This is a genomic window from Pseudochelatococcus sp. B33 (assembly GCF_053570585.1).
On sequence record NZ_JBSEFH010000009.1, the window covers coordinates 166,709 to 224,379 of the forward strand.

General features: G+C 63.4%; 44 protein-coding genes and 1 pseudogene (1 of these 45 cut by a window edge). 35 read left to right on the forward strand and 10 right to left on the reverse strand.

What is annotated here, in order from left to right:
• The 3 genes from glcF to ACUSIJ_RS12165 form a co-directional block, all read left to right on the forward strand.
• Window positions 1-301, forward strand: the 3' end of a protein-coding gene (glcF, locus tag ACUSIJ_RS12155) for a glycolate oxidase subunit GlcF (protein WP_449308654.1). The gene continues 1,070 nt to the left of window position 1, outside the view; only the last 301 of its 1,371 coding nucleotides appear in the window; the start codon falls outside the window, past its left edge; its stop codon occupies window positions 299-301.
• 189 nt (window positions 302-490) lie between these two features.
• Window positions 491-2,332, forward strand: a complete 1,842-nt coding sequence (locus ACUSIJ_RS12160) for a tetratricopeptide repeat protein (protein WP_449308655.1) — start codon at window positions 491-493, stop codon at window positions 2,330-2,332.
• A 37-nt stretch (window positions 2,333-2,369) separates the two neighbouring features.
• Complete coding sequence (locus ACUSIJ_RS12165; RefSeq protein WP_449308656.1) at window positions 2,370-3,245, forward strand: 4-(cytidine 5'-diphospho)-2-C-methyl-D-erythritol kinase; 876 nt, start codon at window positions 2,370-2,372, stop codon at window positions 3,243-3,245.
• On the opposite strand, the gene ACUSIJ_RS12170 is transcribed toward ACUSIJ_RS12165, so the two are convergent.
• Complete coding sequence (locus ACUSIJ_RS12170) at window positions 3,242-3,913, reverse strand: carbonic anhydrase (RefSeq protein ID WP_449308657.1); 672 nt, start codon at window positions 3,911-3,913, stop codon at window positions 3,242-3,244. The genes ACUSIJ_RS12165 and ACUSIJ_RS12170 overlap by 4 nt on opposite strands.
• Before the next feature lie 147 nt (window positions 3,914-4,060).
• Window positions 4,061-5,956 (reverse strand): aminopeptidase P family protein, encoded by a 1,896-nt coding sequence (locus tag ACUSIJ_RS12175; RefSeq protein WP_449308658.1) that lies wholly within the window; start codon window positions 5,954-5,956, stop codon window positions 4,061-4,063.
• Between the two features lie 228 nt (window positions 5,957-6,184).
• On the opposite strand from ACUSIJ_RS12175, the gene ACUSIJ_RS12180 reads away from it, so the two are divergent.
• Complete coding sequence (locus ACUSIJ_RS12180; protein WP_449308659.1) at window positions 6,185-7,948, forward strand: lysine--tRNA ligase; 1,764 nt, start codon at window positions 6,185-6,187, stop codon at window positions 7,946-7,948.
• Window positions 7,949-8,040: 92 nt separating this feature from the next.
• Here ACUSIJ_RS12180 and ACUSIJ_RS12185 read toward each other — a convergent pair whose 3' ends face one another.
• The gene (locus tag ACUSIJ_RS12185; RefSeq protein WP_449308660.1) at window positions 8,041-9,225 is read right to left on the reverse strand and encodes a PA0069 family radical SAM protein; all 1,185 of its coding nucleotides are present in this window, start codon (window positions 9,223-9,225) and stop codon (window positions 8,041-8,043) included.
• Window positions 9,226-9,557: 332 nt separating this feature from the next.
• Between ACUSIJ_RS12185 and ACUSIJ_RS12190 the strand changes: the two genes are divergently transcribed.
• Together ACUSIJ_RS12190 and ACUSIJ_RS12195 are read left to right on the forward strand one after the other, a co-directional pair.
• Window positions 9,558-11,147 (forward strand): bifunctional aminoglycoside phosphotransferase/ATP-binding protein, encoded by a 1,590-nt coding sequence (locus tag ACUSIJ_RS12190; protein ID WP_449308661.1) that lies wholly within the window; start codon window positions 9,558-9,560, stop codon window positions 11,145-11,147.
• A gap of 593 nt (window positions 11,148-11,740) precedes the next feature.
• On the forward strand, window positions 11,741-18,163 hold the full coding sequence (locus ACUSIJ_RS12195; RefSeq protein ID WP_449308662.1) for an autotransporter outer membrane beta-barrel domain-containing protein: 6,423 nt from the start codon (window positions 11,741-11,743) through the stop codon (window positions 18,161-18,163).
• A 67-nt stretch (window positions 18,164-18,230) separates the two neighbouring features.
• On the opposite strand, the gene ACUSIJ_RS12200 is transcribed toward ACUSIJ_RS12195, so the two are convergent.
• Together ACUSIJ_RS12200 and ACUSIJ_RS12205 are read right to left on the reverse strand one after the other, a co-directional pair.
• Window positions 18,231-19,178: a LysR family transcriptional regulator gene (locus ACUSIJ_RS12200; protein ID WP_449308663.1), complete on the reverse strand. Its 948-nt coding sequence runs from the start codon at window positions 19,176-19,178 to the stop codon at window positions 18,231-18,233.
• A 156-nt stretch (window positions 19,179-19,334) separates the two neighbouring features.
• The gene (locus ACUSIJ_RS12205) at window positions 19,335-20,264 is read right to left on the reverse strand and encodes a dihydrodipicolinate synthase family protein (RefSeq protein WP_449308664.1); all 930 of its coding nucleotides are present in this window, start codon (window positions 20,262-20,264) and stop codon (window positions 19,335-19,337) included.
• Between the two features lie 469 nt (window positions 20,265-20,733).
• Between ACUSIJ_RS12205 and ACUSIJ_RS12210 the strand changes: the two genes are divergently transcribed.
• The 3 genes from ACUSIJ_RS12210 to ACUSIJ_RS12220 all read left to right on the forward strand — a co-directional run bounded on the left by ACUSIJ_RS12210 (window position 20,734) and on the right by ACUSIJ_RS12220 (window position 24,019).
• Window positions 20,734-21,207 (forward strand): nucleoside deaminase, encoded by a 474-nt coding sequence (locus ACUSIJ_RS12210; protein WP_449308665.1) that lies wholly within the window; start codon window positions 20,734-20,736, stop codon window positions 21,205-21,207.
• Window positions 21,208-21,643: 436 nt separating this feature from the next.
• Window positions 21,644-23,020 (forward strand): MmgE/PrpD family protein, encoded by a 1,377-nt coding sequence (locus ACUSIJ_RS12215; RefSeq protein WP_449308666.1) that lies wholly within the window; start codon window positions 21,644-21,646, stop codon window positions 23,018-23,020.
• A 21-nt stretch (window positions 23,021-23,041) separates the two neighbouring features.
• Window positions 23,042-24,019, forward strand: a complete 978-nt coding sequence (locus ACUSIJ_RS12220) for a Bug family tripartite tricarboxylate transporter substrate binding protein (RefSeq protein WP_449308667.1) — start codon at window positions 23,042-23,044, stop codon at window positions 24,017-24,019.
• A gap of 57 nt (window positions 24,020-24,076) precedes the next feature.
• Here the strand turns inward: ACUSIJ_RS12220 and ACUSIJ_RS12225 are convergent, their stop codons facing one another.
• Window positions 24,077-25,075 (reverse strand): LysR substrate-binding domain-containing protein, encoded by a 999-nt coding sequence (locus ACUSIJ_RS12225; protein ID WP_449308668.1) that lies wholly within the window; start codon window positions 25,073-25,075, stop codon window positions 24,077-24,079.
• Window positions 25,076-25,235: 160 nt separating this feature from the next.
• Here ACUSIJ_RS12225 and ACUSIJ_RS12230 point away from each other — a divergent pair, with 160 nt between their 5' ends.
• The 12 genes from ACUSIJ_RS12230 (at window position 25,236) to ACUSIJ_RS12285 (ending at window position 39,087) form a co-directional block, all read left to right on the forward strand.
• Entirely contained in the window at window positions 25,236-26,336 is a 1,101-nt protein-coding gene (locus ACUSIJ_RS12230) for an isocitrate/isopropylmalate dehydrogenase family protein (RefSeq protein ID WP_449308669.1), read from the forward strand.
• Between the two features lie 67 nt (window positions 26,337-26,403).
• Window positions 26,404-27,366, forward strand: coding sequence for a Bug family tripartite tricarboxylate transporter substrate binding protein (locus ACUSIJ_RS12235; RefSeq protein ID WP_449308670.1), 963 nt, complete (start codon window positions 26,404-26,406; stop codon window positions 27,364-27,366).
• Between the two features lie 62 nt (window positions 27,367-27,428).
• Window positions 27,429-28,316: an amidohydrolase family protein gene (locus ACUSIJ_RS12240; protein WP_449308671.1), complete on the forward strand. Its 888-nt coding sequence runs from the start codon at window positions 27,429-27,431 to the stop codon at window positions 28,314-28,316.
• 205 nt (window positions 28,317-28,521) lie between these two features.
• Window positions 28,522-29,355 carry a Bug family tripartite tricarboxylate transporter substrate binding protein gene (locus tag ACUSIJ_RS12245; RefSeq protein ID WP_449308672.1) on the forward strand — a complete coding sequence of 278 codons (834 nt, stop codon included), beginning with the start codon at window positions 28,522-28,524 and terminating at the stop codon, window positions 29,353-29,355.
• Entirely contained in the window at window positions 29,339-30,334 is a 996-nt protein-coding gene (locus ACUSIJ_RS12250; protein WP_449308673.1) for a Bug family tripartite tricarboxylate transporter substrate binding protein, read from the forward strand. The genes ACUSIJ_RS12245 and ACUSIJ_RS12250 overlap by 17 nt, the downstream gene beginning before the upstream one ends.
• A complete protein-coding gene (locus ACUSIJ_RS12255) occupies window positions 30,331-31,311 on the forward strand; it encodes a Bug family tripartite tricarboxylate transporter substrate binding protein (protein WP_449308674.1) in 981 nt (326 codons plus the stop codon). Before ACUSIJ_RS12250 ends, ACUSIJ_RS12255 begins: the two co-directional genes overlap by 4 nt.
• Complete coding sequence (locus ACUSIJ_RS12260; RefSeq protein ID WP_449308675.1) at window positions 31,308-31,754, forward strand: tripartite tricarboxylate transporter TctB family protein; 447 nt, start codon at window positions 31,308-31,310, stop codon at window positions 31,752-31,754. Before ACUSIJ_RS12255 ends, ACUSIJ_RS12260 begins: the two co-directional genes overlap by 4 nt.
• Window positions 31,754-33,265 carry a tripartite tricarboxylate transporter permease gene (locus ACUSIJ_RS12265; RefSeq protein WP_449308676.1) on the forward strand — a complete coding sequence of 504 codons (1,512 nt, stop codon included), beginning with the start codon at window positions 31,754-31,756 and terminating at the stop codon, window positions 33,263-33,265. Before ACUSIJ_RS12260 ends, ACUSIJ_RS12265 begins: the two co-directional genes overlap by 1 nt.
• 71 nt (window positions 33,266-33,336) lie before the next feature.
• On the forward strand, window positions 33,337-34,329 hold the full coding sequence (locus ACUSIJ_RS12270; protein ID WP_449308677.1) for a 2-hydroxyacid dehydrogenase: 993 nt from the start codon (window positions 33,337-33,339) through the stop codon (window positions 34,327-34,329).
• Between the two features lie 29 nt (window positions 34,330-34,358).
• Entirely contained in the window at window positions 34,359-35,798 is a 1,440-nt protein-coding gene (locus ACUSIJ_RS12275) for an aldehyde dehydrogenase family protein (protein ID WP_449308678.1), read from the forward strand.
• Window positions 35,799-35,864: 66 nt separating this feature from the next.
• Entirely contained in the window at window positions 35,865-37,475 is a 1,611-nt protein-coding gene (locus tag ACUSIJ_RS12280; protein ID WP_449308679.1) for a thiamine pyrophosphate-binding protein, read from the forward strand.
• A gap of 898 nt (window positions 37,476-38,373) precedes the next feature.
• Window positions 38,374-39,087 carry a hypothetical protein gene (locus ACUSIJ_RS12285; protein WP_449308680.1) on the forward strand — a complete coding sequence of 238 codons (714 nt, stop codon included), beginning with the start codon at window positions 38,374-38,376 and terminating at the stop codon, window positions 39,085-39,087.
• A 366-nt stretch (window positions 39,088-39,453) separates the two neighbouring features.
• Here ACUSIJ_RS12285 and ACUSIJ_RS12290 read toward each other — a convergent pair.
• The 4 genes and pseudogenes from ACUSIJ_RS12290 to ACUSIJ_RS12305 all read right to left on the reverse strand — a co-directional run.
• Window positions 39,454-39,789: pseudogene (locus ACUSIJ_RS12290) on the reverse strand (transposase); the annotation flags it as partial.
• Between the two features lie 29 nt (window positions 39,790-39,818).
• Window positions 39,819-40,700, reverse strand: a complete 882-nt coding sequence (locus tag ACUSIJ_RS12295) for a LysR substrate-binding domain-containing protein (protein WP_449308681.1) — start codon at window positions 40,698-40,700, stop codon at window positions 39,819-39,821.
• Window positions 40,701-40,783: 83 nt separating this feature from the next.
• On the reverse strand, window positions 40,784-41,686 hold the full coding sequence (locus ACUSIJ_RS12300) for an EamA family transporter (protein WP_449308682.1): 903 nt from the start codon (window positions 41,684-41,686) through the stop codon (window positions 40,784-40,786).
• Window positions 41,683-42,297, reverse strand: a complete 615-nt coding sequence (locus tag ACUSIJ_RS12305) for a nitroreductase family protein (protein WP_449308683.1) — start codon at window positions 42,295-42,297, stop codon at window positions 41,683-41,685. Before ACUSIJ_RS12305 ends, ACUSIJ_RS12300 begins: the two co-directional genes overlap by 4 nt.
• Before the next feature lie 106 nt (window positions 42,298-42,403).
• Here ACUSIJ_RS12305 and ACUSIJ_RS12310 point away from each other — a divergent pair, with 106 nt between their 5' ends.
• The 14 genes from ACUSIJ_RS12310 (at window position 42,404) to ACUSIJ_RS12375 (ending at window position 57,606) form a co-directional block, all read left to right on the forward strand.
• Window positions 42,404-43,300, forward strand: coding sequence for a LysR family transcriptional regulator (locus ACUSIJ_RS12310; protein WP_449308684.1), 897 nt, complete (start codon window positions 42,404-42,406; stop codon window positions 43,298-43,300).
• Window positions 43,301-43,438: 138 nt separating this feature from the next.
• The gene (locus tag ACUSIJ_RS12315) at window positions 43,439-43,837 is read left to right on the forward strand and encodes a hypothetical protein (RefSeq protein WP_449308685.1); all 399 of its coding nucleotides are present in this window, start codon (window positions 43,439-43,441) and stop codon (window positions 43,835-43,837) included.
• Window positions 43,838-44,149: 312 nt separating this feature from the next.
• Window positions 44,150-44,374 carry an antitoxin MazE family protein gene (locus ACUSIJ_RS12320; protein WP_449308686.1) on the forward strand — a complete coding sequence of 75 codons (225 nt, stop codon included), beginning with the start codon at window positions 44,150-44,152 and terminating at the stop codon, window positions 44,372-44,374.
• Window positions 44,371-44,730, forward strand: coding sequence for a type II toxin-antitoxin system PemK/MazF family toxin (locus tag ACUSIJ_RS12325; RefSeq protein ID WP_449308687.1), 360 nt, complete (start codon window positions 44,371-44,373; stop codon window positions 44,728-44,730). The genes ACUSIJ_RS12320 and ACUSIJ_RS12325 overlap by 4 nt, the downstream gene beginning before the upstream one ends.
• Before the next feature lie 94 nt (window positions 44,731-44,824).
• A complete protein-coding gene (locus ACUSIJ_RS12330; protein WP_449308688.1) occupies window positions 44,825-45,079 on the forward strand; it encodes a hypothetical protein in 255 nt (84 codons plus the stop codon).
• Window positions 45,080-45,100: 21 nt separating this feature from the next.
• Window positions 45,101-45,994, forward strand: coding sequence for a zinc ribbon domain-containing protein (locus ACUSIJ_RS12335; RefSeq protein ID WP_449308689.1), 894 nt, complete (start codon window positions 45,101-45,103; stop codon window positions 45,992-45,994).
• A 205-nt stretch (window positions 45,995-46,199) separates the two neighbouring features.
• Complete coding sequence (locus tag ACUSIJ_RS12340) at window positions 46,200-47,687, forward strand: tyrosine-type recombinase/integrase (protein WP_449308690.1); 1,488 nt, start codon at window positions 46,200-46,202, stop codon at window positions 47,685-47,687.
• 374 nt (window positions 47,688-48,061) lie between these two features.
• Window positions 48,062-48,553: an RNA polymerase sigma factor gene (locus ACUSIJ_RS12345; protein ID WP_449308691.1), complete on the forward strand. Its 492-nt coding sequence runs from the start codon at window positions 48,062-48,064 to the stop codon at window positions 48,551-48,553.
• A 123-nt stretch (window positions 48,554-48,676) separates the two neighbouring features.
• Complete coding sequence (locus ACUSIJ_RS12350) at window positions 48,677-49,630, forward strand: FecR family protein (protein WP_449308692.1); 954 nt, start codon at window positions 48,677-48,679, stop codon at window positions 49,628-49,630.
• 204 nt (window positions 49,631-49,834) lie between these two features.
• Window positions 49,835-52,354, forward strand: a complete 2,520-nt coding sequence (locus ACUSIJ_RS12355) for a TonB-dependent siderophore receptor (protein WP_449308693.1) — start codon at window positions 49,835-49,837, stop codon at window positions 52,352-52,354.
• Between the two features lie 383 nt (window positions 52,355-52,737).
• Window positions 52,738-54,297 (forward strand): PepSY-associated TM helix domain-containing protein, encoded by a 1,560-nt coding sequence (locus ACUSIJ_RS12360; protein WP_449308694.1) that lies wholly within the window; start codon window positions 52,738-52,740, stop codon window positions 54,295-54,297.
• Window positions 54,294-54,644: a DUF3325 domain-containing protein gene (locus ACUSIJ_RS12365; protein ID WP_449308695.1), complete on the forward strand. Its 351-nt coding sequence runs from the start codon at window positions 54,294-54,296 to the stop codon at window positions 54,642-54,644. Before ACUSIJ_RS12360 ends, ACUSIJ_RS12365 begins: the two co-directional genes overlap by 4 nt.
• Window positions 54,641-56,368, forward strand: a complete 1,728-nt coding sequence (locus ACUSIJ_RS12370; RefSeq protein ID WP_449308696.1) for a cyclic peptide export ABC transporter — start codon at window positions 54,641-54,643, stop codon at window positions 56,366-56,368. Before ACUSIJ_RS12365 ends, ACUSIJ_RS12370 begins: the two co-directional genes overlap by 4 nt.
• Before the next feature lie 2 nt (window positions 56,369-56,370).
• Entirely contained in the window at window positions 56,371-57,606 is a 1,236-nt protein-coding gene (locus ACUSIJ_RS12375; protein WP_449308697.1) for an efflux RND transporter periplasmic adaptor subunit, read from the forward strand.
• Window positions 57,607-57,671: the final 65 nt, after the last annotated feature.

Consider the following 57,671-nt stretch of genomic DNA (forward strand, 5'->3'; position numbering starts at 1 on the left):
CTGCTGCGGATCGGCGGGCACGTACAACATGCTCCAGCCGGAGCTCTCCGCCCAGTTGCGCGATCGCAAGGTGGCCAATATCGGCAGGACCCGCGCCGACATCGTCGCGACCGGCAACATCGGCTGCATAACCCAGATCAGGCAGGGACTGGCGGTCGCCGGCGAGGGGACCCCGGTGCTGCATACGATCGAATTGCTGGACTGGGCCAACGGCGGCCCGCGCCCGTCCGCCCTGTCCGCGCTCGCTGCCGCCGGGGCGGATGCAGCCGTGGACGGCCCAAGCGCGGCGATTTCCGCCTGAACGGGCCGTTTGTGCGGCGCCGCACTCCATTAACTGTACGCTCACCACGATCGAGGCGGGCGGAACCACTTTTTCGTGTGTTGCGCGGGTAGCGACTTGCTCGCAGGCGCGGAAAAGGCCAAACTGAAACGTGGTATTCGGATCGGCGTTTCGCCGGATTCGCGATCGGGGAAGTTGCCGGTGGCTTGGATGTCTATTGCGCGCCTTGGGCGCCTCGCTGTGTTCGCGTCCGCTTTGACCAGCCTCGGCATTGCGCATGCCACCGCGCGCACGTCGGTCATCGACAATATCCTGCCGGAGTACACGCCGGCCGAATCGCTCGACGGCAATTTCCTCGCCGCCAACATCGCCGGTGCGTCCCGGAACACCGAGGCGGCGACGATCTATTACCGCGAGGTGCTGCGCGACGATCCGCGCAACGCCCCGCTGCGTGAGCGCGCATTCCTGGCGTTTCTCGCCAATGGCTCGTTTTCCGAAGCCGGCGCCGTTGCCCGCAATATCGCCCGGGCCGACCGCGAGAACGGCCTTGCGCAGCTCGTGCTGGGCGTCGACGCGCTCAAGAAGGGCCAGTACGCGACCGCGCGCCGTTTCTTCAATCGCGCCGGAGGCGGCCGTTCCGGCGATATCACCGCAACGCTTCTGAACGCCTGGAGCTGGGCAGGGTCGAAGAATTTCCCCGAAGCCGTGGGAACCGTCGACCATCTCAGCGGCGAGACCATCTACAACGCGTTCCGCGATTATCACGCCGGCCTGATCGCCGCCTATCTCGGCAGCACCCGCCAGGGGGAGGAGCGTTTGCGCGCCGCCCACAGCGCCGAGGGAACGGCCTTGCACGTCGTCGATGCCTTCGGCCGCATCCTGTCGCGGCGGGGAAAGGCCGATGAGGCGAAGGCCGTCTACGAAAAGTTCAACGCGCTGGTGCCGCGCCATCCCGTGGTGCGCCATGCCCTGGCGGAACTCGCCGCCGGCCGCAGGCTCGCCCCCCTCGTTTCGACGCCCCAGCAGGGCGCCGCCGAAGTCCTGTACGGACTGGGCACCCTCGGCAACGGGCAGGGCGACGAGATCGGCGCGCTGATCTATCTCAATCTGGCGCTCCACCTCGATCCCAACCACGCCTTCGCCTCTTTGGCCCGGGGCGAGATTCTGGGGCGCCTCGGACAGTACGAATCGGCCGTCGCGGCCTTCAATAAGGTGCCGGTGAATTCGCCGATGCGCGTTGTCGCCGATGTGCAGATTGCCAGTTCGCTCAACGCGCTGGAGCGCTACGACGACGCCATCGCCTTTCTGCAGGGCGTCCTGAAGCGTGAGCCCGACAATATCGACGCGCTGTCGGCGCTGGGCAGCGTGCAGCGGGTCCGCAAGCTGTACGCGGAAGCCGCCGAGACCTATACGCACGCCATTTCCCTGATCAAGGAGCCCGATGCAAGCCATTGGGAACTGTTCTATTTCCGTGGCATCGCCTATGAACGCGCCAAGGAATGGCCCAAGGCGGAGGCCGATCTCAAGAAGGCGCTCGAGCTCGCCGGCGACTCCATCGGCAGCAACAGCGCGCATATCCTGAACTATCTGGGCTATTCCTGGGTCGACCGGAACGAGAACGTGGACGAAGCGCTTGCCATGCTCAAGCGCGCCGTGGAGCTGCGGCCGCGGGACGGCTACATCGCCGACAGTCTGGCCTGGGCCTATTACCGGCTCGGCCGCTATGAGGACGCGGTGAAGGAATTGGAGCGCGCGATCGAGCTGAAGCCTTCCGAATCGGTCATCAACGATCATCTGGGCGATGCGTACTGGCGGGTCGGCCGCCGCATCGAGGCCGTGTTCCAGTGGAACCATGCCCGCGACCTCGACCCGGAGCCCGAGGATCTGCCAAAGATCCTTGACAAGATCAAGAACGGGTTGCCGGACGAGGACAAGAAGGACAGCCGCGCGGTCGAAAAGAAATCGGACAAGATCATCAAGGTGGAGAACGCCGCCCGCGACAAGACCCGGGAGCAGAACAAGCCTGACGAGCCCCGGAAGCCCGCCGACTGAACGTAGCCGGCCGGCCGCCGTATTCGATGGGCCACGGATGACGATCGTTCTTGCGGAGCGCGCTCCGGCGAAGATCAACCTGACGCTTCACGTGCTCGGCCGGCGCCTGGACGGCTATCATGAGCTCGACAGTCTCGTGGTGTTTTCGGGTTTCGGCGATGCGCTGCGGCTTCTGCCCGGCCCGACGCTGTCGCTTTCCGTCGACGGCCCGACAGCAGAGGCGGCCGGTGCGGGCGGCGACAATCTCGTGCTGCGGGCGGCGCGCGCCCTGATGGCGCGGCGCGACGGCCTCAGGACTGGCGCTTTTTTTCTCACCAAGCGGTTGCCGGTCGCGGCCGGCATTGGCGGCGGCTCTTCCGACGCCGCCGCCGCATTGCGGCTGCTCGCGCGCGCCAATGATATCGCCATCGACGATCCGGTGCTGCATGAGACCGCGCGCGCCACGGGTTCGGACGTGCCCGTCTGCCTGGAGCCGCGCGGGCGGCGCATGTCCGGCGCGGGCGAGCGGATCGGCGAGGCGCTCGGTCTGCCGGCGCTTTGCGCCGTGCTGGTCAACCCGCGTGTCGCCGTGGCGACCCCGCAAGTCTTCGCCGCACTTGCGTTGCGCAACGGCGAGAGCGTCGCCGGGGCGGAGCACCCATCGGTGGCGCGCGGCATCTCCCGGCAGGAGCTGGCCGATCTGCTGGCGCGGGCGAGGAACGACCTCGAAGCCCCCGCGTCACGGCTTGCGCCCGTCATCAGCGAAGCGCTGGCGATGCTGCGCGGCATTCCGGGTTGCGGGCTCGCGCGCATGTCCGGGTCCGGCGCGACCGTGTTCGGACTGTTCGACGGCCGCTGCGACGCATCGCGGGCGGCGCGCATTCTCGCCCGCAGCCGTCCCGACTGGTGGGTGAGGCCGGCTGTATTGCGCTAGCCCGAGCAGTGGAAGGGCGAGAACCCGGCCGGCATGTCTGCCGCCGGCTCGAAGGTTCCCGTACTCGGATCGCGTATCAGCAACTGCCCGTTGCCGATGCCGAAATAGGCGCCGTGCAGGAAGGTGTCGCCACGCGCAACCGCCGCGGCGACGAACGGAAACGTCAACAGGTTCTTCAGGCTGAGTTCGACGGAAGCCAGTTCCAGCAGGCGCAGATAGGCGGCGCGGTCCTGATTCCTGCGCGCCTCGATCGTCTGTGCGGCGGGAGCGATCTGCGACATCCAGTTGCCGATGAAATCGCTGGTGCTCAAGGGCTTGCTCTCGTCGGCGAAGGCGCGGATGCCGCCGCACGAGGCATGGCCGAGCACGACGATGTGCTTCACCTTCAGCGCCTGCACGCCGAATTCGAGCGCGGCGCTGGTGCCGTGCTGGGAATGACGGTCGGTGTCATAGCTCGGCACCAGATTGGCGACGTTGCGCACCACGAGCAGTTCACCCGGCGAGGCGTCGAAGATCACTTCGGGGGAGACGCGCGAGTCGACGCAACTGATCACCATGATCTCAGGGCTCTGCCCACTTTGCGCCAACGCCTCGTAGCGCGACCGCTCGCTGCTGAACCGCCCCCCGATGAACGACAGATATCCTTCCTTCAGTTTCTTCGGAAACATGAATATCCTTTTCTGAAAGCTTCGGAATCCGGGCTGCTGTATGGCTTGCCGGCGCCTTCATGCATGGGGGCCAGCTTATAGCAACGGCCCGGAAAATGGATTCGTTTCCATGGAAAAAGTCGACCTGAAAGCGCCGTGCGGCGTCCGTCAGGCCGCGCGCCTGCCGAGCGGCGCGGTCACATCGCGCAGCCAGGCGCGCGTCTCAGCGTCGACGAGGGGAGAGATTACGTCGCGGACGCGGGCGTGGTAAGCGTCGAGCCAGGCGGTCTCGGCGTCGCTGAGCAGCGCGGCGTCGATCAACGACCGGTCGATGGGCGCGAGCGTCAGCGTTTCGAAGCCGAGCGTCGGGCGCTCCGCTCCCGGCACCCTGCGCTCTTCCACCACCAGCAGATTCTCGGTACGGATGCCGTAATGCCCTTCGCGGTAGTAACCCGGTTCGTTCGACAGGATCATGCCGGGTTCGAGCACCACATGACCCAGCTTCGAAATCCGCTGGGGTCCCTCGTGGACGGACAGGTATGAGCCGACGCCGTGGCCCGTGCCATGGTCGAAATCGACGCCTGCCTCCCACAGGGCGCGACGCGCGAACGGATCGAGCTGCGCGCCCGTCGTTCCGGCCGGAAACACCGCCGTCGCCACGGCGATATGCCCTTTCAGGACACGGGTGAAGCGGTCGCGCGCCTCGGCCGTGGGCGGACCGACCGCGATGGTGCGGGTGATGTCGGTGGTGCCGTCGATGTATTGCGCACCCGAGTCGACCAGCAGAATGCCGGGCGTCACCTGCCGGTCGCTGGCGCGCGTGACGCGGTAGTGCGGCAGCGCGGCGTTCTCGTTGGCGCCGGCGATGGTGGGGAAGGAGATATCGGCCAGCAGGCCGGTATCGCGGCGAAACTCCTCGAGCGCCTCGACCACGGCGATCTCCGTCAGGCCGCCGCGGGGCGCCTCCCGCGCCAGCCACGCGAGGAAGCGCGACACCGCCGCGCCGTCGCGCCGGTGCGCCGCGCGCGCGCCCTCGATCTCGCGCCGGTTCTTGACGGCCTTGAGGCGTGTGATCGGGTCGAGGCCGACATCGAACGTCGCCTCCGCCAGGGTCACGATCTGCTGCAGGGCGAACGCACCCGTGTCCTGATCGATTCGAAGCCTGATCGTCCTGTCCGACTTCTCGTTGAGGTCGGCGATGGCCCTGCCGAGCGCCTCGCGCCGGCCGGCCGCCGTGACGGAAGCTGTTTCGTTCGGCCCGTGCTCACCCTCCGTCACGTCCGCGACCTCCGCAACGGCCCGGAGCGCCACGGCGTCGAACCTGCCGGCGTCGAAAAACAGCGTCGGCCGCCCGTGCGCGGGCACGAGCGCGTAACCGAGCGCGATGGGCGTATGGGGAACGTCGCTGCCCCGGATGTTGAAGAGCCAGGCGATATTGTGCGGATCGCTCACGATCAGCCCGTCGACCTTCGCCCGGTCGAGTTCCTCGCGCAGGCGCGCCAGCTTGCTGGCTGCCGTCTCCCCCGCGACCGACAGCGGGTGCGAGCGGATCGGCGCCTGCGGTGCGGCGGGGCGGTCGCGCCACAGGGCGTCGACAGGATTGGTGGTTACCGCGACGAGCGTGCCTTCGGCTTCCGCCATCGCCTTTTCGAGACGCTTGACCTGCGCATCCGTATGCAGCCACGGGTCGTAGCCGAAGGAAACGCCCCGTGGCAGATGCTGCGTCAGCCACTTTTCGGGTGTCGTCTCGGACAGCGCCACGGGCGAGAACACGGCCTGGTCGATCTGCTCGCGCACCTGGATGGTGTACCGCCCGTCGACGACGATCGCGGCTTCGCTCTCGAGCACGACGGCCGTGCCGGCGGAACCGGTGAAGCCCGTCAGCCACGCCAGCCGCTCCGCGCCGGGAGGGACGTATTCGCCCTGATGCTCGTCGGCGCGCGGCACGATGAACCCCGCGAGCCCGTGCCTGGCAAGGATCTCCCGCAACGCGGCGAGCCGCGCGGCGGACGCTGACGCCGTGGCGGAAGCGGGTTCGTCAAAAGACTGGAAGAGGCTGCTCATGAAACGGCTTCCCGCGGCGATTCGTTTTCCTGATGTCAAGGTGAGCGTAACCCGATACGCTCCGGACGGGCACCCCGGGCGGACGAAATCGCTGCCGACTTTAACAGCACATGCGTTGACGCCGAAGCCCACAGTTCTTAGTGTCGGCGCCCTGTCAGCATGATTGCAACCATTGACGTGCGCCCCGCCGGAATCGACGCGGGCGCTTCCTGCCGAAAGAGATGTCCCATGATTGCCCCGCTCGAACTTGATCCCGCGCTCGTCGAGGCCGCCCGGACCTCGGCCGCCTGGCCGTTCGAGGAAGCGCGAAAACTGGTGGTGCGGCTCGAGCGGCAGCAGCGCATCGACGCGGATGGCGCACCGGTCGGCAATACGCAAGTGCTGTTCGAGACGGGCTACGGCCCCTCCGGCCTGCCGCACATCGGCACGTTCGGCGAAGTGGCGCGCACCTCGATGGTGCGGCATGCGTTCCGCGTGCTCACGCAAGATCGCATTCCGACAAGGCTCATCGCCTTTTCCGACGATCTCGACGGGCTGCGCAAGGTGCCCGACAACATCCCGAACAAGGAACTCGTCGCGCGCCACCTCGGCCGGCCGCTCACGCAGGTGCCCGACCCCTTCGGCACGCACGAGAGCTTCGGCGCGCACAACAACGCCCGCCTGCAGACGTTTCTGGACGCCTTCGGCTTCGACTACGAGTTCCGCTCCGCGACGCAGGCCTACAGGAGCGGCGTCTTCGACGCCACCCTCCTGCGCATGCTGCGCGACTACGACGCCGTCATGCAGGTGATGCTGCCGAGCCTGCGGGCCGAGCGGGCGCAGAGCTATTCGCCGTTCCTGCCCATCCACCCGAAGACCGGCATCGTCATGCAGGTGCCCGTCGACGAGGTGCGCGCGGATGCCGGGACCATCGTCTGGCGGGATCCCGACACGGGCGAGCGCTACGAGACCCCGGTCACCGGCGGCAACGTCAAGCTGCAATGGAAGCCTGACTGGGCCATGCGCTGGGTGGCGCTCGGCGTCGACTACGAGATGGCGGGCAAGGACCTCATCGACTCGGTCAAGCTGTCGGGCCAGATCGCGCGTATTCTCGGCGCGGAACCGCCGGAGGGCTTCAACTACGAGCTGTTCCTCGACGAGCACGGCACCAAGATCTCGAAGTCGAAGGGCAACGGCCTCAGCATCGACGAATGGCTGACCTACGGCACGCCGGAAAGCCTCGCGCTGTTCATGTACAACAAGCCGCGCGAGGCGAAGCGGCTCTACTTCGACGTCATCCCGCGCCACGTCGACGACTATCTCGCCTTCCTCGGCAACTACGGCCGGCAGGAATGGAAGCACCGGCTCGGCAATCCCGTGTGGCACATCCATGCGGGCGATCCGCCCGCGCCGGAGACGATCGCCGCTCCGCTCGGCAACGGCAGCGGCACGCAGTTGAGCTTCGCCATGCTGCTCAACCTCGCAGCCGTCGCGAATTCCGAGGACAAGGCGGTGCTGTGGGGCTTCATCCAGCGCTACGCGCCGGGCGCATCGCCGCAGACGCACCCACGCCTCGACCATCTGGTGGGCTACGCGATCAACTATTTTCGCGATTTCGTCAAACCGGCCAAGACCTATGCCGAGCCGACGGAAGCGGAGCGGGCGGCGCTCGCCGACCTCGCCCGCGAGCTTGGCCTCCACGAGGGCTCGAGCGACGCCGAGGAACTGCAGAACGTCGTCTACGAAATCGGCCGCACGCATTTTCCCGACACGAGCGGCAGGACGAAGAGCCCGGACGGCCGCCCCGGTGTGTCGCAGACGTGGTTCGCGACCCTCTATCGCATCCTGTTCGGCGAGGAGCGGGGACCCCGCTTCGGCTCCTTCATCGCACTCTATGGCGTCGCGGAGACGCGGGCGCTGATCGAGGCCGGCCTGTCGGGGGAGCTCAAGCGCGCCCATGAGGCGTTTCTGGAGGCGTTTCTGGTGGGGCGCGGCAAAGCCAATGGCCGGTGAGCCCGGCTTACGGCCATCGGCCAAGCCCGCGCGGTGCCTGAGCGAAGCCCGCGCGGCATTGGCCGAAGACCGGGGCCGATGGCATGACGTCATCAGAACAGGCTCAACTGTTCGGCCGGCGGCGGCACACCCCGAAAGAGATCGGTGCGCAGCCGCGGCTGGCGTTTGAGGTAGCCGAGGCGCTTCAGCGCCAGCGTGAAGCGGTGCGCGATCATCGCCGCGTAGGGGCCGGTGCCCGTCATGCGCTCGTGCCAGCGGGCGTCGTAATCCTTGCCGCCGCGCATCTCGCGCAGCAGCGACAGCACATGGCGCGCCTTGCCCGGATAGTGCTCCATCAGCCATTCCACCACGAGATCGCGCACCTCGAGCGGCAGGCGCAGGATCACGTAACCGGCCTCGCGCGCGCCCGCCGCGTGGCCCGCCTCCAGAATGGCCTCGATCTCGCTGTCGTTGATGGCGGGGATGATCGGCGCGACCATCAGCGAGACCGGGACGCCGGCCTCGCTCAGCCTGCGGATCGTCTCCAGCCGCTTGTGGGGAGCGGCGGCGCGCGGCTCCATGGTGCGCGCCAGACGCGAATCGAGGGTCGTCACCGAGATGCCGACGCAGACGAGCCCGCGTTCCGCCATCGGCGCGAGGATGTCGATGTCGCGGGCAATGAGCGCCGATTTCGTCACGATGCTGACCGGATGCTGCAGGCGCGCCAGCACCTCCAGCACGGAACGCATGATCCGGTATTGGCGCTCGATCGGCTGGTAGGGATCGGTGTTGGTGCCCATGGCGAGCGTGCGCGGCGTATATCCGGGCCGCTTCAACTCCTTTTCGAGCAGGACGGCGGCATCGGGCTTGGCGAACAGCCGCGTTTCGAAATCGAGCCCGGGGGAGAGCCCGAGATAGGCATGGGTCGGACGCGCGAAACAGTAGACGCAGCCATGCTCGCAGCCACGATAGGGATTGAGCGAGCGGTCGAAGGGGATATCGGGGGAGGCGTTGCGCGTGATGACGCTGCGCGCCTTGTCGAGCAGCACCTCGGTCCTGATCGGCGGCAGTTCGTCCGGCTCCCCCCAGCCGTCGTCCATCGCCTCGCTTTGCGTCGCCTCGAACCGTCCCGCGGGGTTGGACACGGCCCCGCGCCCGCGCCGCCGCCGCGGATCGATCGCTGGCGGCGCGGGCGGTCCCTGAGCGTCGGCGGCGTCCGCAGTCCGCGCCGTCTTCCGGGAAGGCACACTTTGGGAAGACGGATTTTGAGAAGGTGGATTGTTGGAAGTCTCACGCATAATCTGCCATGATCTGCCGCAAAATCAGGAACGGATAACGATCTTATATAGAACATAAAAGAAACATTGTAAATGACGTCCGTGAAGAATGCGCGCCCTCTCACGCCTGCCTCGGCGCCGGGCCGGAGCGCGTCGTCGCTTAGAGCGTCCTCCGATCTCACGAAATCGGAAAACACTCTGCGATTCTTTGAGTTGAGCGAGTTCTGATCGATCAGACGATTCCGTCTGATCGGAAAGCGCTCCCGCGGTCCGGTTCGGGTAGACTTGCGTGTCATGCTGGCATGTTATCGTCAGGCGGAGCGATATCGGGGCATCCGGCAGGAGTGGACGCGATGAACGGGCAAGGGGCCGGCTCTGCCGCCGGCGGACAGGAAGCGGTATTCGCCTTTCTCGCGCGTCCCGACACTTACGGACACGACGTCTCCGTCAAGCGCATCGACACGCACGGCGCGGTGGTGTTTCTGGCCGGGCGGGACGTCTACAAGGTCAAGCGGGCCGTGCGTTATCCGTTCATGGACCTGTCGACGCTGGAAAAGCGGCACAAGGTCTGCGAGGCGGAAATCGCCGTCAACCGGGTCAACGCGCCCGATCTCTACCTCGGCGTCGTGCCGATCATCCACGGCGCCCAGGGGCTCGCGCTCGGGACGGACGGGCAGGGCGAGGGCGACGTCGCGCCCGGCAGGGTCCTGGAATGGGCCGTGCACATGAAGCGCTTCGACGAGGAGGCGACGCTCGACCGTCTCGCGGAACGCGGGGCGCTGCCCGAGGATATGACCGCCCGGCTGGCGGAAATGGCGGTGCGTGCCCACGCCGTCGCGCCGCCCGTCGCCGATCCGCAGGCGTCGGTGGCCGCGCTTGCCGGCTATGTGAGGCGCAACGCGGAAGGCATCGCGCAACGGCCGGAGATCGTTTCCGTCGACCGGGTGCTGGCGCTGAAGGCGGCGAGCCTCGCGGCGCACGAGCGGCTGCGCGCGCTGCTGACCGGCCGCGCTCGCGCCGGCTTCGTGCGCCGCTGCCACGGCGACATGCACCTGCGCAACATCGTGCTGATCGACGGCGCGCCCGTGCTGTTCGACGCCATCGAGTTCGACGAGAGCATCGCCAGCATCGATCTGCTGTACGATCTGGCGTTCCTGCTGATGGATTTGTGGGCGCGGGATCTGCAGGCCATCGCCAACGGCGTCCTCAACCGTTACCTGTGGGCGCGGGATTGCGACGCCGATATCGCCGGCCTCGCGGCCCTGCCGCTGCTGCTGAGCGTGCGCGCGGGCGTGCGCGCCATGGTCGACGTCGCCGGCCTGCAGTACTTCGAGGGCGAGCAGCTGGCGCAGGCGATGGAGGAAGCGCGCGGGTATGTCGAACTCGCCGAACGCTTCATCGCGCCGCCGCCGCCGCGGCTGATCGCCGTCGGCGGACTGTCGGGCACGGGCAAGAGCACGCTGGCGCGCCATCTCGCACCCCACGTGCCCGGCAGCGCGGGAGCCGTGCATCTGCGCAGCGATATCGTGCGCAAGAACCTTTCAGGCGTCGGCGAAACCGTCCGGCTGCCGCCGGAAGCCTACGGTCCGGACGTGACGGAGGCCGTCTACGCGAAGCTGCGCCAGCTGGCACGGGAAGCGCTGCGCGCCCGGCAGAGCGTCATCGTCGACGCGGTGCACGCCAGGGAAGCCGAGCGCGACACACTCGAGGCGATCGCCCGCGAGACGGGCGCGGATTTTGCCGGCCTCTGGCTGGAAGCCCCCCTCGGCGTCCTCGAGGCGCGCGTGACGGAGCGGGTCGGCGATGCGTCGGATGCGGACGCCGGCGTGGTGAGAGGGCAGGCGCGCTACGCCCTAGGCGACATCCGGTGGCGGCGGCTGTCGACGGATGGCGCGCCCGGCGACGTCACGGCCAGAGCCCGCGAAGCGCTCGGCCTCGACTGAGCAATACCCGGTCTCAACGGGCCTCGCTCGCGCTCCCCATCGACAACGGGGAGCGTTGACATGGCTGCCGCGCCGAGTTCCGCAAGCTCAAAATCCCTCGACTATTATCAATCCCGAGGTTTCCTGGAAACTCTCATATGCTCGCTGCATCGTTCGGCACTTATCGACAGACTAAAAGATAGATAATATTGAGATACACGAAACTTAGAAAAAATATATTCAATATACATAGCAATTTAGAACAAAATTTTATTTACAAATAATCATATCATGTTTTTATGAAGTTTTATATTTTGTACATATAAATATATATTGAATTTATTGCAATATATTTATATTATTATCCCTTTCAAATGCGAATTATAATTTCGCTTTATAGGTTCAGAATCTCGATTTTTTGTGATATGCATCCGCAACATACAACCTTAGGGATATACTTCCGGGGAGTGGTAAGTCGTGTCCGCTGGATCGTCGGGCTTTCTGTCCAGGTCCGAGGCGGCAGTGGTGCTTTGGGAGGGTGCGGGGTGATTACGGGATCTGAAGCGTTCGTTGTTCGTCGCCGGAAAGACAGCACTATTCTGAGTCGTGTCAGCATGATCGCCCTGATCGTCGGGGCGGCCGCATGCGGCGGCGAAGCCATGGCCGATGACAACACGGTCAGGGAAATCAGCCACGGCAAGAACGGGGCGGCGTGGTACTGGCAGTCCAGGCCGGGCGGCGGAAGGGAAGCCATCTTCCCCACTGCAGGCGAACATGCCCCGGATGTCGAGCTGTCCAACCCGGTCTCGAACCTGACTACGCCGGCGAAGACGACGGCGGTCGAGGTCGGCTCCGTCGGCGGCAACGGCCAGATCGGCGATGGCTACACGGCGGGCGGCATCAGCGGCAGCACGTTCTATTCCCTGCCGGGTACGGACGGCGGAAACGGCGGAAACGTCTATCTGGAGCAAACGGGCGAACTCGCCGGCTTCGGCAGCCAGGCGTCCGACAAGGCGCTCCTGAGCATCTACTCGATCGGCGGCTACGGCGGCATCAGCCACTCGCAGGACCGCATCGAGTCCGGCAGGGGCGGCGCCGCCGGCACGGTCACGCTCGACATGCAGGCCGATATGAGGGTGGTGGGCAACCACTTTGCCGGCATATGGGCGAAGTCGGAAGCGGGGCAGACCGGACGCAACTACACCGGCACCCCGATCGAGGGCGGCGTGCCGGCCGTGAACGTCGGCAAGTATCCCGGCGTGAACGGCAATACGGTCTCGGTCGTGGTAGGCGCGCAGGTGACCATCTCCACGCAGGAGGATACCGCGGAAAGGGACCCCACGAAGCGCGGCTATGCGCCGGCCGTCATCGCCGAATCGATCGGCGGCGCGGGTATCGACGGCGCGACGATCCGCAGCCTGCTGCCGGGGGCCGGCAATGGCGGCACGGTCACGTTCGAGAACCACGGCCACATCATGACGGACGGCAACGTGTCCACCGGCGTGCTGCTGCAATCGGTCGGCGGCCGCGGCGGACGCCAGATGAAGTCCGTGAGCCATGGCAACACCAGCACCAGCGCCGGCGGCGGAAGTGGCGGACATGCGGGGCACGGCGGCGAGGTCAAGGCGCTGCAGGCGGGCACGATCGAAACGATGCAGGATTACTCGTTCGGCATCGCTGCCTTCTCGATCGGCGGCGGCGGCGGCAGCGGCGCCTCGGGGTTCGGCGGCGTGCAGGGCGGTGACGGCGGCAATGCCGGCAACGGCGGCACGGTGGACGTGATCAACAGCGGCCTGATCACCACCCACGGCAAGGGATCCGTCGGCCTTTCGGCGCAGAGTCTCGGCGGCGGCGGGGCGCTGAACGCCTTCCAGCGCGCGAGCCTCACGCCCGGATCGTCGACCGGCGGCGGCACGGCCGGCGGCGGCTACGCGGCGTTCTTCGGCGCGGGCACCGGCGGACGGGGCGGCGCCGGCGGCGACGGCGGCATCGTTTCCGTGACCAACGACGGCACGATCGAGACCGGCGGCGAATCCGCCTTCGGCATTCTGGCGCAGAGCGTCGGCGGCGGCGGCGGCAGCGGCGGCCGGTCCTCGACGGCCTTCAGCATTCTGCTCGGCAGCGCCACCGGCGGCGACGGCGGCGGAGGTGGCCATGGCGGCGTGGTCAAGGTCAATCCGTCGGACATCCCCGAAGACGCCGACGCTCCGTTCATCAAGACCACCGGCAATCTGGCGAGCGCCATCCTGGCGCAGAGCGTCGGCGGCGGCGGCGGTGCCGGCGGCGACGCGAAAGCCGTATCGACGGGCGTCATCGCCGCCATCTCGATCGCTGTCGGCGGCGCCGGCGGCAAGGGTGGCGACGGCGGCAGCGTCTACGTCGACAACACGTCGGTCATCGAGACAGCGGGCAAGGAGGCCCACGGCATCGAGGCCAGAAGTGTGGGCGGCGGCGGCGGCAAGGCCGGCAACGCGAGCGCCTACGCCATCGGGGTGGCTCCGCCGCCCTATCCGTCGCTGAGCCTCACCTGGGCGGTCGGCGGCTCGGGCGGCGAGGGCGGGGCGGGCGGCACCGTGTCGGTGGCGAACCTGTCGCGGATCACCACGATCGGCGAGAAGGCCTACGGCGTCTTCGCCACCAGCATCGGCGGCGGCGGCGGCAACGCGGGTTCCGCCTCGGCGGTTTCGGACGTGATCGGCTTCACGCGGAATTTCGCCTTCGGCGTGTCCATCGGCGGGTCGAGCGACGGCGGCGGCAACGCCGATCTCGTCAACGTCCTCAACGCCAACGCCATCGAGACGCAGGGGAAATTCGCCACCGGCATCCTCGCCGCCAGCATCGGCGGCGGCGGCGGCGACGGCGGCGTGGGCACGGCCTCCGCCAGCAAGGGCGTATCGAATATGAGCTACCTCTCCACCATCGTGGAGGACGGTATGCCGATAGCCGATGCGTGGACGGCGAAGGTCGCCATCGGCGGCTCGGGCGGCAAGGGCGGCAGCGGCGGCCAGGTCATCGTCGACAACTACGGCAGCATCGTCACCCGCAACGACCAGTCCAAGGCCATCATCGCCCAGTCCATCGGCGGCGGCGGCGGCACGGGCGGCGGCTATCTGAGCATGGGGTCGAGCGAGCGGACGGGCAGCCTCAACATCGGCGGCAGCGGCGGTGAGGGCGGTGCCGGCGGAGCGGTGAATGTCGGCAATGCCGACGATGCCGTCATCGCAACCTTCGGCGACGGATCGGCGGCGATCTTCGCCCAGAGCGTGGGCGGCGGCGGCGGCGACGGCGGCGCCCTGGCCGGAAGCACCAAGGCGGCGCCCTCGCTCAAGAACGCGGTGAAGGCGACCGACGCGGTCTTCCAGTTGACCGACGATCTGTTCAAGATCAACAAGCGCATCGTCGACCAGTTCGGCAACCCGGCTCTCGCGCGCGAGGAAGCCTCGTTCTTCGACAAGAAGAGCTCCGCGCAGGAGAAGCTGAAGTCGGCGAAGACCGTCTTCTCCATCGTCAAGGCGGGCTGGGCCTCCGTGAAGGATTCCATCAAGCAGAACGAAAAAATCCGGGAACAGAACATCATCAACGCGAAGGAAGGCAAGCCGCTCATCCCCGAAATTCCGGTGGGCGAGACCATCGGCAAGGCCGTCTACGAATCGGCGAAAAGCGGCGCGCTGAGCTACGTCATTAAGGAGCTGAGCGACAAGCTCAAGGACGGACTGACGGCATTGACGGGCAAGATCGACAACACCAAGGCGACCGTCGCCGTCAACGTGAGTATCGGCGGCACCGGCGGCAAGGGCGGCGACGGCGGCCCCGTCACGATCGATAACCGGGGCGGCATCCAGACCCACGGCGCGATTTCCTACGGCATCTTCGCCCAGTCCATCGGCGGCGGCGGCGGTAGCGGCGGCGGCGCGGTCACCTCGGGCGCCAACTGGTACAATGTCGACGTCTCGATCGGCGGCAACGGCTCGCAGGGCGGCGTCGGCGGAACGGTGAACGTGACCAACGACGGCGTCATCGAGACGCTCGGCCGCGGTTCGTTCGGCATCCTCGCCCAGTCCATCGGCGGCGGCGGCGGTCTCGGCGGCGCGGCGGTGAATGCGGACGCGGTCACGGCGGTCTCGGCTACCTTCAACGTCGGCGGCAAGAACGAGGTGTTCGCCAGCGGCGGCAGAGTGGAAATAACCAACGCCGGCACCATCAGGACATCCGGCAAGGAAGCGCACGCGATCGCGGCCCAGTCGATCGGCGGCGGCGGCGGCGCGTTCTTCATCGATCGCGGGTCGCTCGTGTCCGCCGACGCCCTCGCCGACTCCCAGGAGGCGCTCGAGGCGCTCAGGGAGGCTAACGAACTCCTCAAGGAACTCGATCTGGGCACGATCGGCGACGACGGGTCGCATGGCGGAAAGGCCGGCCCCGAAATCGGCACGGTCATCCCGCCGATCAGCATTTCCGCCAATATCGGCGGCCGGGCGCGCAGCAACGACGCTGCCGGCAAGAACGGCGGCGACGGCGGCTCCGTGAAGGTCGTCCATGCGGGAGCCATCGAGACGTCGGGCCTGGGCGCGATCGGCATTCTCGCCCAGTCGATCGGCGGCGGCGGCGGTTTCAGCGCCGATACTACCGCGCTGGGGTCTGCATCCTTCAAGACGGTGCTCGGCGGCACCGGTGGCACCAGCGGCAACGGCGGCCATGTCGACATCGTCTTCGACAAGTCCGCGAGCATCAGGACCAGCGGCGACGGTGCGATCGGTGTCCTCGCGCAATCGATCGGCGGCGGCGGCGGCTATACCGGCACCGGCGCGGGCGCGTTCCAGTTGGCCACGCCGCGGGAGTGGCAAAGCTGGAACAGCATACCGGGTTTCATCGCCCCCGGATTCAGCGGCGGATACTGGATGACGCATCACGACGGCGCGACCGGCAACGGCAGCACCATCAACATCGGAATGAGTGGGCCCGACGCCAGGATCGACATCGCCACGACCGGCGAACGCGCGCACGGCATCTTCGCCCAGTCGATCGGCGGCGGCGGCGGCTATGGCTTCGACGTCAACGGCGGCAACGTGCCGTACAACAGCAGCGCCGCGAGCCGGGATGCGTCGATGCGCGGTTTCGGCGGCGTGGTCAACATCGACACGAGGGGCGATATCGTCGCCTCGGGGCGCGATTCCTACGGCATCTTCGCCCAGAGCGGTGTCCAGAAGGTCGATGGATCGATCGATCTGGCCCGCATCACCGGGGGCTACAACCGGATCGTTCACGCCGGCCGGATCGAGGGCGGCTCGGGCGAAGGTGCGGCGATCCGCGTCGACGGCGGCACGGAAACGACCATCAGGCTGTTGCCCGGATCCCACGTGAGCGCCCAGTCGAACATGGCGATCATCGGCTCCACCGGGAAGTATACGATCGACAACCACGGCAAACTGGTGGGGGGGATCAGGTTCAGCGGGAATCCGTCTGCCAGTCTCTTCCATAACCACAGGGAGGGTGTCTACGAAAGCCGGGGCCAATCCGAATGGATATTCTACAATGGCGGCGTGGGGCTCAACGAGGAGATCAATCTGGGCGAGAACGGCATTTTCCGCAACGAGGGCACGCTCGACATCGCCGGCGAGGGGGCGATCGGCCGGCTGACCATCAACAAGGGCGCGAAAATCGAGCTCGGCGGCGTCATGCTGGTCGATATCGACCGTCCGGCGAGAGAGTACAAGGTTTTTGCCGACAATGTGTCCGGCGGTCGCGTCGAGATACGCGACGTCGTCATTCAGCCCCGGATCGGACAGAATCTGAACAAGGGGCGGATCTTCGTGATCTCGGGCGATACCATCAGCAACCAGAATGCGGTCCGGGTCGTCAACACCGAGGGATCGCCGGTTTCCTGGGGCCACACGAGCGACAACACGACGGTCTGGATCGAGCCGACGGCCGATTTCGTCGGCGCGGTGTCGGGTCCGGTGACGACCAGCGAAATGGCCCTGCTGCAGGCCCTGCAGCGCGCATGGGACGCCCAGTCGAGCCCGGAGACGCGGATTTTCGCATCGCTCGCCAAGGCCGGCTCGGCCGCCGACTACCTCGAGATCGTGGACAGGATCTCTCCCGAGGAGAAGCAGCATCCCGCGGTGCTTCAGGCGCTGAACGCGCGCGGCTCGCTGTCCCACGCCCTGAGCTGCCCGGTGTTCGCCGATACGGGCACCATCATCAACGAAAGCCAGTGCGTGTGGGGCAGCGTGACCGGATCGCGCACCATGCGCTTCGAGTCCAGGGACAACAACGGCTACCGCAACGATGCGCTGAGCTATCGCGTCGGCGGGCAGTGGGAGATCGCGCCGGACTGGTTCCTGGGGGCGACCGCGGCCTACAACACCGACTGGCTGCAATCGCGCGATCGCGGCACCCGGGCGGACGGCAAGGGGGCGGACGTCTCCATCGCGCTCAAGCACCAGATCGGCGCATGGTACTTCGCTGGCGCCGTGCATGCCGGCTATCACGGCAGCGACTTCACGCAGTCGTTCATGGTCGGCGACGAGTGGTGGTCGTCGAAAATCGATACGAAAACCTGGACCTTCGGCCTCCGCGGCCGGGCGGCCTACGAATTCGCCTTCGACGAATGGTATGTGCGCCCCTATGTCGACGTCGACGCCATCCACGCCTACATGCCGGGCTACATCGCCTCCGGCTCCGGGCCGGCGAGGCGGGTCGACCCGATGCGCGAATGGACCTTCGCGGTGAGCCCCGCCGTCGAGCTCGGCGTCCGCAAGAACCTGGAATCGGGCGGCTGGCTGCGGCCTTACGTCAGCGTCGGCGGGACCTACTTCAAGGACCACGGCCTCAGCACGAAAGTCCGCTTCGTCGATGGGGTGGAGGAGGGGATCGCGTTCGAGTCGACCAGCCATCTGCCCCGCTACGTCTTCGACGTCGGCGCGGGCGTGCAGTTCCTGTCCAAGGACAGCTTCGAGGTGCGGGGCGAGTACAAGGCCCAGATCGGCAAGGACTTCCTCAACCAGAAGGCCAGCCTGCGCGCCGCGATCCATTTCTGATCGCGGCCTGCGCCCGCCGGAGGCCGATATCCGGCGCGGCGCGGGCCATACGCGACGGCCTGCGCCGTCAGACGGGTGCCAGCGGCGGGCGGGCGTGCTTCCTGAGCATATCGACGAATTGCCGCGCGATCGCCGTCGGCGGTCCGCCGGCGCGCGTCACGATCCCGAACGGCGGATTGCCCGCGGTGAGCGTCAACGGCAGCACGTGGAGCAGCTTCTCCGGGGCGAAGAAGGCGCAGACATCGGCGGGCAGAAGCGCGACGAGGCCGGGGTCCTGGCTCAGAAGCGAGACGGTCGCGAAGGTCGAGGAAGTCTCGATCAGGTTGGACGGCATGATCATGCCCGCGTCGGCAATGGCCCGCTCGAGCAGCACGCGCAGCGGCATGAGGCTCGGATAGACGATCCAGCCGTATGGCTCCAGATCCTGCAGGTGGACGCGCTTTCTGCGCGCCAGGGCATGCCCGGCGCCCACGGCGAGGCGCAGGGGTTCCTCCCAAAGCGGCTCATAACGGTAGAGCGCTGGATTGGGGCTGACCAGCACCCGCCCGATGGCGACATCGAGATGCCCCTGATCGAGCGCTTCCAGCAGCTTCGCGCTGGTGTCCTCCGCGATGTGGATCGCGATTTCGGGCGCGGCGCGCCGCAATTCGAGAACGGCCTGGGTGAGGACGCGCGGCACCGCCCCCATGATGGTGCCGACGGACAGCCGGCCGCTGCGGCCGCGCTGGATGTTGCCCATCTCGTCGCACATGGATTCGACATCCGCCCGCAGCAGCCACGCATAGCGGATGACGCATTGTCCCATCTCATTGGGAACGATGCCGGTTCGCGACCTCTCGAACAGCGGCGTGCCGATGACGGCCTCGATCTCGGCCAGCGCCTTGCTCGCCGCCGACTGGGTCATCGACAGGTCGGCGGCGGCGCGGCGCAGCGAGCGATGCTGGTCGAGCGCGATCAGCAGACCCAGCTGCCGCATGCGCAGACGGCCGAATATCCTGGCGGCGGATGCAATCATGGCTTCGTGTCCGTCATCGACAACCGCCTCCGGATGCCGGAGGCCGGGTGACCTTATCGCTGAATCGCGATCGCTCTGTCTCCTTTATCTATCTGATTGCCGCACGGGTTGTTCCCCGGAAAGTGCCCGGGGGCGTCAGCGCATCAGCCCCGGGCGTTACCGGCCCCAGCGGAGCGCGAGCGGATCGAGGCGCCGGGCAACGTCAAGCAGTCCCGCGCGCGTGGCCGGGTGCATCGGCGCGATGGGATGACGCGGCGCCTCGCAGGCGATCACGCCGCCTTCCTTCATCAACGCCTTGCAGGCCAGCAGCCCCGCCTGACGGTTCTCATAGTTGATGAGCGGCAGCCACCGCTCATAGAGCGCATAGGCTTCGTCCCGCCGCCCGTCGCGATGCGCCTCGATGATGGGGCGCAATCCGTCCGGATAGGCGCCGCCCGTCATCGCCCCGGTGGCCCCCGCGTCGAGGTCGGGCAGCAGGGTGATGGCCTCTTCGCCGTCCCATGGCCCCTCCACGGCATCGCCGCCGAGCCGGATCAGCTCGCGAAGCTTCGCGGCGGTTCCGGGCGTCTCGATCTTGAAGTAGGAGACCTGCTCGATCTCCCTTGCCATGCGCGCCAGGAACGCCGCCGGCAACTGGGTGCCGCTGATGGGCGCGTCCTGGATCATGATCGGTATCCCGATGCGATCCGACAGACGGGCGTAGAACTCGAAGATCCTGTCCTCGGTGGCGCGCAGCGTCGCGCCGTGATAGGGCGGCAGCACCATCACCATCGCCGCTCCGAGTGTCTCGGCCTCGGCGCTGCGCTCGGCGCAAACATGCGTGCTGAAGTGGGAGGTCGTCACGATCACCGGCACCCGTCCGGCGACGTGTTCGAGGATGGCGCGGGTCAGAATGCCGCGCTCGTCGTCGGAAAGCAGGAACTGCTCGGAAAAGTTCGCCAGAATGCAAAGGCCGTCCGAACCCGCGTCGATCATGAAATCGACGCTGCGGCGCTGGCTCTCGAGATCGAGCGAGCCGTCTTCATTGAAGGTGGTGGGAACGACGGGGAAGATGCCGCGATAGCGGGCGGGTCTGGCGGTTGTCATGCAACGATCCTCAACTGGTGGCGCCCATGGCGAAACCGGGCAGGGCGTGTGTGATTGCGTCCGGACGTTCGAACGCGGCGGATGCCGTCCACGGTCGACGGATCGGAATGCTTGCCGCCGCATCCTCGTCCCGGCCGGTCTTTTCGTGCACGGGCATTTCCCGAAGAGCGGCGCGGCTTACCCGCCGGGATCATGCCCCCCGGACAGGAACCCCGGAAATCCCGTCATATCAACATGTTGATGAGAAATTCCGATACCTCCCGTCAGGCGTTTCTGCCTCGTTCTTATGTCACGATAGTAGGAAGCGCCGGATGGGGTGTCAAATGAAGTGTTTCCATAAGGTGATCGCTAAATCGACTATATATCGCCGTCCGCTCGCCCGGCTGGACCGCCCCTCTCAAGGCGACTATCCTGGGCGACGGCGGCGAACGGCGCCAGCATGCGCGCAATGAAGAGAACGGAGACGATCATGACGGACGAGGAGCGTTTCCTGCGCGAGGCCATCGAACTGGCGTATGCGAATATCGGGAAAGGCGGCCGCCCCTTCGGCGCGGTCGTCGTCAAGGACGGCGCGGTCATCGCGACCGGGGTCAACGAGGTCTACCTCACCAGCGATCCCACCGCGCATGCGGAGATGACGGCCATCCGCGCCGCCAGCCGCAAGCTCGGCTCACCCGGGCTCGAAGGCTGCGCGGTCTATGCCAGCGGCCATCCGTGCCCGATGTGCATGGCAGCGATGCGGCTCTCCGGCGTCGGCGAGGTCGCCTATGCCCACTCCCTCGACGACGGCGCCCCGTTCGGACTGTCGACGGCGGCGATCTATGCGGAACTGGCCCGGCCCTTCGCCGAACAGTCCATGAAGATCCGCTATGTGCCGGTCCGGCTGGAATCGCACCCGAACCTCTACGCCGACTGGAAGCGGAGCCAGGACGGGCGGGCGTAGGGATTTGGAGGTCGAGGCAGGGCGTTATAGTTCGTCGGCTGTCAACAAAGGCATTTCGGCGCTGATCGGCTTCGCGGCTCTCGCCTCCGGCGGCAGCCGCTATTCCGGGCATGTCAACGACGATGGCAACATCAGCGGGACCACCGAAGGTGGAGGGGAATGGAGCGCCTCGCGTCCGGGCGGGTGAGTACCGCCCGCGTCGCAACCCCGCGCCTCCACGGCGGCGATGGTGAACAATGACCAATGGTAGAGGATGCGAGCGCGGGCCGGGCTCGACAGCGCGGAAACGCCATGACGACCTGACGGGATAGCTGATTGATGTCCCACGTTAGAATTATTGCGCATATAAGGATGAGATAATTTAATTTGACACGTGGCGTTGATGCGAATGGAATAATCTCCAGAATAAGTATTACGAGCTGTGCAGAGATATGCCGTGACGATCTCAGAAATACTATCCAAGTTTTCCATAGATTTAAGCTTCAGTGATATTCCCGGCGAGGTCACGAGCAAGGCGAAGGAACTGATCCTGGATGGTGCTGGAATTGCGTTGGCCTCCAGCACATATTCCTTTGCCGACGCCACGCTGGCCGGGTTGCGCCGTTTCGGCGAGGGGAGCGAGCCGGTCATCGGCTGCGGCGCTCGTCTCGCCCTGCGCGACGCGGCGCTGATGAACGGCATTCTGGTCCACGGCCTCGACTATGACGACACGCATCTCGAAGGCGTGGTGCACCCGACATCAAGCTGCTTCCCCTGTGCCATGGGGCTTGCCGGTTTCCTCGATCGATCCGGAAGCGACTTCCTGGCCGCCTATATCGCCGCACTGGAGGTGTCCGGCCGGCTTGGCAAAGTCGCCAAGGGCGAGCTCAACCAGGTCGGGTTCCATCCCACGGGGGTCATTGCGGCCTTCGGCTGTGCCATTGCTGCCAGCCGCCTCTTCGGACTGGACGCGGAAAAGACCACCATGGCCCAGGGCATCGTTCTGAGCATGGCGGCAGGATCGCGGGAATACAGTGCCGACGGATCGTGGAGCAAGAGGCTGCATCCCGGATGGGCCGCTGTCGGCGGCATTACGGCTGCCGGTCTCGCTGCCGAAGGCTTCACCGGTCCGCGTACGGCCTACGAGGGAAAGTTCGGCCTCTATGCCACGCACCTGGGAACGCAGGGGAGAACCTATGACCTGTCCGCAGCGACCGCCGGCTTTTTCGACGTCTGGGAAACATTGGGCATTGCGATAAAGCCGTTCCCGGCCTGCCAGCTCAGCATTGCCTGCATCGACGCGGCGCTGGCGCTCGCCCGCAACCACGCGATCGATCCGCTGGCAGTCGAGCGGATCGAGGCTGTGATCCCGCCGCACGCGGTGGCCATCGTCTGCGAGCCCGTGGAAAGACGGCTGCGGCCGGAATCCGCCTATGCGGCGCAGTTCAGCCTGCCATTCGTGATCGCCTGCGCGCTCGTGCACAAGCGGATGGGGCTTGCGGAACTCCAGCTCTTCGATGACGCAGCGCTTCTCGATCTCGCTGCGAAGGTCACCTATCGCGTCGACCACAACACCAATTACCCCCGGCATTTTTCCGGGGAGGTGATCGTCAATCTGAAGGACGGACGCGTTCTCTCCCATCGGGAAGAGGTCAATCGCGGGGCCCGGGAACGGCCGGTCAGTGCCGAGGATGTAGAGGACAAGTTCTTCCAGAATGCGGAATTGGCCGTGGACAGGCAAACGGCTGTCCGCATCCGGGATCTCATCCTGTCGATCGAGAAAACACCAAACGTCAGGGAACTGATCAGGGAACTGGCAATCGCAAAACAATAATCGCCACGGGAGGACAACGCAATGAAGGCTGCAAAGGATCATCTGATCGCTGCATTGGTGGGGATATGCGTCTTATCCGCTGCCGCCAATGCACAGGAGACGGTCAATTATCCGGACGGGCCCGTCGATTTTATCGTAGGTTTCTCGCCGGGCGGTGGCACGGATACCGTCGCCCGGATCACCGCCGAGGCGCTCGGCAAGCAATGGGGCAAGGCCACCGTCGTCGACAACCGTGCGGGCGCAGGCGGCGCAATTGCTGCGGAGCTGGTTGCGAAGGCCAGGCCGGACGGCAAAACCCTTCTTTTTGACTCGGCAAGCTTCACCCTGCGCCCGGCGCTGGAAACCGATCTGCCTTTCGATGTTACGAAAGACTTCGTTCCGGTCTCCCTCGTCAGCGCCGCTCCCTATGTGCTGGTCGTCAATCCCAACGTGAAGGCCAATTCCGTGGAGGAGCTGGTGAAACTGGCCAAGGAGCGGCCGGGCGAACTGACCTACGCATCTGCGGGTATCGGCAGCTCGCTTCATTTCGCGGCCGAGCTGTTCAAGAGCCTGGCCCAGGTCGACATCAGGCATATCCCTTACCAGGGAGCAGCCGGGATACCCGATCTGATTGCCGGGCGCGTCGATATGGCATTTGCGGGTTTACCCCAGGCGCTGCCGCAGATTCAGGCAGGCAAGCTGCGGGCGCTTGCGGTTACGACACTCGAACCGTCAGAACAATTGCCCGATGTTCCGACCATGCAGCAGGCCGGCGTCGAGGGCTATGAAATGCAGTCCTGGTATGGATTGTTCGCGCCCGCAGCGACGCCGCAGCCCATTTTCCACAAGATCGCCGAGGACGTGGTGGCGGCTGCGAAAGATCCCGAGGTGCAACGGAAACTCGCTTCGCAGGGACTGGAAGCGCGCGGCACATCGCCGGATGACTTTGCCGCCTACGTCACGACGGAGATCGAGAAGTGGAAGGGGATCGTCAAGCAGGCCGGGATCACCGCACAGTGATGATGACCCGGCGGAGCCTAAGCCGGCCGTGTCGCGGCTTCGGCTCCGCCGGGTGGTTCATCGTCCCGATCGCGACTGCATCGACAGAGCCGGGATCGGGGAAATTTCATCAGAAGCGACCGTTTGCGACGAGCGGGCCTTTTCCAGCGCGCGGCGAACCCTCGATGCGGTCCAGCGCGAGTCGAACATGCTGATGAAATCGTAGGTATAGCTGCGTACGTAAGACTCGCGGTTCAGCCCGATATAGATCGTGTTCGGCTTGAACAGATGCGAGACGTCGATCGCGTGAATATCCGTGTCCGTCTTTTCATCGTAAACGATATCGCCGACGATCGCGATGCCCAGACCGATCTTCACATAGGCCTTCATGACGTCCGAGTCGGTCGCGCTGACAATGATCCGGGGCTCCAGCCCAGCCTTGCGAAAGGTGTCGTGGATCTGGACGCGTCCGGTGAAGGCGTCGTCATAGGTGATCATGGGGAAGCGCGACAGACTCTCCAGCGTCGGCGCGCCGCCCTTCAGAAGCTCGTGGTCCGGTCCCGCCAGAATGATGCGGGTCAGATCGTAAGAGGGTAGCAAGAACAATGGGCCGATCGGGCCCAGAGGACGGGCTGCGATCGAAAGGTCCGCCGCGCCCGACATGATCCAGGAAGCGACCTCTGTCGGGTTCCCCTGTTTCAGGCTCAGCCTGACCTTGGGATAACGTTCCACGAAGGACAGCACCGTAGGCGGCAGCACATAGCGCGCCTGCGTATGCGTTGTAGCGATGATGAGGGTTCCCTCGTCGCGCGCACTGTATTCATCGCTTATGCTTCTTATAATTCCAGCATCGTTAATTATCTTTCTGGCTATCGGCAATATTTCTTCGCCCGCCTTGGTCAGGTTGAGCAGTCTTTTCCCGCTTCTGTTGAATATCCTGACGCCGAGCTCATCCTCGAACTGCTTCATATATCGGCTGACACCCGGCTGCGTCTTGTTAAGAGCGTCGGAGGCATTTGATATGTTCAGTCCGCTATCGACGATCTCGCACAGATATTGAAGATGCTGGAGCTTCATATGGCCCGCTTATGCCGTTTAGTTAGTAAGAAGGAAGACTATATTATTAGACGCTCTAAGGCAAGTGCTGCAAAATTCACCTTCTAACGCAGAAGCAATAGGCGCCGGCTGCAGGCACCTGCACAGAGATTTGCCGGTGGGGAAGCATCAAGGAGCGTTCATGGTGAAGGAAACCGCTATAAAGATTGCCGTCCTGCCGGGAGACGGCATCGGGCCGGAGATTATGGATTCCACGGTGGCCGTTCTGGAGGCGGCAGCATCTCACGCCGGCTTGCCCATTCAGTTGACGCACGGGCTTGTCGGCTGGAAAGCCTACGAGGCAACCGGCTCGACCCTTCCTCCGGAAACGCTCGAAATCGCCGCTTCCCATCAGGCCCTGCTCGTCGGGCCGACCTTCGCCGGCGAATATCCCAAGGACGATCCGGTTCGCGGCCACCCGAACGGGTTGCTGCGCCGTCGTTTCAACCTGTTCGCCAATGTGCGCCCGGTGGAGGCCTGGCCGCAGTTCGACCCGCTGGTGCAGGACCTGTCGATCACCGTCCTGCGCGAGAACACCGAGGGCTTCTATCCCGATCGAAATCTGGCATGGGGGTATGGTGAGTTCAAACCGACCGAGGACGTTTCACTGTCGCTGCGGGTGATCACCAAAGCAGCCTCCGACCGGTTCGCGCGGTTCTGCTTCGAATACACCCGCGCGGCGGGCGAGAAGCGCATCTCGATCATCCACAAGCGTACCGCGCTGCCGCAGACGGAAGGACTGTTCATCGGCGCCTTCGAGGAACTTCAGTCATCGTTCCCCGATATCGGTCTCGAGATCGTCCGCGTTGATACTTTTTCCTCTTCGTTCCCCCGCGATCCGGAGCGCTTCAAGATCGTCGCGACGACCAACCTGTTCGGGGACATCCTTTCGGATCAGGCGTCGGGCCTGGCCGGCGGCGTCGGCATGGCGCCATCCTTGAATGCCGGGCACGAGCATGCCATGGCGCAGGCGGTCCACGGTACCGCGCCCGACATCGCCGGCAAGGATATCGCCAATCCGTCGGCTTTGATCCTGTCGACCTCGCTGCTGTTGCGCTGGCTTTATCAGAAGACCGGCAACGAGAAGTGCCGCACCGTCAGCCGTCTCATCGACGATGGTGTGCGCAGAACGATCGAGGCAGGCATCATGCCGCCGGATCTTGGAGGCAAGGCCGGCACCAAGGCCTTCACCGAAGGCGTCATCCAGACGATGCAACGGGGAGAGACGGCTCAAGCCGTCTGAGCCCCATACCAAACGCGGCAAGGACAAAAAAATGCCGCCGCGATAACGATCCGGGGAGGATTACAAATTGAAAGTCGCCGCCACCGCTGTCACTGCTCTGTTGCTGTCCCTGATGGCAGCCGTTCCTGCCGGAGCGCAGGAATATCCTAGCCGGGACATCCACGCCATCGTGCCCTTTCCTCCGGGAGGGGGCACCGATACCATCAGCCGCCTGATGATGGCCAAACTCTCGGAGAAGCTCGGCGCGACGATCGTGGTCGACAATCGCCCGGGGGCCGGCGGCAGCGTTGGCACGGCGGTGGCGGCACAGGCGAAGCCTGACGGCTACACCATCGTCGTCGTCAGCGCGAGCCATGCGATCAATCCGTCCCTTTACAACGATCTGCCGTTCGACCCGGTAAAGAATTTCGCGCCCGTCACCCTTCTGGCGACGGGTCCCGGCGTGCTGGTCGTGCCTCCTTCCCTTGATGCGAACACCGTCGAGGAATTCATTGCCGCAGCCAAAGGGCGCGACTTCCGCTTTGCTTCGGCGGGAATAGGAACGCCGCCACATCTCGCAGGCGAGCTTTTCGCGTCGATGGCCGGGATCAAGCTGATCCACGTTCCCTACCAGGGGAACGGACCCGCCATGGTCGATCTGCTGGCGGGACGGGTGGAATCTTCATTCCCCACCATACCCTCCGCCTTGCAGCACATCGAAAGGGGCGCGTTGAAGGCTCTGGCCGTCACGGGAGCTGAACGGTCGAGCTTCCTCCCGGATGTGCCGACAGTCGCGGAGGCGGGCGTGCCGGGCTACGAGGCGACGTCCTGGTACGGTCTGCTCGCGCCCGCGGGCACTCCTCCGGAAATTGTCGCGAAACTCCACGCGAGCATGGAGGAAGCACTCAAGGACGAGGATCTTCTGAAGCAACTTTCAACCAATGGGCTCGAGCCGTCGGGAATATCGCCCGAGGCCTTCGCGCAGCTCATTACGAGCGAGAAGCAGAAGTGGGCAAAGGTGGTCCACGATGCAGGGATCGAGGCGCAATAGCTCTCGCTCTCGACGCGCCATTCGCAGACGCACCATTCGCAAGTGTGTGAGAAGGATATTCGATGGCCATCGCCGATTCAGAACCGACAGCCCCTACCATAGCCGGTCCGATTGCGGAAACCCGGAAGCCCGACATTCAGCTCCCGGCGGGAAGTTGCGACTGCCACGCCCATATATTCGGGCCGCAAAGCAAATATCCCTATAGTCCCAAGCGCCGGTATACGCCTCACGACGCGAGCCTGGACACCTACATCGCAATGCTGAAGACGCTCGGCATCGACCGCGGTGTCCTTGTCCAGCCCAGTGTCTACATGCGCGACAACACCGCCCTGCTCGATGCCCTGGCGTCGCAGAAATTTCCCCTGCGTGGTGTCGTCGTCGTTGCGCCCGAGGAAGTGTCCGATTCCGACATCAAGCGGATGGACGAGCTTGGCGTCCGCGGCATCAGACTCAATCTGCGCCACGACAACGGGGCCGGGGCAGGGGTTGCCTACGACCTGGCTCGGCGCATAGCGCCTTTCGGGTGGCATCTGCAGTTCCGCATGAGTCCGGAGCAGTTCGTTGAGCAACAGGACATGCTGGCCAGCCTGCCCGTGCCGGTAGTCGTCGATCATATCGGTCAGGTGCCGGTTGAGGAAGGCGTCAACGGAGCGGCGTTTTCCGCCATGCTCCGGCTGGTGGAGCAGGGACGTTGCTGGGTCAAACTTTCCGCGCCCATGCGGATGTCGCGGCAGGAATTTCCGTATGCCGATGTGGTATCGTATGTCCACAAACTGGTGAGCACCCGGCCCGATCGCCTGCTCTGGGCGACGGATTGGCCGCACACGACGATCACAACCGCGATGCCGAACGATGGCGATCTGGTCGATCTGCTTTCAACGTGGTTTCCAGACGAAACCGCAATGAGGCAAATCCTGGTCGAGAACCCTGCGGAGGTTTACGGCTTCTGATCCAAGCCGCAAGGGACACCGGTAGATAAAAAAGCCGGGTTACAAAAAGGGAGGGGTTATTATGACGCGGATAGCGAGGGCGCTGCTTGCAGCGTTCAGCCTTGCATTGATTACCCAACCATATCCGGCGAAAGCGGACACGGAGTTTCCCACGCAGCCCATACATTTCGTGGTGCCGTTTCCGCCCGGAGGCGGAGCCGACACCTTGGCACGCGTCGTCGGCGACGCGGCGGGGAAGAAGTTCGGCCAGGAGATCATCATCGACAACCGGCCCGGCGCCGGCGGCAACCTTGCGGCAATGATCGTCAAGCAGGCCGCACCGGACGGCTATACCCTGTTGCAGGGCAACGTCGCCCACACGATCGGAATGAGCCTTTACGACAATCCCGAATATGACGTCGAGAAGGATTTCGTACCGGTCATTCGACTGGGGTCGTCCGCTTTCATGCTGGCCGTCGGTCCGAACGTGCCGGCGAACAACCTGCAGGAATTCATCGACCGGGCCCGGTCGAATCCGGGCGGACTGACTTACGGATCGTCCGGCAGCGGAGGTCCAAGCCATCTGGCTATGGAGATGCTCAAATCCGCCGCAGGGGTCGACATCCGGCACATTCCCTACAAGGGCGCCTCGCCGGTTCTCACTGATCTGCTGGGCGGACGGATCGATGCGGCATTCCTGACGCTGCCCGCTGCCATTCCGCAGATCGAGGCAGGCAAGATCAAGGGACTGGGGGTCTCCGCCGCGGTGCGCAGCGAGCTTGCCCCGGATTTTCCGACAATCGCGGAAAGCGGCTATCCGGAATATGAAGCTGTCACCTGGTTTGGAGTCATGGCGCCGACGGGCACGTCACCGGAAATCGTGGCCAAGCTCCACGATACGTTCCAGAGCATCATCAGCGACCCCGCGATGCGGAAAAACCTCCTCAACCGCGGCTTCGATATCGTCGACAATTCAACAGAGGAATTTACCGCGTTCGTAGCGTCGGAAACCAAAAAATGGGCTAAAATCGTGGAGGAATCCCATGCAAAAGCTGATTGATCGCCGCTCGTTCTGCCAATCTGCGGCGATGGCGGTGCTAGGCGCGGCCGGCACGTCCGCCGGACAGGCATGGGCCGCCGGCTATCCCAGTCAGGCCATCCGCATCGTGGTTCCGTTTTCTCCCAGCGGCGGCGGCGACATCATCGTCCGCCTTGTCGCGGAGCGGCTTCAACAGCGCCTTGGCAAGCCCGTCATCGTCGCGAACAGCGACGGGGCCGGCGGAACCGTGGGCTCTGCCGTCGTCGCCGCAGCCCCCGCTGACGGCTACACGCTGCTGATGGCGAATGTCGCGCCGATGGCGATCAGCGTGACCATCGATCCGCAATTGCCTTATGATCCGCGCACCGATTTTGCACCGGTGTCGCTACTCGCCACTTTTCCGAACGTGTTGGTGGCACAGCCCCGCCTTGGCGTGGACACGGTCGAGGAACTGGTCGCAAAAGCCAAGGCGGCACCGGGCAGTCTCACCTACGCGTCGGCGGGCAACGGCAGCACGACACATCTTTCAGGCGAATTCCTGAGGCTCGAAGCCGGTATCGACATCACGCACATTCCGTATCGGGGCGGGGGGCCGGCGCTGACGGCAGTGCTCGGCGGCGAGGTGTCGATGTATTTCAGCAGCCTTCCGGCTGCGAAGCCCCATATCGAGCAAGGCACCCTGAAGGCTCTGGGTGTGACGAGCATCGAGCGTTCGCCGGCCGCTCCCGAGGTGCCTGCTTTGGCCGAAACGTTCAAGGGGTTCGAGGCCGTCACCTGGATCGGCATCGTCGCGCCGGCGGACACGCCCGAACCGGTCGTCGACCGCTTGAACCGCGACATCGCCGACATCATGAAGGACGAGGCGGTAGCGGCTCGCGTGCGCGAGCTGGGGGCCGAGCCGGTGACCAGTACACCTGCAGAGTTCAAGAATTACATCGCGTCCGAGATCGACAAATGGGCGGAGATCGTGAAGGCCGCCAAGCTGGAAGTAGGGCAGTGACCCGGGTTTCTGGCATGAAAGGTCAACGTCGGGAGCAACCGCAGGACTCGACCACCGAGCCCCTCGATCTCGTGATCGGCTTCTCTGCGGGAAGCGCCTCGGATGACCTGGCCAACCTGATCGCGCCTGCTTTGGGTCGTCAGTTGCAGCGCCCGGTGACGATCAAGCGGATACAGGGAGAGGATGGCGGCCGCGCGGCCCGTGCCGTTGCGGCAGGTTCCGACGGCAATACGCTCTTGATGGTCACGCTCGGGACGCATGCGTTGAGACCGCATTTCGAGCCGCATCCAGGCTATGATCCCCTTGCCCAGTTCACGCCGATAAGTCTGCTGGTCCGCGGCCCCATGATCCTGGCGACCGGCGCGTCCTCCCCGTATCGCTCGCTGGATGATGTCCTCTCGGCATGCAGGGAAAACCCCGGGCGCTGCACGTTCGCCGCCTCGGCTGCAGTCGGAGCGCCATTCCTCGCCACGGAGCTGTTCCGGCGGGCCGCGGATATATCCATCAACAATGTCGTCTACGACCGGACCACGGATCTGTATGCCGACCTGGAAGCCGGACGCGTCGACTTCAGCTTCAACAATCTCATGTCTATGCAACCACGGATCAGGAGGGGCGAGCTGTGCCCCCTGGCGCTCACATCGCCCGGGCGATTTGCCCTGCTGCCGGACGTCATGTCGTTGAGCGAGGCTGGGATGCAGGAATGCGTTGTCTTCAACTGGCTCGGTCTCATGGCTTCCCGCAATCTTTCTGCCGGGCAGGCGGACGGGATGAGCGCTGCGGTACGCCAAGCATTGGCATCCGCAGAAATAGCAGCAGCGCTCGACGATGCCGGTCTCGAAGCCGCGCCGTGCCGCCCGGCCGACTTTCGCAAATTCATCCAGGACGAGATCGAGCGCTGGGCTTTCATCGCAGATGCCGTGGCACGCGGCGTATCGTCCCCATCGGATCTGTCTTCAAGTCGGGAGGTACGATGATGCATCTGACAAAAGACTTTCTATCGGGGTTCCTGTTCATCATCCTCGGCAGCGGCGCCGTGTTCATTGCAAGTTCCTACCGCTTGGGGACGCTTGCGGCGATGGGGCCTGGCTACTTCCCCATCATGCTCGGGGTCGCCATAACCGCTCTCGGAGCCCTTATCGCCATTCGCGCGGTCATAATGCCCGACACTTCCGAACCGCTTGAGAGGCTGTATATCCGGCCTTTGCTGATGGTGCTCGCGGCCGTGATCGCATTCGGGCTGTTCATTCAGTCCTACGGCCTGGTGGCGAGTGTCGTTGCTCTGATCCTGATCAGCCGCGCCGCGCGGACCGAAGGGACCTGGCTTGAGCTGGTCGTCATGGTGGTTGTGCTGACGGCAATTCCTGTCGGAATCTTCGTCTATGGGCTCGGCCTCCCATTGAAACTGTGGTTCTTCTGATGGACATCTTCTCCAATCTGGCACTGGGTTTTGCCGTCGCGTTCTCGCCCGCGAACCTGCTCTACTGTCTTATCGGGGTGCTGCTCGGTACCTTCATCGGCGTTCTGCCGGGCGTGGGGCCCCTGGTCACGATCGCCGTACTGCTGCCCCTCACATTCGGCTTGCCGCCCGACGGTGCGCTGATCATGTTGGCGGGCATTTACTACGGTGCGGCCTACGGCGGATCGACCACCGCTATCCTGCTGAACCTGCCGGGTGAATCCTCGTCGGTGATGACCTGCATCGACGGCTATCAGATGGCGCGCAAAGGCCGCGCCGGCGCAGCGCTCGCGATCGCCGCGATCGGGTCTTTCGTTGCGGGCTGCTTCGGAACGGCACTGATCGCTTTTGCGGGGCCGCCGCTGACGGCAATCGCGCTCGATTTCGGTGCAGCAGACTATTTCTCGCTGATGCTGATGGCGGTCGTGTTCACGGCTGTCCTCACGCAAGGCTCGCTGTCCAAGAGCGTGGCGACGGCCCTTCTCGGTATCCTTGTCGGGTTGGCCGGCTCGGACGTGAATTCCGGCGTCCGCCGCTTTACCTTCGGTGCCTACGAGCTTGTCGAAGGCATAGACTTTGCCATCGTCGCGATGGGGCTGTTTGCGATCACGGAAGTGGTCAAGAATCTCGAGCTAAGCGCGGTACAGGAGGTCGGCACGGCCAAAATTACAAGTCTGATGCCGAACCGCCGCGAAATGCGCGAGGCGAGCCTTCCGATCTTGCGCGGCACTCTCGTCGGAACGTTTTTCGGCATTCTGCCCGGTGCCGGCCAGACGGTCAGTTCCTTCGCCGCCTATATGGTGGAGAAGAAGGTAGCCCGGGACCCCTCGATTTTCGGCAAAGGCGCGGTAGCGGGTCTCGCTTCGCCCGAAGCGGCGAACAACGCCGCCGCTCAGACGTCCTTCATCCCGACGCTGTCGCTGGGAATTCCCGGCAGCGCGACCATGGCCCTGATGCTCGGCGCCCTGATGATACAGGGCATTTCTCCGGGGCCGCAGATCATGACCCAGCACCCAGCCCTGTTCTGGGGGCTGATCGCCAGCATGTGGATCGGCAACCTTATGCTCGTCGTCCTCAACCTGCCGCTGGTCGGTCTGTGGGTGAGCATGCTGCGACTGCCCTATCGTTGGCTCTTCCCGGCAATTCTGGTGTTCTGCTGCATCGGCGTCTACTCGATCAACTACAGCACACTCGACATCTATCTCATCGCCCTGTTCGGGATTGGCGGATACATCTTCCTCAAACTGAACTGCGAGGTGACTCCGTTCATTCTGGGTTTCGTTCTGGGGCCCATGATCGAAGAGAACTTCCGCCGCGCCCTTCTCCTTTCAAAAGGCGACCTGACGACATTCATTACATCACCGATCAGCGCCGGCATGCTGCTGCTCACGCTCACCGTCATCGTGGCGATGATCTTCCCAGCGCTCAGAAAGAAGAAGGATCAGGCGGTTCTCGAAGGCGAGGCCGGCTGAGCAGGCTGCCGTGGCTGTCGAGAGGTTCTGGCCGGTAGAGAACCGCGTGCGTCTCGCGCGAAGGAGGTAACATGTCCGATCTTTCCATAGGCGTCATCGATCCGTTTCATCCCCGATCAGTCGAGACTCTCGCTGCGGCATTGCCGCCGCATTGGCGTCTCGTCGTCGCCGAGGAACGAAGCGAGGCGGAACGGTTGCGCGTCATGCGGGACGCCGACGCGGTGTTCGTGGTGGCGACCCCCATGCCCGCCTCGCTGATCGACGGGGCGCCCCGGCTTCGTCTGATTCAGAAGCTGGGGGCCGGGGTGGACCGGATCGATGTCGATCACTGCCGGCAGAAGGGGATCGCGGTGGCCCGGCTGCAAGCAGGCAATTCCATACCGGTTGCCGAGCATACCCTGCTCTTGATGCTCGCGGCGTGTCGGCGCCTTCCGTTTCTCGACCGCGAGACACGGGCTGGCGGCTGGGACAAGGAAGCGGCAAGAGGGTGCAGCCGCCAGATCCATGGTATGACGATCGGAATCGTCGGCTTCGGCGCGATAGGGCAAGCGGTCGCCCGCCTCCTGAAAGGTTTCGAGGCTGAGCTGCTTTACTACGATCCGCGCCGTGTGGCTTCGAGCGTCGAGCGCGAACTCGGTGTCGGCTACGCCACCTTGGACGACCTCGTCTCGAAGGCAGATATCGTTTCGCTCCATCTACCGCTGATGAAGGAAACGGCGGGCCTGTTCGACGCGAAACGCCTTGCCGCGATGAAGCGGGGCGCGATCCTGATCAATTGCGCACGGGGCGGCCTTGTCGACGAGGCGGCGCTCTATCGGGCGCTTGTAGACGAACATCTCTACGCGGCGGGCATCGACGCATTCGCCGACGAGCCGCCGGTCGACAGCCCGCTTCTCAAGCTCGATCAAACGGTCGTGACGCCCCATACGGCCGGCGGAACGATCGATAATTTCGGCTCCATCGTCGAGCGGGCCGTGCGCAACACCCAGCAGTTTTTCGCCGGCAACGGCCTGCCCGAGCAAGATGTCGTCGTGCTCCCGACGGCGACGGGCTTGAGGTCGTGATGAACTGCCAAGAGGATCGAGGATACGATATGACGGCTCTGCCCTTCCTGATCGGAAACGAATGGCGCACCGGCAAAGGCACGCCCTTTCCGTCCATCAACCCGTTTGACGGCAGCGAAACCGTTCTCATTGCCGGCGCAGCTTCCTCGGACGTGGACGATGCCGTGGCCGCAGCGCGCAGGGCGCTGGCCAATCCGGACTGGCGCATGCTCAAGCATCATGAACGCGCCCGGTTCCTCTATCGCTTCGCAGATCTCGTCGATGAGAAGCTGGAGCACCTGGCGCAGGTCCAGATGGAGGACAACGGTAAAACTCTTTCGGAATGCCGCGCACGGGCCAGAAGCGCGGCGGCCACGTTCCGCTATTACGGCGCCGTGTGCGAGACCTTCGAGAGCGAGGTCACGACGCAACGCGGCCCCAGCATGACTATGACGGTCTACGAGCCGGTCGGAGTGGTGGGCGCCATCACGCCGTGGAATTCACCCCTGACGCTGGAAGCGCAAAAACTCGCACCCATCCTCGCAGCGGGGAATACGGTCGTGCTGAAGCCGTCGGAGGTCACCTCGCGGATTGCCCTGGAATACGCCCGCATCGCCATGGACGCCAGGCTGCCCGCCGGCGTCCTGAACGTCGTCACCGGTGCCGCGGATGTGGGACGGGCGCTCGTCGAGCATCCCGATGTCGACATGATCAGTTTCACGGGCGGCACGTCGTCCGGCAGGGCGATAGCCGAGGCCTGCGCGCGCCGCCTGCGGCCGGTTGTGCTCGAACTCGGCGGGAAATCGCCGCATATCGTCTTTTCCGATGCCGATCTGGATCGCGCCGGAAAGCTGGTGGCAGACGGAATCTTTTCCGGAGGGGGGCAGTCCTGCATCGCGGGGTCGAGGGTGTTCGTCGAACGGACCGTCTGTGAGCCGTTCCTGCAGGCCTTGATCAAGCTCGCCCAGGGTTACGCGCTCGGTGCGCCCAACGCGCCCGACACGAAGATGGGTCCGATGGTCAGCTTCCAGCACCGCGACCACGTCGCGCGCGCGGTGGAATCGGCCCGTCAGGAAGGGGCCCAGGTGCTCGCAGGCGGGTTCGAACCCGATGGCGATACCTTGAAGCAGGGCGCCTTCTATCCCGCAACGATAATCGCCGGCGTCAGCAACCGCTCCAGGGTCGCGCAGCAGGAGATATTCGGACCCGTGGCGGTGGTGATTCCGTTCGAGGACGAAGATGACCTCGTCAACCAGGCCAACGAAACGGACTTCGGCCTCGCCGCAGGGATATGGACACGGGATTTTGCCAGGGCGTGGAGAGTGGCCCGGGCGGTTCAAGCCGGCACCGTCTGGATCAACACCTATAAGGAAACCGCGATATCCACGCCGTTCGGAGGCTTTAAACAGAGCGGACTCGGTCGCGAGAAAGGCCGGGATGGCATCAAGACTTACATGCAACCAAAGGGCCTCTACTGGCATGTAGGCTGATCCCGGCGGTCGGACCAACTTGCATCCGGCAAGACAGAGATGCAGCAATTGTAGGAGAATTCTGTAATGGCGACGACTGTGGAAGTAATGGCCGATGCGTTCAAGGAGGCGGGAACGCCGTTCCTTGTCGGTCATCCGGGCGGTGAATCCGTTGAACTCATCGAAGCGGCTCGCCAACGCGACATGCGGTTTATCCTGATGAAACAGGAGACTGCGGGAGCCATGCTGGCGGCAACGTGGGGAGAGATAACCGGCGCGCCCGGCGTCTGTCTTTCGACGCGAGGGCCCGGCGCGGCCAATATGGTCAATGGCGCCGCCCATGCCTTTCTCGATCGTGCACCGCTGATCCTGCTGACCGATCGCTACTCGCAGCCCGCACATGAGGTCGGACTGCGTCAGCGCATCGATCAGCTGGGTGTTTACGGGCCGCTGGTGAAATGGGGAACTACGGTTGACGCCCGCACCATCCGCCAGCAGCTGAGGCGCGCCATGCGGACTGCGACCGCGCCGGCGCCGGGGCCCGTGCAATTCGATATTCCGCAAAGCGAGACCACGAAGGAGGCGGCCGAGCTGGTTGCCGAGCCGTCGTTGATGCCGAATCTGCTGTATCCCGATGCCGATGCGGCGGCGCTGAAGCCGGTTCTCGATCTTCTCGGCAAGGCACGCCGGCCAGTCATCCTGGCAGGACTTGGCGTGTTCTGGGATCGGGCGTCCAGTGAATTGGTGCAGCTCGCGGAGAAGTTGGGTGCGCCCGTCTTGGTCACGTCGAAGTGCAAGGGGGCCATTCCCGAAGACCATCCCTTGCGGGCCGGTTGCATCATCGGCGGGCTGATCGAACGCAAGCTGGTGATGGAGTCGGACCTCATCATCGCTGTCGGCCTGGATGCGGTGGAACTCCAGCCGAAAGCCTGGCCCTACAACATTCCCGTGGTCGCCTTGTCGGCCATGCCGTCACTCGATTCTCTCGTTCCGTCGCAAATCGAGGTGGTCGGCGATCTGAAGTGCTTGCTCGGCAGGGTTGCAGAACTGTGCAAAGAGGGCGGCAACTGGGGTGAAACGGCGGCCGCCACCTTCCGCGCCGACGTCGTCGACGCGCTGAACACCCCGAGCCGCGGTTTGTCGCCGCAACGGGCTATGGAAGTAGCCCGCGCGGTGCTGCCGCGTGATACGGTCGCCACCTGCGACGCCGGTGCGAGCCGGCTGCTGGTTGTCCAGAAATGGCAATCGTTCGGACCGCGGGAATTTCTCACCTCGAATGGCCTGGGCTCCATGGGCTATGCGGTGCCGGGAGCTCTCGGCGCGCGCCTCGCGTATCCGGAACGCCCGGTGGTCGCTTTCGCGGGCGACGGCGGTTTTCTGATGGCGGTGGCGGAGATCCAGACGTCCGTCCGCGAAAAACTGCCGATCATCGTGGTTGTCTTGGATGACCAGGAAATAGGCCTGATCCGGGTGAAGCAGGAGATCAAGGGAATTCCCCGCACCGGTGTGGGAATTGGGGGCTGCGACTGGGAAAAGCTGGCTCAGGGCTTCGGGGCCGACGGCGTGACCGTTGACAGCGAACAGGGCCTTCAGAGCGCCTTGCAAGCCGCGCTCAAGTCCGGCAGGACCTCCATCATCGGCGTCAAGATCGACGGCTCCGGTTATGTCGATCAGTTCAACGCATTGCGCGAGCTATAGGTCGGCCTCCGGTAAAAGCGCCAATAAACGCGCCAAGCGGTTTTTGCCGGGGCGCTCCCTGCGCGGGAGCGTGGGTGGAAACCGCTTGCGCAAGGGCACCTCGAATCGGCGAGACCGCTTTCAGCGGTGTCCGCGCCGGTGTCCAACAAAGCACGGCGGTTACTTCTCGATGGCCAGTTCGCTGAAATTCTTGATGCTGACTGACGTATCGGGATCTCGCTGCGCAGGTCGTCAGAGGAGCGATGACCGCTGATATCAATCTCTCGGTCCTCTTCCCGCTCTACTTGAACAGCTTCTCTATATCCGCCGTCGGCCGAAACAGCGTCATCGGCTGGTCCGGGAGCGGCAGGAAGCTCTCCAAGGTTGATAAATAGCTGATTTTTCTGGGAAATTTGGCGCGCCCAACCGGGCGAAGATGACAGCTACGTTTACGCTATAGCCCTATAAAATAACTCGTTTATCCCCTTGACGCAGGTATAGCGTCATAGGGTGATGCTCTCCGCCATAGCTCTAGCAATCGACCTGCGTCCTGCGCCTCCCAGGCCGCCGCAAGTGAATCGCTTAGCGCGGCATCAAACTCAAAGAAGCTGTTCCGGGGAAAGCCAACCCCCTCGGCAAGCTCCCGACGGACGGAATCGTTACACTCCGCGTTCGCCACGATTACGGCTTCATCTACCTCGCGGACAACCATACGAACATAGGGGGTGGCCTCAAAAATCCCTTGCAATAACAATCATTTGCTTTCCCATCATCACAACATACGGCGTCAAGTTAAGCGGCCGACTCTTTGTGCCAGAAGACGAGTGATTGGTTTTTTGCCGTTTGTGCCATCTTTTTTTCTTGCGCTAGATACGGCACACGAAGTATGCCATTTGGCACAAACAGATTGGATGAGCTCATGGCCGAGGAAATCGAACAGGTAGGGGATATCGCTAGTGCGTCCATCCCGCCCTACATTCCGTTTCAGACGCTTCTCACGTTCTTGAAGCAGATGAAGACCGATGGCCTGCCGCCGCAGATCGACAAGTCGGTTCTCACCAAGTTTTCCGGAGGGACGCAGAACCAGCTCAAGGTAGCGTTGAAGGCGCTTGGGTTGATGGATGACAACAAGCCCACCGATGATATGGCGACGCTAGTTGATGCGTTTGAAACGTCCGAGTTCGAGCCCACGTTGAGGCGGTTGCTTGAGCGCACCTATCCCTACGTGTTCAAGATCGATCTGATGACCGCGACGCCCACGATGTTCGCCGATGCGTTCAAGGTCACGGGGGCGAGGGAGGACGTTTCGCGCAAGTGCCGCACCTTCTTCCTGCACGCGGCCAAGCAAGCCGGTGTGCCGCTCGGCAATAGGCTTCTGACCGGCTCCGTCCCGCGCAACTCCGGGAACGGGACGCGGAAGAGGCGTAAGGCTCAAACCGAGGTCAGCAACGTGACCCCTGCGCCTGCGGCGGTCGCGCAACAGACCATCACCGAGAAAGCGTTGGAATACCGCCTCGTCGATCTCATGTCCGAAGCCGCCAGCGATCCGGAGACGCTGGCCGCAATCATCAAGGTGATCACGTTCCTGAAAACGCGTGAGGCCAAACAGGACATGGGAGCCAATCATTCGTGATCGGCCCCCGCTCGATCTCCCCGCGACGGCGCGCCGCTTCCTACGGCCCACGCGCTGCCGCCAACCCGGAGGAAAGGAGGTGCGCCAGTGGTCCATGGCCCGGACATTATAGGGTAAGCACCCAGGCGCTTACCCATCCTGCCCCCTTCCACAAGGGGTAAGAGCAACGGCGCGCTTCCGGTCCATACGGCGGTGCGCCGTTGTGCTCGTTTATAGCAGTTCTAGCTGAATTCGTCTATACTACGTTTATGACATGCTTGACCCTAGCCTTGGCCTCTGACCGCTTGGCCGATCTCGCCACCCAGGCCGACGCCGAGGGGCGTCGGCCCCGCTGATCGCGCTCAGTTCGACGCTCTGTTGGGGGCGTCACGGCGTCCTAACCAGAAGATCGAACATCCCGTTCACCCGCTCGCGGTGGTTCGCCCGGAAAGTGAACTCGCTCAGATAGCGATTCACATGCTTGGAGCTGACTTGAACGTGCGTGGAGCGTATTGACGCCTTGAACAGCTGCCAGAAACCCTCGACCGTGTTGACGTGGAACGTCTCGCCCGAACGGTAGTCGTAATAGGCGTATTCCTTCGCCCAGTGCTTCACGGCCCCATGCTTGAAGCCGTCGCCGGTCAGTAGGCTGTAGCTGTATAGTTCATCGCTCGAGACAACCGAGCCCGGCTCCACATTGTCCAGGACGAAGCTGAGCAGAGTGTCCTTCTACGCTGCAAGAATCATGAGGTTCAGCCCGACCGACTCATCTCGCCTGCCAGGTGGAGAAGGCTTCGGAGCGCGGGGCTGCGGTTGTGCGGAGACCAGATTGCTGTGAACGGCAGCGGTTTCGGCTCATCTAGGATCGGCAGGAAGGTCACGCCGGGCGCGTGCATCGGCGATGTCGCCTCGCCGACGATGGTGACGCCGTAGCCCTGCGCGACCATCGACAGCAGCGTGCCGCGTTCGACATCAAAGCGCAGGATCGACAGGTTCGCGCTTCTGCCCACGAGGCGCTTGATGATGTGATCATGCACCTGGGGTCCGGTGCCGCCGTGCCGGACGATGAAGGTCTCGCCTGCAAGCTCGGCCCAGGTGACGCCTGCTCCCTCGGCGAGCGGGTGACGTAACGGCAGCGCAGCCAGCAGCCGTTCGCTCCATATCCGCCGGGAATGGCAGTCGGGAAACTCAGGCGAGCCTGCCACGAACGTCACGTCGAGCCGGTCAGCGCGAAGCTGCATGACGCTATCGCGGGCCGCGCCTTCGGCAATCTCGACCTCGATGCCTGGATGCTGTTCGCGGTATCGCTCAAGCAGATTGGCGAGGAAGCTGCCGGGGATCAGCGCATGGATGCCGATGCACAAGCTGCCCTGTTCGCCGCGCGCCACCATGCCGGCGGTCCTGACGGCGTGGTCGCGATGGTCGATGCCGGTCGTCACCCGCTCGACGAAATGCCGGCCGGCTTCCGTCAGCCGCACGCCGCGCGCGTGGCGCTCGAACAGGAGGATGCCAAGGTCTTCCTCCAGCGCCTTCACGCGCGCGCTGACGCTGGATTGTGCTACGCCGAGAGCATTCGCCGCGTGGCGGAAGTTCAGATATTCGGCCACGGCGAGCGTCTGGATCAGCGATGTCATGGGAATGCGCCCATGCAACAAAAGCGACGGCTCGCTCCTATCAGATATTATGCGGCCGCCCCGACGCATTGCCCTGCCGTTTGTCAGGGGTTCGATCCGGCCGAGACCGGATCGCCCTTTCTCGAAGGAAGCGCGGGGCTGCGATTGCTGCGCTGGCCGAGCCAGATGCTGCCGATGACAAGCACGACGCCGAGGATTTGAAGCGCGGTCAGCGTCTGGCCGAGGAACAGCCAGCCGAGCAAAACGGCCGTTACCGGACTGAGAAAGCCCAGCGACGAAACCACCGCCGAGTCCAGCCGGGCGACGCCCCGGAACCAGAGGACGTAGGTCAGCGCCGCGCCGATCAGCCCGAGCCAGACCAGTCCAAGGAGGTTGGGCATGGTCGGAAGCGGAACGGACGGCTCGACAAGCAGGGCCGCTGGCACAAGAAGAAGTCCGCCGGCCGTCAGTTGCCATGCGGTGAAGGCGAGCAGCGACACTGGCGGCTGCCATTTGCGGGTCAATACGGTTCCGAAGGCCATGGAGGCTGCACCGGCGAGGCCCGCCGCAATGCCCACGGGATCGAGCGCCGCTTGGGGCGTGAGCAGCAGCAGGGCGACGCCACCAAGACCGATCATCGCCGCCAAGACCGAGACCATCCGTATCGTGCTGCCCAGCACGGCGGCGGCGAGGAAGATGACGATCAACGGCTGGACCGCTCCGACCGTCGCTGCCACCCCGCCCGGAAGACGGTAGGCCGACACGAACAACAGGCTCCAGAAGATCGAGAAGTTGAGCGCGCCGAGGATGAAGATGCGCAGCCACCATATCCCCGCCGGAAGCTGCCGCACGATCAGGAGCAGCAGCAGGCCGGCCGGCAAGGCCCGCAACAGCGCCACCGTCATCGGGGAATAGTCCGGCAGCAACTCGGTGGTGACGATGTAGGTGCTGCCCCATATGGCAGGCGCAATCGCCGTCAGCAGCAGATCGGACGCGCGGGCTTTCATGCGATTTCCAGGACTTCCGTGACCGGGCGGCGCGGCTTTTGCGGCCAGTTTCCGGGCGCGGCGCGACCGACCGCGACGAGCAGCACCGGCGCCTCGTTCGGCGCCAGGCCGAACGCGCGCGTCACGCCTTCGGCGTCGAATCCGACCATGGGGCCGGAGGCGAGGCCCAGCGCCTCGGCCGCGTGCATCAGCGTCGCCGCGCCGAAGGTAGCCGAGCGCACGGCTTCGTCGCGCGCCATCCGGGGGTCGGCATATTGCAGGCGCGCGCCTTCCTGCCAGCCTGACGCCATGGCCGCTGGCATGAAGCCGGCCTCCACGGAGGGACGCAACCGCTCGGGAAGAACGGCATGATCGGGAAGCACGCCGCAGATGATGAAGGTGACGGCTGCGTCCGATACCTTGGGCTGATCGTGGGCAACGCCGCGCAGCCGGGCCTTCGACTCCGGTGTCCGCACCGCGACAAACCGCCAGTTCTGGAGATTGTAGGCGGTCGGCGCGCGCGTCGCGAGCTGCACCAGTTGTTCGATCTCGGCATCGGTCAATGCGTGCGAGGCGTCGAACAGGTTGGCGGACACGCGCCGCTCGATGAGGGAGATGGTGGGGTTCGTCATTATGCCGTTCCGAATTGAGGGCTTTTCGGAAGGAGATACAGAATTTACCTGATGGTGATAATATGGGACATATGCAAGATACTATCCACCAATAGAGAATGATGTGATGGATCGCCTCACGGCCTTGCAAGTGTTCCGCCGCGTAGCGGAGTTGAACAGTTTCGCGGAAGCCGGGCGAAGCCTCGGGCTTTCTCCGGCCGCGATCAGCAAGAACGTCGCCGAGCTGGAAGCCCATCTCGGCGCGCGGCTCATCAACCGGACCACGCGGCGCATGGCCTTGACCGAAGAAGGCAGGCTCTATTTGGAGCATGTCACGCGTGGGCTGGATGCGCTGGCCGAGGCCGACCAGGCTCTCTGCCCGATCAAGACCGCGCCCAGCGGCACGCTGAGGGTCAGCGCCCCGATGACCGTCACCCTGACGCGACTCTCGGCAGCGATCCCCGGATTTCTGGCGCGCTATCCCGACTTGAATCTCGACCTGCATCTCGACGACAGGCGCGTGGACATCGTCCGCGAGGGTTTCGACCTTGCCATTCGCGGCAGCGACAATCTGGAGGATTCCAGCCTGATCGCGCGCAAGCTCGCGGTGATGCCGCATGTGCTATGCGCCGCGCCCTCCTATTTCGACAAGCATGGAAGGCCAGAAACGCCTTCCGACCTGAAAGGGCTCACCAGCGTCCGCTTCAGCCTCTCGGGTCATGCGGACATATGGGCGTTCAGCAAGGACGGCCGCACCGAACAGGTCGCCGTCGATGCAAGATACTCCGTTTCGTCGAGCCTTGCCGTGCGCGACGCGCTGCGCGCCGGCTTCGGCGTCAGCCTGATGCCTTATCCCTATGTCGAGGACGACTTGAAGGACGGCCGCCTGCAACCGGCGCTTGAGGATTGGAGCACGGTCGAAACCACGCTCTATGCGGTCTATCCGTCGCGGCAGCACGTCGCGCCGAAACTCCGCGCCTTGCTGGATTTTCTGATCGACGAGTTCACAACGCGCCAAGCGTAAGCCCTTACCGCAGACGAGCGGCCCGCCTACACCAGACTCTTGGCGGTCGCTCCGGCGGGCCGCTCGTCCGCTCCACCGTCGCGCCTATGGCAGTGAACAGAGACGCCTGCGGCTTCCTGATGCTTGCACGGCAAGCGCATGTTGACGGCGCGGCCATTGTTGAAACTCATGCACTTCTCTGGCGCGTTTGCCGCGCATTGGGCGGTATGGGATATACGCCAGATCGGCACGAATCCGGCAGCCGTTTTGCAGATCGGCGGTCGCAGCTATGTGCCTTCGGCAGCGGATTTCGTTGCAGTGTTCATGCAGGAAATCGGCGCGTTTAGTGCAAGATCGGAAATTGCGGATTTTGGGCGAAAAGGGCGGAGTTTCGGAGGGCAAGGTAAAAGAAACCGGCACTACGTTGGCCGGATTTCGGAAATTGTCCTTGTCTGCACACCGTTTAGGTGGGCCGCGACCGGCACCATGATTTTCGGCCCCGCGTGCCGCGATTTCGCGCAAAGCCTTGGCTTTGCTGGATTTCGACCGGCACCATAGGCCGAAATCATCCAGTTTTCGGCATCTTCGGTGCGGAGAGCGCCCAAAGCGCATCGCAGCACATAACGGCGTGATGGTCTTGCTACCCGGAGCATGAAACCGGACCGCCGTCAGGCCCTCAAGGCCAAGCCGCTGCGCGGGGGCGCTATGCGCCCGCCTTGACCGCCTGCCGCCGCCCCGGTGGAGGCTTGGGAAGCAGACAAGGACGGATTGGGGGCGCTGTCGCGCTCCCTTGCCGGAACGAATGAAAGGGGTGGCCATCGCAAGGGGATCATGGTAGGTTACATGTAACTATAGACATGGAGGCCGATCATGGCGACAGCATCCAATTCCAAGCCCGTGCGGGTGAAGGTGCGCGAGCACCGCGACCGGCTGCGCGCCCAGGGACTGCGGCCCATCCAGATTTGGGTGCCGGACGTGCGCGCCGCCTCTTTCCGGGACGAGGCGCACCGCCAGTCGCAGGCGGTCGCCGCGAGCACCCATGCCCGCGAGGATCAGGCGTTCATCGACGCGGTTTCCGATTGGGACGATGAATGAGGCGCGGCGAGGTCTGGACGGTCTTGGGCGGCAAGGATTATGCGGGCAAGCCGCGCCCGGTCGTGATCGTTCAGGACGACAGCTTTGACGCCACCGACTCGATCACGATCTGCGCCTTCACCACCGACCCGACCGATGCGCCACTGTTCCGCCTCATGGTGGAGCCGAACGAGCGCAACGGCTTGCGTTCCCCCTGCCGCCTGATGGTGGACAAGATTACCACCGTTCCCAAGGCGAAGATGGGCACGCGTGTCGGGCGTCTCGATGACGAGGACATGGTGCGGCTCAACCAGGCCATCATGGTATTCCTCGGCATGGCCGCCTCTCCCCGAACCGGAAGGAGGAAAGAGACATGAGCGTTATAGCTTCGGTCGGAGGGGACGGCGAAAGACGGCAATCGGCGGCGAACGGGTCGTTCTGGATATGGAAGGTCCGGGCGATGATGGGCGCATGTCCAGCACGCGCGCTCATCGCAGGCCCAACCGTCGCTGGCACGTCGAAACCGGCGTGCTGCCCAACGATCTTTACGACTATGCTAAGCCCCAGCCGTCGCCGCGCGTCAGGCGGCCGGTCAAGCATGACCTTGCCGGCTGGACCGTCACCGATGACTGGCCCGAGCATGTCCCAGTCGCGGAGGCCGAGGTGGACGTGTTCGAGGCTTGGTTCGGCGATCTATTCGATGAACTCTTCGGGCCGTGTCGATGATGTGAGAAGGAGGCTTCTGCCATGACCGCACCCCAACTCTCGAACGGGGTGCGTGCCGCCCTCTATCTGCGCGTCTCGACCGCCCGGCAGAGCGAGGTTGCCATCATGGCGGTGCCGCCCTTGATCGAGCGCGAGATTTTCGACACCGTGCAAGCCCGCCTGAAATCCCGCAATCCCATGGTGACACCGGCGCGCGTGTCGAGTGGCCCCACGCTGCTGACCGGCATCTGCTTCTGCGTCAAGTGTGGAGGCGCAATGACGCTCCGCACCGGCCGGGGCAGCGCAGGGCAGACATATCGTTATTACACCTGCTCGACCAAGGCCCGGCAGGGCAAGACCGGCTGCAAGGGCCGCACGATCCCGATGGACAAGCTGGACCATCTGGTCGCCGATTACATCGGGGATCGCCTGCTCCAGCCCAAGCGGCTGGAAACCGTGCTCGCCAGCGTCATCGACCGCCGACAGGAGCGCACCGAGCGCCGCCGTGAACACCTTGCCGAGCTTCAAAGGCGAATCACGGAAGCCGACCAACGGCTCGGCCGTTTCTTTGACGCTATCGAAGCCGGCATGGTGGACAAGGACGACGCCATGGCGAAAGAGCGCATGGCGAGCCTAAAGGGGCGTTGCGGGATCAAGCCGCCGCCGACGCGGAGCGCACGCAACTTGCGCTCGACAGTTCAGGCAATCAGGGCATCACCCCCGACATGCTCAAGGGGTTCGCCCGTAAGGCTCGTGAACGGATACGCCGCGACGGTGGCGGCTACCGCCGCGACCACCTGCGCGCGCTGGCGCAGCGCGTCGAGGTCGCGGACGACGAGGTTCGCATCATGGGATCGAAGTCGGAACTGCTGCGAACGCTGGTCGCCGCTTCTAGCGGTAAATCGGCGGCGTTCGGCGTTCAGAGTTCTGTTCTGAAATGGCGCACCCGGCACGATTCGAACGTGCGACCTTTGCCTTCGGAGTTTGAATTACTAATTAATATCTACTTTTATACGCTTGTATATACTAGGAAAAGTATTGAAAAACATCAATTTTATATTGACGCAGTTTCTTGCGCCAAGCTATGTTTGGACGTCGCTTGGTTGCAATATGGTTGCAACTTTCAGCCTCGGGTGTCGCCATGCCGATTGTTTCAAAGCTCACCAAAAGGGTTGTGGATTCTCTAGTTTCTGACGGGACGAAAACGGGCACTTTGTACTGGGATACCGAGTTGGCCGGGTTTGGTGTGCGCGTTTCGGCCTCCGGTGCAAAGAAATTCATTGTTAAGTACCGAACGGAGAGTGGCCGGCAACGCTGGTTGACCCTGGGTGCCTTCGGTCCGCTAACCTGCGATCGTGCGCGCGATCTCGCGAGGATTGAACTTGCCAAGGTGATCGAAGGTGCAGACCCTGCCGCTGAACGCCGGGCGAAACGTGACGCCGTAACGGTTGCCCAGCTCTGCGATCTCTATCTTGCTGCTGCTCGTAATGGCTTGGTGCTGGGACGCGGTGGCACACCGAAAAAACAGAGTACGATCGATACTGACGAAAGCCGTATCAAGGCACAGATCAAGCCATTGCTGGGCTCGATTCCAGCGTCGGAAGTCGGGCGCCCCGACATTGAGAAATTTAAAGCGGACGTGATGGCTGGCAAGGCCAAGCGGGACGTGCGAACGAAACCTCGTGGGCGTTCAATCGTAACGGGAGGGCTGGGGGCTGCCACACGGACACTGGGACTGCTGGGAGCTATTTATACCTGGGGCATTGACAATGGTTATGTGAACGACAATCCGGTTCGAGGGGTTCGGCGTTTCGCCTACGCCAAGCGCGAGGCTCTCCTGACGGGCGAACAATATCATTGGCTCGGCATTACCCTCGACTACCTCGCGGCCCAGCGTCACCGTAACGGGAGGTTGAAGCATCACGCTCGTGGTCTTCGGGCAATACGCTTTATCGCCTGCAGCGGTCTTCGTCTTAATGAGACAGCAAACCTGCGATGGGTCGAGGTGGATCAGGATGGTCGTTGTCTTGGTCTTGGCAATACCAAAACCGGCTTTTCGTTACGCCCGCTTGGCCGAAGTGCCTACCAGTTCATCGCGGATCTCGATGATAGAGGCAGTGAGTTTGTTTTTCCTTGCGAAAGCGGGGGGCATGGCTATCGCGGGTTGCCCAAATTATGGCTCACCGTGAAGAGGACCGCGCGGCGCCTTGCAAGAGATGCCCGGCCAGATATTCGTTTTCCGGATGATGAGCCCGGCCCGCTTGATCGGCTGACACTCCATTCGTTACGGCATAGTTATGCGGGTATGGCAGAATCTCTGGGTGCGACGATTCCTACCATTGGTGCGCTTCTCGGTCATTCAAGCGGAAGATCCAAGGAAGGCGTGGGTGGGGTTGGCGGAGTGACGGGCGGCTATATTCTGAAACGGCTCGATCGCTCGCTTGTCGCGATGGCGGATCGCACCTCCAAGCATATCGTTCGGGCGATGCGCGGCGAAAAGGTAACTGCGGAAGTGATTAGTTTCCGGCCAAGAGCCACTCCGGATAGAAAGAGTGCTTCCCGGACAAGGCGGAACGGTCCCTTACAAGATCGCGTAATCGGAAGGCTTCCGGCGAGTTCGGAGCGATAACGGGTTTCGCACAGTGCAAGCCTTGTTGGTTTCCGACACAAAAGTGACAGACATGGGTTGTGTGAAATCGTGTTGCATAATGACAACACACCAAACGAAACACCATTCGAAGACGGCACCTGCTACTAGGAAGGGCAGAGGCGGAGGAAATTCCATACAAGCGAATACGCGATTAGAAGCATGGCCTTCCGATGCAGTTTTTATCGATTTGAAAAAGCAATTTTCGAATGCATCCAAATAATTGCGATTGCGGAGTTTTTCTCCTGTGCTATCAGAATTTCAGGTTAGCTGGGCCGCCATCTTGAAAGGCGATGATAGCGCGACAGAGTGCATTATCCATGACGACTTCCACGACCGACTTTCAGGACGATCTCATGTCGGTCTACGTTCGACATTGGAAAAAGTTGCGCGGCCTGTTGCAGAAGCGCGTTGGTTCCGACGAACTGGCAGAAGATGCCCTGCAGGAAACCTGGCTTCGGCTGGCGAGCATGAAGGGCGACACGGCGGCGATCCACGACAGGCAGGCATTCATCCTTCGTGTGGCCGGTAACATAGCGATTGATCTTGCCCGCCGGGAAAAGCGTCACAGCGCGCGTTGCGTCAGCGATGAGGCACTGCTCAATGCAGTGGCGGACAGCTACCCGTCGCCCGAGACATTTGCCATCGACCGGGACCAGCTTCGTTTCCTGGCTCTCGCCCTTGCCCAATTGCCGCCAAAGCCGCGAGTGACCCTACTGCTGAACCGTTGTGAAGGGCTTTCCCACCGCGAGATCGGGCAGAAACTTGGGGTTTCGGAAGGCATGGTCGCGCGGTATATGGCTCAGGCCCTGCGTCATTGCCGGGATCATTTCCGCGTCATCGCCTGATTTTCGCTGCTACCCAGTGTATGTTCAGCTGACTCGTTTCGTCTTTATTTCAGGGGGATGTTTGCTCCCGGCGAATGGGTGCAGAGGGCTGGCACACCATCTAGACAAGTGGCGACTGGGCAGATGACTGCGGAGAGTAAACCAGAAAGACCTGATATTGCTCTCAGCGACGAGGCCATCGACTGGCTCGTCAAGCTCTATTCCGGCCGCGCGACTGACGAGGACCGGGCCGCGTTCATTGCATGGCGCCTGCAGAGCCACGATCACGAGCTGGCAGCCCGCGAAGCGGAGGCCATCTGGCAGGGGATCGGCATCGTCGGGGACAAGATCCGAGATGAAGAACGGAATGAAGCGCGGGCAAAGCTCACACGGCGGTCGATTCTCGGCGTCGGGGGTCTGGCGCTGATCGGTGCGGGGGCGACGAGATCGGGCCTGGTGGGGCCATACCTCTTTGCCGATTACACCACCGGCGTCGGGGAACAGCGTACCATTACCTTGCCAGACGGTTCGTCAGTGTTCCTAAACGCCAATTCGGCCCTATCCACCGACTTCACCGACGACATGCGATCGCTGACGCTTCATGAGGGACAGGCGACCTTCACCGTTGCGCACGACGTCGAACGCCCATTCGTCGTAGAGGCGAGACGGGGGCGCACCCAGGCGCTCGGTACGATGTTCGATGTCGACATCCGGCCGGAGGAAGTCGTCGTGACGGTGATCGAGGGAACCGTTGCGGTCACGACCGACGCGGCACCTTCGGACAGTGTGACAGCGACGGTCGATGAACGTGTTCGCTACGCCCTCGGCGCTCCATCCGCAGCCGAGCCGGTCGATGCCAGCATCGAAACAGCGTGGCGCCGGGGCAAGCTCATTTTCAACCGGCGGCCGTTGGGCGATGTCGTCGCTGAGATCGAGCGCTATCGTTCGGGTCAGATTATCATTGCCAGCGACCGGCTAAGGAAGCTTGAGGTTACCGGGGTGTTCGACCTTTCCGACGTCGAGGCGATCCTCAATACGGTCGAAGAGACACTTCCGGTCCGCGTGACGCGGCTGCCGCTTGTGACGATCATTCGATAGCCATCACTTTGATACCAATAAAATATCAATGTATTTCATATAGTTATAAGAAAATTGAAATTTTTCTCTGATTCCCGGTGTAGGATTCCTTCCGTCATTTCGTCCTTGTAGTAAGGGCATGGAACATAACGCCACGGAACATAGCGCCGTACCGCGCTTGACGATGCCCTCCAGATTTCAGGTAACATGGGCGGATGGCATCCAATGGGCGACGTGATTTCAGACAACGGAAAGAGGATCAGTTACAGGCGTTCGGTCAAGGCCATGTTACTGGGAACAGCCGCCATTTATTTGGCGGCGGGCCTGACGGGAGACCTCGTCCAAATCGCCCATGCCCAGAATTCGGCGGCGCAAAGCGCTGTCACTGACGCTACCACGTTCAACATTCGCCCGCAGGAACTTGGGTCGGCGCTTACGGCGTTCGCTGACCGTGCCGGATTACGACTGTTATTCCCGTCGAAGCTCGTTGCGGGAAAAAGAAGTCCCGGCATCTCGGGCACCCTGACCCAGGAGCAAGCGCTGAACCGACTGCTGGCGGGTACCGGGCTGTCGTGGCGGTTCACTGTCGCCAACACCGTGACCATCATCGATCCTTCGGCATCGAATGGTGCGAGCAACGTGGAGACGGACGGCTCGCTGGTGCTGGATACGATCACGGTTCAGGGTCAAGGCGAAAATGCCTGGGGACCGGTGGATGGATATGTTGCGACGCGAAGTGCGATTGGCACCAAGACAGGAGCTTCGATAGTCGAAACGCCACAGTCCCTATCCGTTATTGGTCGTCAGGAAATGGAGGATCGTGGCGTTAAAACACTCGGAGAGGCACTGGTATACACACCGGGCGTTAACACTTCCACCGACGGGCAAGTCGATAACGGGATGGAAGCTATACGTATAAGGGGGTTTTCTGCCGACAGTCCTTACGTTGACGGTATCTACAATCCAGAAGGATGGATAGAACCATATGGAATGGAGCGAATTGAAGTTCTGCGCGGACCGGCTTCAATCCTATACGGTCAGGCAAGCCCGGGGGGAGTCATCGGAGCTGTTAGTAGGATGCCGACAGAGCACACCGTAAGAGAAGTAGGAGTCCTCACAAGCGAGCACGGCGGAATACAAGGAACCTTCGATTTCGGCGGCAAACTCACCGACGACGGGACGCTCCTTTATCGGTTGACTGGCCTCGGAAGGGACCTGGGTGCTGGCTTCAATGCCAAAGACGTTCGCCTAAAGCGAATATACATCGCTCCTGCCTTGACATGGAAGCCGACGGAAGACACAAAGCTGACCGTACTTGCAAAATATCAATATGACCCTGATTTTCCGGGTCAAATGGCTACCTGGCCTCGAGTTGGCACCTTGGTGCCAAGCACTAGCGGATTCAGGTTCCGCAATAATATGTATCTGAGTGATCCGGCCTTCGATGATCATTCATATCGCGAGCAGTCTCAGGTCGGTTATCTACTCGAACACAATCTAACAAAAAACTGGACGATAAAGCAGAATCTCCGCATCATCCGTAATGAGCTGGAAAGGATGTATCTGCTCGGATTTCCAAATGCGAATAATCCCGTGACTTTCCGGAACGCACAGCGTCAATACGGACTTCAAGATACGTATGCAGTCGACAATCAGTTGCTCGGGCGTTTCAATACATGGTCCCTGAAGCATAGTAGCATTATTGGTTTTGATTTTCGCCGAATAGATACCACAGGGATGAATGCAGCAGCTGGAACGGCTCCCACAATCGATCTCAGCAACCCCATATATGGAATCGTTTCAGGCCCAATACCTGCGCTAACATCCGGTACCAATCAACGCCTCTACCAGACTGGCGTGTATGCCCAAGACCAAATAAAGTGGGGAGGCTTCACCCTCCTCGCAGGAGGTCGCTACGACTGGGCGTCGTCGCGCACATGGAATATTTTCGATAATCACAAGCTAACCAATGAAACGAAACAAGAAAAATTTACCTATCGGGTGGGGGCTGTTTACGAGTTTGCCAATGGCATAGCTCCATACATAAGCTATACGACGTCATTTCAACCCCAAACCGGTACCACTGGACCGGAGCGAGGAAATAGCCCATTTGAGCCGACGACAGGCCAACAGGCTGAGATCGGCATAAAATATCAACCGCCATGGTTCGATGGCTTTTTCACTGTTGCAGTCTACGATCTCAAGCGACAGAATGTCGTAACTGTGGATCCCATATACACAACGAGGCAAATTCAGCTTGGTGAAGTTCAATCGAAAGGTTTCGAGTTCTCGGCAAGTGGCAATATAACGGACGAATTTCGCTTCATTGCACAGTACAGCTATACGGATAGCAGGACGACAAAAGGCTATACACGACCCGGAGGAGTGGATCCCGTCGGTAAGACGGGAACAGGTATCCCCTTGCATACCGCTGGATTTTGGCTTGACTATACGTTTTCGAGTGGGCCGCTTGATGGTCTAGGACTTGCAGCGGGTGTCCGATATTCTGGGGCGAGCTGGGGGGATACCGAGAACACTTGGAAAGTACCAGGCGCGACAGTTGTGGATGCAGCAATACGGTATGACCTTGGCAAGCGTTTTCCGAACCTTGATGGCCTTAATGCCGCAGTTAATATTACAAATCTTTTGGATAAAGAGTACATTAACAGATGTATTACAGTGAGTGGAAGCTGCACTTTTGGCGCAGGTCGTCGGATTACAGGTTCTATCGTCTACAGGTGGTGAGGATTGCTGTGATGAAACTAGCCGATGCACGGCTTCGCCTCAAAGCACCCGTTGTCAGTCGGCAGTCAGTAATTGGAGCATATGATGCACAACAATGATCGTTTAATAGCGGCTTGGACCAAGGTCATTGTTCGGCTCATCGTTGCGATAGTGGGAGGCTATTGTGCCTCTCTGATCGCATCTGCTGTGCTAGTTTCTTCACTGTCCGCCCCCCGTGGCCAACTGATCCTCGCCGCTCAGATGGTCTCATTCTCGATTTATGCCGTTCTCATATTGTGGACGTTTACAGCCAGTACGGCGAGTTCGGCGTTGATCGGTATTCTTCTGATCGCTGTCATATCTGGCACCGGGCTACTCTTGAGCGCCTGGTTGGGCAGTCGATTGTGACTGGATCGTTTCGCCAGTCGATGGCCCAGTTTCACACTTGGGTGGGTCTGATCGCCGGATGGATTCTGTTTGTCGTGTTCCTATCCGGCACGCTGGCCTACGTTCAGGACGAGATTACGCAATGGGCGCGGCCAGAGTTACGCGGAGAAACGACGCCGCGAGACGCGGCGGAACGTGCTGTCATCTGGGCAGGGAACCATGTCCCTCCGACGGCAACACAATGGCAGTTCGGCCTTGCGGGAGAGCGATCGAACATCAGTTGGGTCTTCTGGCGCGATGGCGGCAGCGCAAGGCGGGTCATTCTGGATGCGGCGGGCAAAGAGGTTCGCCCCAGAGACTCCGCCGGCGGCGGGTTCTTTCTCGGCTTCCACTACAACCTGCAGTATATGCCCTGGTTCTGGGGCCGCTGGATCGTCGGTGCCGCTGCCATGGCCGGGTTGGTCGGCACCATCAGCGGGATCATCATACACAAGAAGCTGTTCGCCGATTTCTTCACGCTACGCCTCGGGAAGGGACAGCGCTCGTGGCTTGATGCCCATAACATCATGGGCGTGCTGACGCTGCCTTTCCTGCTGATGATCACCTATACGGGGCTCGTTGTCAGCATGTGGATGTACGTACCTGGTGTGGCCGCCCTGATCCCATCAGACGGGACGCAGACAATCGCAGGAGCACCACCCATGCCGCCAACAGGCGTGGACCGGTTAGCCCCGCTCACGCCCATAGGTCCGGTGCTCGACAAGGCTATCGCGCTGTGGAACGGGTATCAGCCCGGCTCGCTTCTGATCCGCAATCCTGGCACCGCAGCAGCGGTGATCGAGGTTCGTCCGGCAGGTCCGAATCGCCTCGATTCACTGGCGAACGACACGCTGGTTTTCGATGGCGTGACCGGCGAACTGCGGTCGGGACATCCTCGAAAGCCGCCCGCTCTCATCCATTCCATCCACGGCGTCATGCACGGCCTTCACGAGGGACGCTTCGCTTCACCCGTGCTGCGCTGGCTCTATTTCCTTTCCGGACTCGCCGGCACGCTGATGATCGCGGTCGGCCTCATTCTCTGGACGGTGAAGCGTCGTCAGCGGTTGCCTGATCCGCAGCGTCCGCCCTTCGGCTTCCGGCTGGTCGAGGGGCTGAACATCGCCACGCTCGCCGGCTTCCCGGCCGGCATCGCCGTCTATTTCCTGTCGAACCGTCTGCTGCCGACCGACATGGAAGCGCGGGCGGCATGGGAGATCCACAGCCTCTTCATCACCTGGGGGCTGGCCGCCATCTGGACCGTGATCCGGCCCGCACGACGCGCGTGGATCGAGACGCTCACCGTCGCGGGCGCGCTCTATGCCGCCGTTCCGGTGGTGAGCGCGCTCACCACGGACAGGGGCCTGATCCCAAGCCTCATCGCCGGCGACCGGGTCTTCATCTGCTTCGATACCGTCATGCTTCTCGCCGCTGCCCTGTTCGCGCTCGCAGCCCGGAAGGTCGCGACCCACAGGCCGCAGGCGGCGCGGCGGCGCAAAGGCGCTTCGAAGAGCGCATCGGTTGTGGAGGCTTCATCATGAGCCATGTTCTCTGCCTGCTGTTCGCCAGCGCGGGTTTCCTCGCCCTCAGCCTCGCCATGACACGCCACCAGAACGACATGCTCGGCCGGCGCTTGCCTGCGCGCTTCTGCCTCGCGCTGCGCGGCAGCGGCTTCGCCTTGCTGGCGCTCGCATGGGCCGTTGCCGTCAGAGGTCAGGGCTTCGGCATCGGAACAATCGTCTGGTGCGGCCACCTCACGTTGGCCGGCCTGCTGGTCGTCGCCCTGCATACATGGCACGCACGACGCCACGTCGCCCCGTCACATGCCGGCAAGGGCCAAGCCGCCGCAGGCAACACCCGGCGCCGCACCCGGGAGAAGACGGCATGAGCGAGAGCAAGACCACGCTCATCTCCGAGGGCATCCGCCTTCTGCGTCCGTTCTGGCCGATCGCGCTGTTCGCGACCGTGATGGGGACATTGAGCGGCCTCGCCACGGCCTGGCTGCTCGCCACCATCAACCGGGCGCTGTTTGCAGATGGCGACATCACCGCAGCCCTGATGTGGACCTTCACCGGCCTCGTCGTGCTGACCCTCGCGGGCGAGATCGTGTCGGACCTCGGCAATTCGTGGATCGGCCAGCAGATCATCACCAGCCTGAGGAAAGAGCTGGTCGCCCGGGTCGTGGCCGCGCCGATCGACCAGATCGAGCGCTACAAGAGCCATCGCCTGCTGTCCGTGCTCGGCCAGGACGTCGATACCGTCTCCAACTTTTCGTATGGCTTTTCCTCGCTCGCCATTGCGCTCGCGGTGACCACGGGCTGCATCGCTTATCTGCTGTTCCTGTCACCGCCGCTGTTCGTCATCGTTGCGGTGGCCATCGGTATCGGCGTGACCATCAACCGCTATGCCCGCAAGCGCGGCGCGGCCCATTACGACGTCGCCCGCAGTGCGCAGGATGATCTCTACAAGCACTACCGGGCCATCAGCGAGGGCGCCAAGGAGTTGCGGATCAACCGGCAGCGGCGCCGGCGCGTGCATGGCGAGCAATTGACCGCCACCATCGATCGCATCCGCGACAGGAAGGTAAAGGCGTTCCGCATCTTCATGTCGGCCAATGCGGCCGACAGCGCTTTGTTCTTCGCAGCCATCGGCCTCATCGTCGGCTGGCAGGGCTGGTTCGGGGTCGACCGGACCGTGGTGTCCGGCTTTGTGCTGGTGCTGCTCTACGTCAAGGGACCGCTCAATCAGGCGCTCGGCGCCTATGCAAGCTTCGTCAACGCACAGGTCTCGTTCCGCCGCATCGCGCAGCTCTCGGCCGACTTCGCCAATCCCGAGCCGCGCCTTGCCGACACGGACAAGGCGGCATCCGATCCTGCAACGCTCCCGGCTGTCTCCTCCATCGAACTGCGTGGCGCGCGCTACACCTTCCCCGCGGCCGAGGGCGTGGAGCCGTTCGCGCTCGGCCCCGTCGACCTGACCATCCGGGGTGGCGAGATCCTGATGATCGTGGGCGAGAACGGCTCGGGCAAGACGACGCTCATCAAGCTGCTGCTCGCCCTCTACGAGCCGCAGGAGGGCGCGCTGCTGCTGAACGGCGAGCCGGTGACGCCGGAAAACCGCGACGACTACCGCCAGCTCTTCTCGGCCATCTTCTTCGACTATTTCCTGTTCGACGATCTCGTGGTGCCGGGCGGCATCCTGCCGGAAGTGGCGAGCCTCTACCTGAGCAAGCTTGAGATCGCCCACAAGGTCACGGTGGAGGACGGCAGGTTCTCGACCACCGACCTGTCAGCTGGCCAGCGCAAGCGTCTGGCACTCATTCAGGTTTATCTCGAAGGCCGGCCGGTGATCGTCTTCGATGAATGGGCGGCCGAGCAGGACCCGACCTTCCGGCGGTTGTTCTACACGGAGATGCTGCCCGACCTGAAGCGGCAGGGCAAGACGCTGATCGTCATTTCGCATGACGACCGCTACTTCGGAGCGGCAGACCGGGTCGTGCGGCTGGAGGCAGGCCGGATCGTCGGGACGATCGACAATACGGGCGGACGGAGCAGTTCCGTATCCGGTGTCCGTTCCATCGCCGACGCCGCCTCGACGGCGGCAGGGAGCTGACGATGGCCGGTTCCGCCTTTCCGCAGATGTCGACGAAAGGGACACGGGGCCACCGCCGCTGGCGGAGCAGGCTCCTTGTCGCCGGGATCGTTGCTGTGGCGCTGGGCGTGGGCTTTTATCGGGCCGGCGGTGCGACCGCCTCTTCCGGCGTGACGCTCCTGTCGGAAGAGGTGAAGCGCGGCACCATCGAGGACGTGGTGACGGCCACCGGCAAAATCCTGCCGCGCGCCTATGTCGATGTCGGCGCGCAGGCTTCGGGCAGGCTCGACGCCATCCCCGTGCGCATCGGTGAGAGCGTCAGGCAGGGCGATCTTCTGGCAAGGATCGATCCGCAGGTGCAGACGGCGCAGGTCGAGGCCGGCCGGGCGGAACTGCACCGGCTAGAAGCCAATCTGGCCGCCCAGGAAGCGGAGGCGGCCTTCGCCGCCGCGCAGCTGAAGCGCAATGCGGTGCTCGCCCCCGGCAAGGCCATTTCACAGGCAGCGTTCGACGAGGCGACGCGCGACGCGAGGATAGCGGCCGCAAAGGTCGACGCCATCCGCGCCGAGATCGAGAAGATGCAATCGACCCTGAAGTCGGACGAAGCAAAACTCGGCTACACCAGCATCTATGCGCCCATGTCCGGCACCGTGGTGTCGATCGATGCCCGTGAGGGCCAGACGCTGAACGCGGCATATTCCACCCCGGTCGTCATGCGCATCGCGGACCTCACGACCATGACGGTATGGACGCAGGTGTCGGAGGCCGACGTCACCCGCCTGTTTGAGGGCATGGAGGTCTGGTTCACCACGCTCGGACATGGCGACCGGCGCTGGACGGCAAGGCTGAAGCAGGTGCTGCCCGCTCCGCACAAGCCGGAGAAGGCATCCGGACAGGGCGAGGCCGCATCATCCGGTTCCACCAACAATGTCGTGCTCTACACAGCGCTGTTCGATGTCGACAATGGCGCCGGCGAACTGCGGCCGGAGATGACGGCGCAGGTCTCCTTCGTCGTGGATCGCCGTAACGACGTGGTGATCGCGCCGGTGGCGGCGCTGCGCTTCAAACCGCTGGAAAGCGGCCATTCGCATGTCGACGTGCTGGGACCGGACGGCCGGCGCATCGACCGCGGCATCATGACCGGGCTGCGCACCCGCTTCGAGGCGCAGGTGCTGTCAGGACTGGAGCCGGGCGAGCGGGTGGTGACCGGCGCCCGGCAAGCCACAGGCGGTCGTTCGCTCGTGGGGTTCCGGCTATGACGGGGGTGGAGAAAAAACCGCTGATCGAACTCGCGGACCTGCGCAAAGTATTCGTCACCTCGGAG

Bases quoted from the DNA above. Each gene is read 5' to 3' on its own strand.
- ACUSIJ_RS12160 (WP_449308655.1), top strand. From the start codon at position 491: ATGTCTATTGCGCGCCTTGGGCGCCTCGCTGTGTTCGCGTCCGCTTTG.
- ACUSIJ_RS12165 (WP_449308656.1), top strand. From the start codon at position 2,370: ATGACGATCGTTCTTGCGGAGCGCGCTCCGGCGAAGATCAACCTGACG.
- ACUSIJ_RS12170 (WP_449308657.1), bottom strand. From the start codon at position 3,913: ATGTTTCCGAAGAAACTGAAGGAAGGATATCTGTCGTTCATCGGGGGG.
- ACUSIJ_RS12175 (WP_449308658.1), bottom strand. From the start codon at position 5,956: ATGAGCAGCCTCTTCCAGTCTTTTGACGAACCCGCTTCCGCCACGGCG.
- ACUSIJ_RS12180 (WP_449308659.1), top strand. From the start codon at position 6,185: ATGATTGCCCCGCTCGAACTTGATCCCGCGCTCGTCGAGGCCGCCCGG.
- ACUSIJ_RS12185 (WP_449308660.1), bottom strand. From the start codon at position 9,225: ATGCGTGAGACTTCCAACAATCCACCTTCTCAAAATCCGTCTTCCCAA.
- ACUSIJ_RS12190 (WP_449308661.1), top strand. From the start codon at position 9,558: ATGAACGGGCAAGGGGCCGGCTCTGCCGCCGGCGGACAGGAAGCGGTA.
- ACUSIJ_RS12195 (WP_449308662.1), top strand. From the start codon at position 11,741: ATGATCGCCCTGATCGTCGGGGCGGCCGCATGCGGCGGCGAAGCCATG.
- ACUSIJ_RS12200 (WP_449308663.1), bottom strand. From the start codon at position 19,178: ATGATTGCATCCGCCGCCAGGATATTCGGCCGTCTGCGCATGCGGCAG.
- ACUSIJ_RS12205 (WP_449308664.1), bottom strand. From the start codon at position 20,264: ATGACAACCGCCAGACCCGCCCGCTATCGCGGCATCTTCCCCGTCGTT.
- ACUSIJ_RS12210 (WP_449308665.1), top strand. From the start codon at position 20,734: ATGACGGACGAGGAGCGTTTCCTGCGCGAGGCCATCGAACTGGCGTAT.
- ACUSIJ_RS12220 (WP_449308667.1), top strand. From the start codon at position 23,042: ATGAAGGCTGCAAAGGATCATCTGATCGCTGCATTGGTGGGGATATGC.
- ACUSIJ_RS12225 (WP_449308668.1), bottom strand. From the start codon at position 25,075: ATGAAGCTCCAGCATCTTCAATATCTGTGCGAGATCGTCGATAGCGGA.
- ACUSIJ_RS12230 (WP_449308669.1), top strand. From the start codon at position 25,236: ATGGTGAAGGAAACCGCTATAAAGATTGCCGTCCTGCCGGGAGACGGC.
- ACUSIJ_RS12240 (WP_449308671.1), top strand. From the start codon at position 27,429: ATGGCCATCGCCGATTCAGAACCGACAGCCCCTACCATAGCCGGTCCG.
- ACUSIJ_RS12250 (WP_449308673.1), top strand. From the start codon at position 29,339: ATGCAAAAGCTGATTGATCGCCGCTCGTTCTGCCAATCTGCGGCGATG.
- ACUSIJ_RS12260 (WP_449308675.1), top strand. From the start codon at position 31,308: ATGATGCATCTGACAAAAGACTTTCTATCGGGGTTCCTGTTCATCATC.
- ACUSIJ_RS12265 (WP_449308676.1), top strand. From the start codon at position 31,754: ATGGACATCTTCTCCAATCTGGCACTGGGTTTTGCCGTCGCGTTCTCG.
- ACUSIJ_RS12270 (WP_449308677.1), top strand. From the start codon at position 33,337: ATGTCCGATCTTTCCATAGGCGTCATCGATCCGTTTCATCCCCGATCA.
- ACUSIJ_RS12275 (WP_449308678.1), top strand. From the start codon at position 34,359: ATGACGGCTCTGCCCTTCCTGATCGGAAACGAATGGCGCACCGGCAAA.
- ACUSIJ_RS12280 (WP_449308679.1), top strand. From the start codon at position 35,865: ATGGCGACGACTGTGGAAGTAATGGCCGATGCGTTCAAGGAGGCGGGA.
- ACUSIJ_RS12285 (WP_449308680.1), top strand. From the start codon at position 38,374: ATGGCCGAGGAAATCGAACAGGTAGGGGATATCGCTAGTGCGTCCATC.
- ACUSIJ_RS12295 (WP_449308681.1), bottom strand. From the start codon at position 40,700: ATGACATCGCTGATCCAGACGCTCGCCGTGGCCGAATATCTGAACTTC.
- ACUSIJ_RS12300 (WP_449308682.1), bottom strand. From the start codon at position 41,686: ATGAAAGCCCGCGCGTCCGATCTGCTGCTGACGGCGATTGCGCCTGCC.
- ACUSIJ_RS12305 (WP_449308683.1), bottom strand. From the start codon at position 42,297: ATGACGAACCCCACCATCTCCCTCATCGAGCGGCGCGTGTCCGCCAAC.
- ACUSIJ_RS12310 (WP_449308684.1), top strand. From the start codon at position 42,404: ATGGATCGCCTCACGGCCTTGCAAGTGTTCCGCCGCGTAGCGGAGTTG.
- ACUSIJ_RS12315 (WP_449308685.1), top strand. From the start codon at position 43,439: ATGTTGACGGCGCGGCCATTGTTGAAACTCATGCACTTCTCTGGCGCG.
- ACUSIJ_RS12320 (WP_449308686.1), top strand. From the start codon at position 44,150: ATGGCGACAGCATCCAATTCCAAGCCCGTGCGGGTGAAGGTGCGCGAG.
- ACUSIJ_RS12325 (WP_449308687.1), top strand. From the start codon at position 44,371: ATGAGGCGCGGCGAGGTCTGGACGGTCTTGGGCGGCAAGGATTATGCG.
- ACUSIJ_RS12330 (WP_449308688.1), top strand. From the start codon at position 44,825: ATGTCCAGCACGCGCGCTCATCGCAGGCCCAACCGTCGCTGGCACGTC.
- ACUSIJ_RS12335 (WP_449308689.1), top strand. From the start codon at position 45,101: ATGACCGCACCCCAACTCTCGAACGGGGTGCGTGCCGCCCTCTATCTG.
- ACUSIJ_RS12340 (WP_449308690.1), top strand. From the start codon at position 46,200: ATGCCGATTGTTTCAAAGCTCACCAAAAGGGTTGTGGATTCTCTAGTT.
- ACUSIJ_RS12345 (WP_449308691.1), top strand. From the start codon at position 48,062: ATGTCGGTCTACGTTCGACATTGGAAAAAGTTGCGCGGCCTGTTGCAG.
- ACUSIJ_RS12350 (WP_449308692.1), top strand. From the start codon at position 48,677: ATGACTGCGGAGAGTAAACCAGAAAGACCTGATATTGCTCTCAGCGAC.
- ACUSIJ_RS12355 (WP_449308693.1), top strand. From the start codon at position 49,835: ATGGGCGACGTGATTTCAGACAACGGAAAGAGGATCAGTTACAGGCGT.
- ACUSIJ_RS12365 (WP_449308695.1), top strand. From the start codon at position 54,294: ATGAGCCATGTTCTCTGCCTGCTGTTCGCCAGCGCGGGTTTCCTCGCC.
- ACUSIJ_RS12370 (WP_449308696.1), top strand. From the start codon at position 54,641: ATGAGCGAGAGCAAGACCACGCTCATCTCCGAGGGCATCCGCCTTCTG.
- ACUSIJ_RS12375 (WP_449308697.1), top strand. From the start codon at position 56,371: ATGGCCGGTTCCGCCTTTCCGCAGATGTCGACGAAAGGGACACGGGGC.